This window comes from Arthrobacter sp. JUb115, from assembly GCF_004365035.1.
Lineage (GTDB): Bacteria > Actinomycetota > Actinomycetes > Actinomycetales > Micrococcaceae > Glutamicibacter.
In genome coordinates this window covers 57,672-114,563 of the sequence record NZ_SOBS01000009.1, presented here as the reverse complement: position 1 = coordinate 114,563, position 56,892 = coordinate 57,672, and the positions used below count along the sequence as shown (strand labels likewise).

Below are 56,892 nucleotides of genomic sequence, written 5' to 3'. Positions count from 1 at the left end.
GGCTTGCGACGAAGAGTGCAAAGGTGAGGATGCCTAGGACGTAGAAGCTGGACTGCCAGCCCCAGCGGTCTGCGATGAAATGCGATAGTGGCAGCCCTAGGACGGTGCCGACCATGATGCCGCCGAGCACGATTGAGATCGATTCTCCGATTTTCTGCGGGCTTGGGGCGAGGAGGGCGGCGTAGGTGACGGATAAGCCGAATGATGCGCCAGCTAGTGCTCCGGTGACGATGCGTACCATGGCGACCCACCAGTATTCATCGACTAGGGGAACGAGTACCTGCATGACTGCGTAAAGGGCCACGATGGTTAGTAGGGCGCCTTTGGGTGGGCTGTGTCGTAGGAAGTAGGCAAAGAGGGGTCCGCCGACGGCCATGCCTGCTGCGAACATGGAGACGAGCATGCCGATCTGGCCTGTTGATACTCCAAGGTCTTCGGACATGGCTGGCATCATGCCGGCGACTTGGAGTTCGCTCATGACGGTCACCATGATGGTGACCATGAGCAAGTAGAGGTGCTTTTTCATAGGAGTTTCTTCCTTGAGAGCTTGGATCTTGTTGGTTGTTCGAACAATTTTGGATTACATTATCCAGAAATTGGGTATGCGTAATCGTTGTTGTTCTGGATCAGGCGTTCGTTCCGCCGTCGACAGCAAGTGTCGCTCCAGTGATGTAGGAAGCTTCTTCGCTGGCGATGAATACTGCAGCACGTGCAACGTCGTCCGGAACACCATATTCTCCAAAGACCGTAGTGGAGCGTTGGTAGTCTGAGGCTGGTCCGTCTGCAGGGTTCATTTCTGTATCGATTGATCCGGGCGCAATTTCGTTGACGCGGATTCCGAGTTCTCCCAGGTCTCTTGCGAGTCCACGGGTGAATCCAGTGATGGCAGCTTTGCTGGTGGCATAAGAGGTGAGTCCTCTGCTGGGCACTCGATTTCCAAGGCAGCTGCCGATGTTTACGACTGATCCCTTGGGACTGATGTGTGGTGCAGCTGCTTGTGTAACCAGAAATGGTCCGATGACGTTGGTGGTGATCGTGCGTTTAAGCGTTTCGGGAGATATCGACAGGAAGGCTGGCGCGCTCATGTCGGCGTATCCTGCGTTGTTGACCAGGACGTCAATCTTTCCACCCAGGATGCCCACGGCCTGCTGGATTGCTGGGGCGATCGTTTGTTCTTGTTCGAGGTCTAAATGTATGGCGGAAGTTGGCAAGTTGGTTTCGGCGGTGATGCGTCGTGCCGTTTCTTGTGCGGCTTCTTGGTTGCTGCGGTATGTGAAGGCTACTTCGTATCCAGAGTTAGCGAATTGCTGGGCGATGGCTGCGCCGATCCCTCGGCTACCTCCAGTGATTAGGGCCGTCTTCCGTTTCGAAGTTTTAGTTGTCTGTTGTGCAGACTCGATGGTCAATGTACTTTTTCTCCGTTTGCACTTGGGTTTTCAATGGTCGATGCCGTGGTGTTCTTTACGTGTTGCACCACCATTGTGGTTAGGCGGGTTGCAATCCGTGGCGCAGTCCGACCTCAGCGGCTCGGAGGTTGTCTGCTTCGGTAGCGACTGGGATCGGTAGTGCAGGTTCAGCCTTGGTTCCGGCTTCTTTGAAGAACTGTTCGGTGCCTGATGGGGTGAAGAGAAACTGCAAGTGAGCTGGTGTCGCTGTGTGGTTGTAGAACCTGTGGACGGTTCCGGCGGGAATCACAGCAACATCGCCCGTGTGAACTTCTTGGCCTTCTTCGTAGAGGTAAAGAGTGACGGAACCGTCCAGGACTGTGATGATTTCCAAGGCATCAACATGGATGTGCGGTGGTGGGCCCCCACCAGGTGGTACCCACGCGTCTGTGAGGGAGATGGCTCCACCTGTCGCTTCACCGGGGACTGTCAGGGTGTAGACATCGCTGCTTAGCCAAACTTGTTCGGCTTCTGCGAATCTGAGAATTTGCGCTTTGGGCGTGTCGGGGTTGGTTTGTTTTCTCTGGTTCATTTTGGTCTTTCCTACAGGAATGGTCCTGCAGTTTTTCCGCCAAGAATGCGGTTCCCTGCAAGTTCTAGTAGTGATTGTTGGGCTACGGCATGCTGGCACATCACGTGCAGGTCACTTAAGCGAGCGCCGAGATCGCCGGCGGAGACGTAAACCGCCTGGGCGCCGAGCAAGTCACCTGCTTTCATGACCAGATCTCGTGATCCCTGGAATGCGCGCTGACGAATGGCTGCAGAGGCTACGAGGATCGAGTCTTGATCAGCTTGGGTGTGAGGGTTTTGCTGATACACGTCCCAGGCTGTTGCCAAGCTGCTGTAGACACTTGCTCGTAGTGACAGTAGGTCAGCGGTGAGATTTCCGATGGAATGTAGAACGCGATCGTTTGGTTTCTCGCCCTCTTTGAGGAGAGCTGCGACTTTCTTCTGGACACCGGCGACAACTGCGCTGAGTCCGCCCACAGCTACACCGAGAGGGATTCCTGCCATTTTGCGCAGAATGGCATCGTGGGGACGATGCATTGGGCCGTCGAGTTTCGGTTCGTGCAGGGAAAAGGTTCTCTCGGTAGGGATGATGAGACCCTCTGCGCTGTAATGCTGACTACCTGATCCTTGGAGCCCCCAAGTGTCCCAAGTCTGCTCAACCTTGACTGATTGTTTGTCGAGTACTGCAATGCGCCAGGTCCATTCGCTGGAGTCGTGGGCGAAGTATCGAACTCCCCCGAGCAACACGTCAGCATGGTCGATGCCTGAGCCGAATTGCCAGCGACCGTTTACTTGGCAAGTCCCGTTTCCGAGATCGACGGCCGTACCTTGAGGATGAATCCAGCCGGCACTAATCAGTCCGGATGTGGGGAACACTTCTTCGCTCACGGAGGATGGTAGGAAACCTCGGTAGATTCCTGAGTCCATGCCAATCATCACGCACCAGGCTAAACTGCCGTCGATCGTGCCTAGCTCTTCTAAGACTCGCGCTTGGGCTGCCGAGGTTAGTCCGCGGCCGCCTTGTTCCGTGCTGAGCGCGAGGTCGAAGAGTCCGCCGGTGCGCAGTAGTTCTACGCAGCTGTCAGGCAAGCGTCCGCCTTGTCGGGCTTTCACGCCGTGGTCTTGCAGTTCTAGACGGTGTTCCTGGACCCATTCCAGGACGTCCCATACGCGATCCTCTTCGGCAAAGAAGTAATCGTCTTGCTGTTGCAGCATTGTTTGCAACATCTGCTCTCCTGTCTTGTTGGCCCTACAGGGTGGACCTAGTACTTAGTGGTGTTGCAGGCACTTCTGTATGCCCCAGCTCAAAGGTTGGTGGCGGTTTGAGCCGGTTCGTTATTCTGCTCCGGCGGTAACGTAACGATTACTTGCAAAAACTCGGGTCGGGTCAATCACTCGACTAATCCTTTGTGCAAGGAGAGCGTCAATGCTCCGGCCTTGATCGGCATAGTCTTCTCTGGTGTGCCCTGTATCAACTCGGTAGGGTGCGTATCCTGAGTCGACGAGCTTGGAAACCATCCGGTCAAATACTTGGTGGGCGTCATTGGAACCGGTCTCGTCACGCTGGAATGAGAGCGCTACGACCAGGTCCACGGTGTCGTGGTCAAGTACGTTCACGGTAGTTCCGGCTCTTACGTTTGTTCCGACGATGCTTTGTCGGACAATTTCGATAGCTTTGACGACATCTCGACCATGCATGGGTAGGAAGGGCAAAGCGAAGATCCAGCCGGTCCCGTGTTTATCGGCGCCTTGTGTTGATGCGTTAAGTGCGTTGCGTACGATGGTTTCGCTATTGCTGGTGTCACCGTCGTACAAGCTGATGACAGCGGACATGAGCGGGTCATCATTGACTTTTGAGGCCGGCACTCGTTGTGGTTGGATGCTTCCGAGGCGCCGCCAAAGTTCTGAGATTTTGGCTTCTGCGATCTGCTCAGGACCATCAATGCACGCGTGAATGGCAATCCTTGCTTCACGGGCTCCGTAAAGTGAACTTGATTCTTCGTCGTAGATCTTTGTGACGCCGCTGAGAATTCCGTCTCCAACTAGGGTGCGTAGTTGGTCGACTACCGTTTCCATTGTTCCGGGGTCGACGGTGAAGGTCACGATCTCGCGGCGGGAAGGACGTGGTCGAAGGCTAATGGTCGCGGCGGTGACTACCGCAAAGTTTGATTGTGTAAATAGGTGAAGCGACGAAGGGCCCAGTCCCCAACGATTCGCCGCGAGCGATCCCACGTTAGGCCACCACCCAACTGTGCCAGCGGTGCCATCAGGTAGAACGACTTCAACTCCTAGTAGATCGTGCGTTCGTTGGCCGTGAAGGCCGACTCCGCGATCCATCATGTTTCCAACAATTGAAGTTTGGCCCGAGGAGGCAGTGCAGTTGAGAAAACGTGATGTTCCTTGAAGCTCAGCACTGAGCTGATCCTGTGTAACGCCAGCTTCTACAACGGCGAATCCTCGCTCAAGGTCAATGATCCTGATCTTGTTGAGTCGATGTAGATGTACAAGATCAGTATTTGGTGTGGGGCTCGATGCTGAACCGAGTCCCCAGTTATATCCGCTGGAGACGACGCGTAGCGGGAGGTTGATGCTCGCGTTGTGTGCTTTGAGCAGTTCTTGGACTGCGGCGACATTTTCTGGCTCGAAGACTGTGCCTGGTTGAACTGCAGGAAACTCGCTGACGTTCATTCCTTGGAGGCGGTTCATGCGGACTGCCCCCACTCACGGTTACGGTCTGATTTGATCGCGACATATGAGTGTTCATCGTCAAAGGTTGCATCCGGGGTGATCAAACGTGCCCGACGAACCGATTCCAAAGAGTAACCAGCTTTAATTGCAGTGCGTACAGAAGCGGAATTTGCTGGTTTGATTCCAAGCTCAATCCTTTGAATTCCTGCAGATTCAAAGGCCCAGTTGGTAAATACTTTGAGCGCACGCGCGGCATAGCCCTGCCCACGATGATTTGGCATCGTGGCATATCCGACGTCAAGAACTCCTGGTGGGACGAGTCGACGTATGGACAGCTTCGCGACGGGTGGACCGTCCATCTCAGTGCGAGCGATGAGGAGCGATGTATCCCCAAGTCTCCAGCCTAGGTAAGCTTCTGCAACAAGAGTTTGAATCGTCGCGTCTGATGCAGCGGGGAAGAGCGCGTGTTGGCGTGTTCCTTCGTCCATTTCATTCGCGCATAAGTCAATGCAATCAGTGACTCGTGGGTGCGTGAGCACAAGCCCCTGGCCGCGGATACAACCGTCTTTCAGGACCGGGAAAAACATCTTAGGTTGCTGGCTTATCTGCTGACCTTCTGATGGAGCTTCCCATCGCGAGTTGCCCAGATGTGTCCACCCTTCGCCAATCAGCCGTTCCACCTCCTGGCAGTCGCCCATTGTCACAATCCGAACATTGGGCTCGATGCGATACTCAAGGGCTCGGTGATCTAGAGCCATCTTGTTTCCTCCCTAGGTGAGTTTTCCTAATTTGCCCTGACAGCTTCGAAAGGTCGTTGTGGAGCTGTTGGTTTTGGACAGGGCAGTACTTTCATTCTGTATTTGAAAATACAGAATGAAAGTACAGTTTTGAAAAGGTGTGATGATCAGAAAATTAGTGAATTAGTACGGAATCCAGGCTGGCCTTGGCGACACGCTCAATTAGATCAGGCTCAGCTCCTGCTCCTGCCGTTACCCTCATTCCAGATATAGCGGTAATCACCAGCATTGCCACATCTTCTGGCGACATCCCCGGGGTAACACTGCCATCCGATTGGCCGATCGTTGCCGCATGGACCATGTGCTCTAGGCGCCGCTCAAGGTCGCGATCCAAGATATCTTGGATGCGCCCGTCCCGCGCGCGAAGAGTTGGGGACATGTAGGATTGCACGATCATGCAGCCTGCCGCGCGCCCCCCCGAAAACGCTGCACGCTCTTCATCCACAGCCATCTCCACGACCCGACGAAGCCGGGTCCCTCCATCGAGGTTAACGTCAGTCAGAACTGTCGCATGCGCTTCAGCCATAACCTCCGTGTAGCGTTCTAGTGCTTGAATGAAAAGCTCGTCTTTCGACACGAACGCGTTGTAAAGACTGCTGCGACGAACGCCTGCAGCTTCACACAATTGGTCGGTCGATGTTTCCTCAAAACCGTTGATACGAAACTCCTTGATAGCAGCATCAAGGGCGGCAGTGGTGTCAAAAGAGCGCGGTCTAGCCATGGGAGGAGCGTATCATGTTTTGGACTACAATATCCAATATAAGGTTCATCTCCAGGCGTCACACTCCTCAAGACCCCACCTATCGTTCACTTAGGACACATGTCATGCGTCCTGTCACCCGGAAGAGGTTTTACTTTGAAGGCACTTGTTCTCGCAGCCGATGGACTCGAGTTAGCTACCATCCCTGAACCCACACGCGAAACCCCAGATGCAGTACTCGTGGAAGTTACCCTTATATCCCTCAATCGAGGAGAGACTTCTCTACCTTGGCGCTCAGGTCAAGTTGCTGGCTGGGACGCATTCGGCACTGTTATTGAAACAAGCTCTGATGGACAGGGCCCTCCGGTCGGTTCCACCGTGACCACGTGGGGCTATTCAGGAGCCTGGGCACAACAACGGGTCGTCTCACGCCATGATCTGGCAGTCGTTGCCGGGAATATCGATCCTTATGCCGCGGCAGCACTTCCCGCAGCTGGAGTATCCGCCCTACATGCAGTAAAAACAGCCCAAATAGTCAAAGGCACACGGCTAGCCATAGTGGGCGGAACTGGCGGTGTCGGGCATCTGGCAACCCAACTAGCAGCAAGTCTCGGCGCCATCGTCACAGTCGTAACCAGAGACCCCATTTCCGCCTCAGCAGCACACACAAAATCAGCAAACTGGAACATCAATTTCACCTCTGTAGAAGACATCAATCCCTCCGCTGAGTTTGACGCCATCATTGACACTGTCGGAGGCACACCACTATCGCTTCTGACCGAACATCTGGCGCGAAGAGGCCGCGTCCTGCTCGTTGGTGCTGCAGGCGGTGAAAAGACAACCCTTGACACTTCTCAGCTCATCAAACGAAAAGCCAGCATGCACAGTCTCGACGTCCCCACACCTCTTGGAAATGACTTATCAGACTTACTCACACTCGTTTCAGAAGAGAAAATACGACTCACAGCTTCCGACGGCGGTAGCTGGGTCCGGTTAATTGACGAACCAGCTTCTCAACTCATGGGCATGGGAAAAAGCGTGTTCCACGTCAACTAATACTCAACGGAGCACGCCAGCATTCTCAAGCACACAAATCCCCGGCGAAGCGCTGATCTCCAATACTGCCCTGACCAAGCGGGGCATGCAGCATCCTGCAGGGACCGTGAGCATCATGAGCACTAAAATTCCTGTCGACTACACGGTCGTCGGTTCATACACACCGCTCGTTACTTGAGCTGCCGTGCACGGCAAACGACCGCCCACCGGCTCAACACACAACCCGGGGTCAAATACCCCGGAACGAACCTGCAAGTTGAAGAAACCAACAGAAGCAGCAGCCATGTCCGGCAAGGTCCGCTCAACCACCCCAACCCACCACAATCAGCAACCCCATGAATCCGAAACCGACTGAATAAGGGTGCGTTACCCGGACCATACGGCCTGACCCATCGCGCTGGCCAGCATTGCTAGCAGCCGGCACCCCAAAATGGGGACATACCGCCAGCCGGACCCAGGGACGCCGGGCCTCAGACCGGACCCCAAACAACCCCTTCCATCGTCACCGCAACTGGCGAGAAACTCAGCAACTGGCGAGCGGTTCAACAACCAAGAATGTGCGCCCGCCCAAACTAGACGCGCACAGCAGCTTCAACGCACCAGATTACTTAGCCCACAAGAACCCAAACAGCACGCAGCAGCAAGAAGGCCTTCAGGATGGCGCCAAGAGGCTACGCACGGTATGTCCCCACCAGACAGCAAAAACCAACCGAGTGCTTGTTCGATAACACCCCAATCTTCATGAAGATCTGCATCAGACGGGAGATTATTGAATGGCAGGTCCAATTTGCGTGAAGGAGTCATAAATGAGTGCAGCAGATGATGAGTTTCTTGGCGTCGGTCTATTTACTGAGATCAGGACTCTCCAACGGGGGACTGTCGCAGAGCCTCAACCAATAACGAAATTCGCTGCTAAGAATGTGGAAGATCATGCACGTTCTAACGACGGCACCACTCATGATGCTGTGGACCGTGATTATATGATCTTTTCGGATAGCTCAGGTTTCATGACTGCGCCGCATTCGCACGTTGAAGCTTATCGACGCTATTGGGCTATTCAATCTTTCGATGATGATGGACAAACTATCCGTTGGGTGGAGAGTCGGCAGAAAGATTTCATGACACCGCTTAACGTGTCTCGAAAGGAGCTCAATGCAATTTGTAGAGAGCGACCTGTGACGTTCAAGGGTTTACGTTGTCCAAGGTGTAATGAGCCGGTTCGGATTCATAGTCGCAGAGAAGCAGTAGACGCGATCTGTTCTCCGAGTGGTTATTGCGGAAGTTGTTGGCGTAGTTACTGGGATGAACTAGTGCAGAGAAACGACCGTGAACGCGATGAGAGGATGCTTGAATCGCAGAAACAGGAACGCAAGCTTCGCCGAGTTTTCGAAAGCATTTCTTGCGAAGATTCACACCTTTCGGAGTGCCTGAAGCTTTTAAGCACTTCTGCTCTAGAGCTCTATCTAGACCTGAAGCAAAAGTCTGATAATCCTGAACAAGGATTCTATCGAGAAGAGCTTCCAGGTCATTCTGTGTATCTGATTAATCCGTGGCTTGAAAGACCGCAGGACGCCACTTACCAAGATCGTGGCCCTGATCTGTTTTCGCTATCCAGACACAGGCTGATTGAGCCCGAACAACTGAATGGGTTCGTTACTTTGACTCAACATGGCCTGATAGATCCCACAGGGCTGCCCCACGTCGCTTGGGTTGTGCACAACGCGCCAGATGGCTTTCCAGTTGAAGAAGAAGTTCAGAGGCTCCTACGAGAAGTTCAGGGGAATTAGCTTGGACATTGCATTCGCTTTCCTGAAAACATCCCCTCGTTGATATGTAGCCGAGCTACGACTGGGGCAGCTCAGCTTCGCTTCTCTCGATGCAGAATTCGTTACCTTCTGGGTCTCGCAGAGTAACCCACCCTCGCCCGTCAGAAGAGCGGTGATCCGCATAGATCGTTGCACCCAATTGGATGGCTCTTTCTACTTCTGCATCTCGGTAACGTTCTGTGGGCTGCCAATCGATGTGCACTCGATTCTTGACTGTTTTGCCTTCCTGCACGCGGATAAACAGTAGCCCAGGCAGGGGATGAGGGGCCTCTACCAAAACTTCTGGATCTCCAGGCGCGTCAATGTCGGAGACGGGCCAGCCGGTCATACGACTCCAAAAGGTCGCAAGAAGATAGGGATCAGCGCAGTCAATGGTCAAATGGCGAAACCTCATGGTCGCTCTCTCCTCCTCCAAGCGGGCGGCTACAGCCCAGCTCTTCCGTTACCTTTCAAGAGCCTTTTACTCTGCCACGTCGAGAATAAGAAGCATAGGCCTTAGGTGACGAATCTAGGATCCGAAACGTTTCGGGTTCACTGCGAATAGTTGCGCCAGCTTACTCAGATATGAAACGGTAGAAGCTGTGAGTTGATTGCCGTAATTTTGGGTTTCATCTCATGATTTATGCGCATTCCCCCCAAGATAGTGCATGAATCAGTTGCTTGGCAGTCCCCCAAGATGCCAAGCAATAGTATCTGGATATTTACTACCTCAAGGTGTTCTGGATGCGACCAATGTAGGGATGCTTTGCACCAGCGACGCATCCCTACTTTTATGCGCATTATGCGAAATCCCTAGGACGTTAAATATGAAAGACGTAGCGTAGTTCCATGGTTGGGTGGGACGTTTCAAGGCATCCTGAATGGGACATGATGTACGCTGCAGGACTCACCGTGCGTGAGATCTCTACCTGGTGTCACCAGACCTACAGCACCGTACATCTACATTTGCAGGTCCGAGAGAAGTACTCCCCCGGGCTCCGTGCACGCCATGAAGCCGCACTCGCTGATCGCGGCCCAAGTATCCCAAGCACGAAATGGCGGAACCGGCTTGCGGCAGTTGTCGACTTCTACCAAGCGCACGATCGGATGCCTGCGGCGAATGATGAGCCCGTGGAGCAGTCTATGCACTTATGGCTTTGCTCGCAGAGACGCGCTTTTGAACGAGGAATCATGCCCCTTTCGAAAAAGGTACTGCTCGAAGCGTTGCCTGGTTGGGATCAGAACTCACATCAGCAGCAGCTGGACCAGCTATGGAATTCCCACCTGCAAGCTTTCCAAGACTTCGTTGATACTCGTGGGCAGATGCCCAGATACAGGAATTATTCTTCGGAATTTGAGCACCAGTTAGGTGTGTGGCTGCATAACCAGCACCAGCGTAGATCTCAGGGGAACCTGGTGACTTGGCGGCTTAAAGCTTTGAACGCCGCGGCGCCTGACTGGCAAAGCCGTGCGTAATCAGCTACTCGTATTGCCATACAGGAACTATTCAAAGGCTTTATACGCGGCCTCTTCGTGAACGACGTGCTGCTAAATCACTCGGAAGCCGCCAAAGATTGCTCAGCAAGCGGCAACGAGCTGTCGAATCGCCACAGTGGCAGCTTTGTTAATACTGCCGATCCACATGAGATTTTTGCCGGAGTGAGATTCGTTCTTTTGCATGGCGATAGCCGAGAGTGCTGCCACCACTCACATCTAAAGTTGTACCTGTTGTCCGAGATGACCGCTGAGATATTAAGAAAAGCACTGCTTCAGCAACAGTTTCAGGGCTCGAAACATCCCCGAGTACAGCATGAGATTCCATATGTTTTCTCACTACAGGATCTGAGAAAAGTTCGTGCCCGTTATCAGTGAATCCTGGGATCACTGCATTGACCCTGATCCCTTTCCGTGCCAAAGCTTCAGCGGCATGGAAGGTCATTGATTCAAGAGCGGCCTTGCTCATCGAGTACACGATGTCGCCTGGACTCGAGAAGTGTGCTCCTGCCGAAGAGAAATTGACAACAGAACTCCCAGGGGCCATTAACCGGGCGAGTTGTTGGGTTAAAAAGAATGGTGCTCTTACATTGACTGCTACATAATTATCGAAGGACTTTTCAGTAGCGGTTTCAAATGATGGGCCGAGCAGCAGCGCTGCGCAATTGACTAAACCCCTAAGTTGCACTTGTGGGTCTTCCAACAGGTACGAGACTCTTGTGACGATGTCACGCACAGACGACGACTGGATAAGGTCGCACTTGAATGTATCGCATCGTGCACCTAGAGAAAGAATTTCAGATCGCAGATTCCTGATTTGAGGTTCACGAGAATGAAAGGCGCAAAAAAGATCGTACCCTTCTGAGGCCAGTCGAAGGGCTACGGATCTCCCAATTCCTCCGCTCGCTCCTGTAAGCACCACTAAAGGCCTTGCTTCGTCGGTCATGCGTTCTTGCCGCCCTCGTGATATTCATTTTGATGTGATCGAACAGCAAGTGCCACTGTCATCTCAAGAAGTTCTGGTGCGTCTTCCCAGCGACCGGTGAACTCCAACAAATCTTTCGTCCCCAGGCCGGCTGCGGTAATTAGCCACGCAAGCTCATCGATATTGGAATCGTTTCGGATTTCACCTGAGCTTTGGGCATCTATTAATGCAGAACTGACAAATCCTTGCCAAGTGCGAAACGGGTTGATATTCCGTTCGGGAAAATATCTGTGGGATTCGGCTGCAATCCTGATTCCGGCGCGGACAATGACATCGTTGGCGAGGTTTTCTCCCACAAGCCTGAAGGCTAATTGCAACCGGTTCAACGGTGTCGAAGCTTGAAACAATGCTTGGCGTTGAGCGGTTCGCATACTGTTTCCCTCATAGGTCAGTATTGCCGTTCCTATGGAGTGCATCGATTCGAAGACTCTGGAGAGTTCGTCTCCTTGAAGCCCTGCTTGTTGAGTGAGCGTTGACAAAGAGACTGCTGAGTAGGGCTGAGTAGCCAGTACTCCAGCGCATGCTTTCAGAACGGAAGCTGGTACGTTCTCGTGCTTCATGCGCTCTCCTCGTAGGCTAGGTCTGCACGCAATAGAGCACCAGAGCTTGTGACTGCTTCTACAGCTATATCTCGAATTTTCCGCCCTGCCCTTTGGAAGTATTTATCACGAACTATGGTCATTGCACTTGTCATTGATTGGTCGAGTGGCTGAGGCCTGCTGCTCGTGCTCAACGAGACACTCCTCATCCATAGGGTTCCGGAACGTCCCGCCTGATATCTAAGCTCTAGTAGTGCTTGTGAAAGCTGTCCCATCAGCACCAAATAGTCGACCGCTGTAAGACTTGGCCAATATGCCGATTCGATCCCTTTAGGGAGAATCCGGTTGTAGTCAGGGCGCAATTGAAACTGATGTTCGGCCTGTAGTGTCGCTGCAGTTTCGTTATAACTAATCAGCTGCGTCTCTGGAAGCATCGCCCGGTAGCAATCATCATAAACGTTCAAATGCTTCTGCAGCTTTCCTGTAGACAATGCGGTGGCGGCACCTGATAGTTCGAACTTCCTCGAATATTTCCCACACGAAATTGAAAACCATTGGGCAACGCTGTTCCCAAGAGTCTAAGTGAAACGGGTACATGGTCTAAGTCGGTCCTAGCACCACTACTGGCTCGCAAGTTAAAACGAGTTACGAACAATTCAGGGTTTTGTTCTTGCATACCCAATAACTTCATTGGCAGCAGGAAGGCATCGATGGTGCTTAAATGAGGTTCGCGGCTTTTCCCTTGGGTATCTAATGACCACGTTGACGGGTAAATAATTCTAGCAACTGTCTCCGCGCCATGAGCTGTTAGGTTTATTTCGTTCAGAAACTCGTGCCTCACGTCACGATATCCGGAGCCAAAATACCGAGCGGATTTTGGCCCCAGTACAGTTTCTAGATTTCCTAAAGCAGTCACATCAATACACTCTAGTGCGTATGTATATTTTTCGTCCATGTAGTCACTAGTCAGGTTCTCAGTCTTCACAGAACTAGATTTGATAAAGTAGCCGAATGGCAACAAAGCACGAAGGTCGGCCACGGGACGCTTCGATTAGCCGAGCACTCGTGCAGGAGACCGAAAGAAGGATGGAAAAAGAAGGTTTCGACAAACTCACGGTTGATGGGATCGTCACCGAAGTCGGAACAACTCGTCAAGCCTTCTACCGGAGGTATAAAAGCATCTCGACTCTCGCACTAGAGATACTTCTTTCTCGGTTTGGTGGACAAGACGAGGTAAACACCGGCAGCCTCAAACTGGATCTCTTGGAACTTCAGCACAGTGATGCTGAAATGATGTCATCTCCGCTAATCCAAAAAAATTTGCCGGGCTTACTCGAAGACATCCGCACGGATGAGGCGGTACGCGACATCTACGTTGAGAAAATGATTCGTCCTCGCCGTGAAAATGTACGCAATGTTCTCGATCGAGCTCACAAACGCGGCGAAATCTTGCGAGCTGATTTCGATTCCGAGTTTATTTGCGACTTACTCTTTGGACCATTGCTGGCCCGGGTACTTCTGCCAACTGGCCAACCAATCGACAACAAACTGGCCCAGCAAACCGTTTCTTCTGCTCTTAATAATCTAGGAATCTACGAAAGCCAGGCTTAACACGTCATTGGGTAGCTTCTTCAGTGCGGGTTCATCAGGTATTTCATTTCTACTTCCACCGAATGTTTCACATAGCCAGCCGCTTTATTCATTGAAAGAACCGCCTGATTAGTGGTGCCATTTGTTGTTTCCACATACTCAACCAGTGGGAATCCCGTGCGCAATTCTTCATAGGCCATTGACTTGACAGCTACGCCTAGCCCCTTTCTACGTTCGCCCCTCTTCACATAGGTCACACCCTGAATGGCATTGTTTGGACAATTCGAGTCCACACTCATCCTCGTGTGCGCCACAGCTTGTCCAGTCTGATCAAAGATACAAGCGGCTATCATAATACGTCCCGCATTGGCGGCCGCAGTTTCAACTGCACAAAGAGTGGAGATAGATGCTTCAATCGAGCTCTCTGGGGGAAGCTTAGATTCCGGGTTGGAATCTTTCACAGATAATGAAACAAGAGGTGCATAAAGACGAATTAGTTCTTCTGGACAGTCCCCAACCCATGCTTGCCCTGAAAATGCGGTAGGCAATTTTCCAGTGAGGCTGTTCTGTTCGATCTTCAATCGCTGAACTAGAGATGAGCTTGTTTTCCGGAAATTTATCGCGTCAAGTGCTCGATAAACCTGGTTCGTGGATTCTTCCTCTTTGAGTCGGATTCTTGCAACCAATTCTCCATTTGAGCAGTTACTAAGCTTCAAGCAATAGTCAAATAGTCCTTGCAGTAAACCAGCAGATTCCTCCACATTGATCCCTGAACCTAGGTTCAGGGATAGAACCTGCGTGTCGACACTGAACGGTTGGGGGTAGATTGCCCCGTGCCCAACCGTTCTTCCGCTCTGTTCTATAAAAAAGGCAGCGTACCCGGGAGCTTTGAATATACTGGATTTCACCATATGGATCAGTGCTTCATCCATGTTGCCAGATTCTTCAGCAGTGAGTGATTCTTGAACCCACAGTTCAAGATTCTCAATAGTTACGGGCTTGATCATCATTGCTCCTTAACGAACATGCATCCCTGCTCATCAAGGCGGTTGAGCAACGGAAATAATCTACGTTCATTCAAGAATTCATGAAGTGCTTTTGTCGGGCCTGTGAACTTTGCATAATCGTCGAGAATGATCACACCTCCTGGAGCAACCAAATCGTAAAGTTCTTGGAGCTCGACTCTAGTCGAATCGTAAAGATCAGTATCTAGTCGAAGCAAGCTAATTTGCTGCGGCTTCTCCTGCGCTAGTGTTTCCTGCACCAATCCTTTAACAAGATGAATCTGAGGTTCTGGGAACCCTGTTGCAAGCAGAAGTCTTTTTACTGCTTCTTCGCTAACTAGAGGATCAGTTGATTCTGAAGCAAACTCGGTGAGCTGCGAAAGATCGACTTCAGGTGCAGAGGTAAGCGAATCGTTGACGCTAGGGGATTCCCATGTTTCGGAGAACGTGTCATATCCCCATATATGTCGTGAAGGATCAAGTTGCTGGGTCAGCAGTGCTGCTGCTTGAAGTGTTCCTCCGCGCCATACTCCGCATTCAACAATGTCACCAGGCACTTCGTTATCGACAATGTATCTAATCGCGGAATCCAAGGCCAACAACATAGCCGGCGTCGTAAACGTAAATCTTTGAATGGTCTCGAATAGATGCGCCACGTCAGGACGTGTGGTTAAGACATCGTGGTAAGGGCCCTGTATCGCTCGTGGGAGCCATGATGAGCCGCGCTGCTCTTCGGATACTTCCGAAGACTCTCCGCTGGCATCGCTTGATACCAAAATTCCCGCATCCGCGAGCCCGGACAATGCTTCTGACAGTTCTGCAGACACTTCATCTGCCAAGCCATGTTTAGCCGTAAGGTCAGAGGCCGAAATCGCTGGATCCTCGCTGATCAAAGTAGCGGCAAGATCATTGGACACTTCATACTGTTCAAATGCGGACGACGAAACTCCTACCAGTTTGGTTTCCTGGTCATTTCCGTTTTGCGCAAAGTACACATCTGGCGCTAATCGATAGTTCATTGCTAGGCTACGAGCTCCTTTGGAGTCCCCAAAAAGTCTTGGAGCGACTCATCCATGTCAGCCAATCGAATTAAGGCTTCATCGATATGATCCTGTGTGGTGCCTTCTCCAAACCGTTCAATGAAAATCTTTAAGGTCTGCTCACTGTTCGCTCCAGCCCAGAGCAAGGCTGCAAGGAGTTGAACCTGTTCGTCTTCACCGTTGTATACACCTGAGAAAAGTGCCCTGCGCTCATAAGTTTCTCGTCCAGCGCTAAGCTTCTTGAGCAGTTCTGATGAGTGAACATTCTCCATAACTGCCATCAGCACTTCTTCATTTTCCTCGGCGCCTTGAATATAGGACTGGACCTGCTGCTCTGGAGACCCGCTAGTAAAAACGTTGACCAACGCTTTCTCATAGGCAACAGGGTCAGCTAAGGAGAGAAGTTCCATTGCCTCGTTCCTGCGCTTGACAAGTGAATCCTTCAACCGCATTGGATCGACGATGCGAACTCCAGGAGCGTAGTAATCTGCGGGGCGACGCACGATTCCTGGATGTTCGTTGCAACGGACAACAATCGTAACGCTAGGAGTATCAATCCAATAGATATCGTGGATCAGTTCTGGGAGGATCGGTTCAGCTTCGCGTTCACGCATCAAGCGAAGATCAGTCGCATCCAAATTACCTAGGGTGATTGCTCCATCAATCTCTTCCCCAGGTGCCGCAGTGAACTCATAACGAGGGTGTAGGCGATCCCCAATTAGCGCACCGAATGATCCACAAGTTACATGATCGTGCACCGGTGCTGCCTTGTGCATCCAGTACAGTAGGTCAATTCTCAAATTCTCTGTTCGGGCTACGGTAATTGCAGGTTCACCGAAATCGAAGTCCCAGCCCTGGTAGGGAAGCGTTTCCGCTGACACCGACCAGGAAAGAAAGTCCTGTGCATCAAAGTCATTCTCTCGCATGAAATTGCTAAGTTCCTCGGTGGCAATTTTCGCTAATTGCTCATGAGAAGCGTGGGCCAAGCGTTCTTCAATAGTTCCTGATAGGGCTTCAAACTTTTTGATGTAGTCCACTGCGTTCTTCCTTGCTAAAAATATTGGTAGTGCAAACGTTGAAGCCCGCCACACTCTGTGACGGGCATCAACTGGATGTTGGTCCTTTAGAACAGAGTCGGCTGGCTCTTCTTGGTCACCTTGCTGACCTTCTTCATAGCGATGACCATCTTCTTGTTTCCGTTGTTCTTCTGCATTTTTTCCTTCCTTCCGGACGTATCTCGCCCGGAATTCACTGTTCCAATGAGGCCAGGGTGGCTTCACGGAAAGATTTAGTGGTGATTGCGATAATCGCAATCAGTATCAGCGCGAAAGACATGGTCCACAAAGCTGGGTATGGGTCACCGCCCTTACTGAGCATGCCCAGTAGCGGCAAGCAGAGCGTCATGAACAGTGATTGCACGAGCGCGAGAATAGCCTGCACTCTCCCCATCGAGTCCATAGGTACTCCAGCTCGGACTAAAGGAGCGCCATGCGAAATGTAGATTCCCTGACCCAGGCCAACAACGAAAGCCGCGCCAAAGGCCCAAACCCCGGTGGACAAGACAAATAAGATCATTCCAATAGCAGCGATAAAAATACCGATGCAAGCTGTCGCCCCTAGCCTGTTGAAAGTTCCACGGATACTTGCATAGGCAGTTACGAATAATGCTCCACCAGCGACAGCACCCATTGCCATACCAGCGGTCAAAGGCGATTCGCCGCTAGCACGTGCCCAGAGTGGGATTATCAAGACTGTAAAAGGAATGAGGAAACCAGCAACCACCCCAGTTGTCAGCACTGTGATTCTAAGTACTGGTTGCCTGCTTGCAAGCACCGCGCTCTCCCGCAGTGCGGTCATAAATGCGATCTTGGGTCGGTTTAGTCTCTCTGGATTCGAGGGAATCGCCAGCAGGCTCACGATAATCGCAACTACCGTAAGAATATTCACCCCAGAAGCTAGAGCAAATCCTCCAATTCCAACAAGCAGGCCACCAAACGGTCTGCCAACGACTTGAGTGAGTTGGTTCAGAGACTGCTCAATCGACAGCGCCCTCGGGAATGCTTGGATAGACGTAAGCTCTCTCGTTAAAGTCGCGGCTGCTGGTGCGCTAACTGCACCGTACAAACCAGTCGAAACAGTAAGAACCACTAATTGAATCTCATTGCCCCCGCTAGCAACTGACCAAATCATCCCCACAGCCAAGATGACCGACAAGAAGACTGAGGCCAACAACATCATCTTTCTTGGGCGGAGCGCATCTGACAAATGACCTCCGATAAGCAAGAAGGCCATCGTAACGAGGCTCGAAAGCATAGCAATGAAAGAAGCGAATTCCACTCCGTACTTTGTCGCTTCCCAAATAATCGCAGTTAAGAAGACAGCAGTTCCCAACGACTTAATGCCAAGACCACACAACCAGCCTATGACTGGTTTGCCCAGCGGCATTTTAGCCGCTGACAAGGTCGCTTGGGTCTCTGTGTTCTTCATAACAATACACAGCCTACTGTTTTGTATTGAAATGCTCAATAGATATTTCAAAAGATATTTCTTGTTGCAGTAGCCTCCACCAACCATAGGATCTAGACACGAAGCGGGTCTTCGTCCAGCGCCCAGAAATTCTCTAGAATCCCCGCTGGCTCCGTAACTAGCGTGTACCGCTATCGCGGTCTTGGCGCTCACATTTCATTCCCATGCGACTATCGAGGATGATTATCCGGTGGCCTCATTTAGCACTCGACAGAAAATCATCAATTGCCTGCATCTTTCTCGCATGCAGCCCTATCTCGATGCCGCTGACGGAAATCAAGATAAGGCTTTGAAGCTGTATCAATGGAATCTTGAGCTGACTGCGGCAACACAATCGATCCTTGGTATTACCGAAGTGGTTTTACGTAACGCCATGGATCGTGAGCTGCAAGCCTGGAATCAGGCGAATGGCGGCAGGGCAAGTTGGCTACTTGAAGAACCAGAAACTCCGTTGCGCGGGCTGATCTCTAGCAAGAGAAGCAGCGCTTTGAGCCGAGCAAACAAAGAATCAATTGCGCGCGCACCAGAGCATAGAAGATTCGGGGCCCAGGTCACGCATGACGATGTTCTAGCGCAAGTGATGTTCGGAATGTGGAAAGATCTCTTACCCAATCACGCGCCTGAGGCTGGAAATTCGCAAGAGAACATCAATCGCGAAATGATGTGGACTCACTGTCTCGTCCGTGCCTTCCCAAATATCCAGGACTCAGATGGGTCCAAGACTTATTGGCTAGTGAATCATGTCCACGGACTCAGGAACCGTGTATCCCACATGGAGCCGCTATTCCAGATTGATGTGATGGACGTGCTCAGAGATGCACTGCGGATAATTCGAAGTATTGACTCAGATGTGGCCAATTGGGTCTCTGGCGGGAACAAAGTTCCCGGAGTACTTAAGAACCGCCCAGTTTAAAATGGAAAAGCCTACAGACGCATACGTTCTGTAGACTTCCAAACTCATAATGAGGGACCTTGTCCTCACCTTCTGTAGTATCAACGATACTCTCTTCGGCCCAGGCTTCCAAGTTAAAAGCAGTCCACTCTTTCATGTCGGCAGATGAAAATCATGGAATCAGCAACACATCTCGCCGGTTTTCAGCACTGAACGCTGCAGCAGCGAATCAAATGAGCCTAACATTCGCTTCTTCGTCGAGCACATACTGCCGAACCACCCGGACCCGGTCTTCATACTGAAGCATGCGCACAAAGCAGACTACTGCCGGCACGATAAATACGAGACAGCCCCAAAAAAGAGGCATTGGCATTGAACCAGGATTCAATACCTGCATCAGAACTGCAGTAAGTGGGAAAATGCCAAGCAAAAACGTCCACAGCCGGCATCGTAGAAGTAATTTTTGCACCACTTGCAGCTGAATCCTTCGTCGTTCTAATCTGATAAGTTCGTCTGCCATCAGTCACTCCTCACTTCCTTAGATCAACTATCTCGAAGCTATGCCTTTGATCGCAACGTTATTAAGAAGCCCCGGCTCGCTCCCAAGATGCTTTAGCTGCGATCTGTGTTCGGTTCAGAATGCATGAGGTGATCGAACCGTCCGATGCATAACCTAGCCTTAGAGTTAGAATATATGTTCTAAGGAAAGTTGAGCAGTATGGGAATAGATCGAATACTTCAGTGTGCCCCAATCACTTCGGCTAAAGCTGTCGTGGCGGCAGCTCTCGGCAGAGTGAGCGCGGGATACCCGTCCCCAGCCCAGGATTACAGCGACTCCAAAATTGATCTTTCTGAGATGCTGATTAGGGACCAGGTATCGACCTTCATTGTTCGCGTATCGGGTGAGTCAATGCGAAATGCGGGTATCAGCGATGGAGACGAGCTTATTGTTGATCGATCAGTTGAACCGCATGATGGACACGTGGTTATTGCAGTGATCGACGGAGAGATGACCGTTAAACGGCTCTCCCTTGGACCTACCGGAGTAGTACTGAAAGCGGAGAACCCTGATTATCCCGACCTACATGTTGCTGAGCTATCGGATTTCAGGATTTGGGGAGTTGCCACCACATGTCTTCACCATCTCAATTAACTGATAATCCTCACCAGGAGTACATCGCACACGTAGACGTCAATAGCTTCTACGTGTCCTGCGAGCGGGTCTTCGATCCCAAACTAGAATCGCGGCCGGTGATCGTACTTAGCAATAATGACGGCTGTGCCGTCGCGCGCTCTTCCGAAGCTAAGGCTTTGGGCATTGAAATGGGCGCGCCGTGGTTCAAGCTCGCTGCAGATGCTGATCGTCTCGGGCTTGTTGCTAAGTCCTCTAATTACGAGCTCTACGGGGAAATGAGTTCGCGTGTTATGAAGCTGCTTTCTAGATTTTCTGCCTGGGTGGAGGTCTACTCCATTGATGAAGCTTTCCTGGGCGTCAAAGGCACTTTAGAGGAGCTGCAGGTACTTGGGGAGAAGATCAAATCAGAGGTTCTGAGGCTCACCGGCCTGCCAGTCTGCGTGGGAATCGCTCGGTCGAAGACGTTGGCGAAAATGGCCAACAAGACGGCAAAGCACGTTTCTGAGCTGCGTGGCGTGTGCGTATGGGATCGGGCGCCACGGGAAACAACTGAGACGCTGCTGAGCAGGCTGCCGGCAGTGGAAATCTGGGGTATCGGGCCACGGCTCACCAAACGACTGCGAGGGCTGGGGATTTGGACGGCTAAGGATCTGCGTGATGCTGATGCGGTGCGGATCCGGGATAAATTTTCTATCGTCCAGATGCGAACGGTGCTGGAGCTCCGCGGTATTCCGTGCATCCCAATGGAGGAGGAGCGCGCGATCAAGGATCAGCTGATATTTTCCAGGTCTTTTGCTGAGCCGATCACTGATCGTGTGGGCATGGAACAGGTTTTGGGGATCTATGCGCAGCAGGGCTCTGCCAGGCTCCACCGTCACAAGAAACACGCAGGGGTGCTGAGCGCCTGGGCAATGACGAGCTATTACAACCAGCAGCAGAATTACCAACCGGCGATTACCGTTAAGTTGCCTGGCCCTACGTCCGATCCCGTAGTCCTCACTAAGGCGGCTAAGGAACTGCTGCCACAAATTCTGGTGGGTGTGCGTTATGCCAGGGCTGGTGTGGTGCTCACGGATCTCAGGCCGGCGGCAATGCAGGAAACTTTCGAACCTTTCGTTTCAGCTCATGAACAGAAACAAATTGGCAGCCTTGTAGAGCAGATTCGACGAGAACACGGGGTGAAGTCCATTGGCCTGGGGCTAGCGGGTCTGCAACAGGGTCCGGCGTGGGAGATGAAAAGAGAAATGATGAGTCCCAGATACACCACCCATTGGTCAGAAGTTCTCACAGTAAAAGCTGCATAGTCAATAACGGAGCGCTAAGGCCCACTGGCGAATGTCTCCTCAACATTATTTCACAGTGGTGCAAGAAAAGTTCATCCTCGTATATTTGCATGCGGAAGTAATGCTTAAAGACCAAAATCTTGGCAAGGAGGCAGTCGGACAGCTTTGGAGACTCCAAAAAATCATGACATTAACCCACTTCAGACTTAATTTTCGTCCGACACACCCGCATCAACACTCACACGTTATAAAGATTCGGTTAGGTTTAAGGGCATGAGCACATCAACAACGACCCCTCGGATTGGGTACGGAATGCGAAAAGATGCAGTCACTGCAACTTATGCCATCTCGGCCGAAAGCCGAGCCAGGTTCAAAGAAATCGCTCATCGTTCTGGGATGAGCGCCGGCCACTTCCTCGAAGTCCTTGCCGATCAGTTACCCCTCGACGAAAACGGGATTCCCTTGTTCTTGTCTGAGCAAGCAGCCGAAAGGAATGAGGAGCCCAAACTCAAAGCTGGTTAAACAAAAGATGAGCGGATCAGCGCCAACCGATCCACTCATCTTAGAAGTCTGAAGCATCACTTAGCGCCAACTGAGTAATGCAGAGAAGGCTTCTAACCTTCACGATCTAAACGAAATTGCGAGTTTCGTTTGATCCATATAAATCCGATCCACCGCATAAAGAAGAAAGGACTGTTTAGTTAACAACCTTCCCCGAAGGGAAGGGGGACATTTGCATACCCACAGGAGGATTACTCTGTCTATGAACCAATATAGGGACTCCCATGCCCTCTTGTCCACAGGGACATACCATTTTGCGAGCGAATCCACAGACTCAGCAGATGCCCAATGGAACTTCTTCGCACCCAAAATCGCCGGCCGGAACACCTACCGCTGGATGAACGCCGAAGGCAAATACCTTCCTAGCAACGAACGTCCCATCAGCCAGGGGTCACCAGCACGTCCAGCTGCAGTCATGATCTATTCCCCTGAAGGCCAGGCGCAGACTATCTGCCTCGACTTCGATGCGAAGTTCCCCTCTCTTGATGCTGACCTCGAAGAGTGCCGGGCTTGGCTTGATTCATTCAACATTCTGTATGTAGTCGACCGCTCCATCTCGGGTGGCCACCACATCTATATTCCGCTCAACGAGACTCTAACCTGCCTCGATGCCAGGTTCTTCGTTGAACACCTCGCAACGCACTGGGCTTCTCTGGACGCTTCCCCGCATCGTGTGGCCAAGCATGGCTGTATCCGCGTTCCAGGTAGCAGGCACAAAAAGGGTGGTAGCCAAACCCTCATCACTGACTTCGACATGTCAGTGATGATCTTCACAGTGCGCAACACTGCTGAATCAATCAATCAGCTCCTCGACAGCGCTGTGCGCTGTTCTGTAAGCAAAGCTGCAGCACCGGAAACCGATACAACTTCTCCAACCCCAGCTCAACCCACCGCCCAAAGTGCTGCACGCATCAAACCGAAAACTTCACTGGCCCGCGCCATCGCAGAAGGAGCACCTTTCGAGGGATCTTATGCATCCCCTTCTGAAGCACGCATGGCCGTTATCTGCTCGCTTGTATCGTCCGGGTGGGACATTCACCAGATTGACAGCGAAATGACCTCTGGTCGACTTCCAGGGCTTGCCGCTTTGTACTCCAAGTACTCAACTGATGCTAAAAACACGCGACTTCAAGCCGAGATCTTGAAAGCTGAGTCTTTTGTAGAAAAACGTCATGTCAGCAAGGGTTTTATCCCTGTTCGTAAAAACAACATAAACGACACTTTTAACTCACAGCGGGGGGATATTCATAGGGAGATTCGGAAGATGAGGGCTCTGATTGATCTTTTTGATCAGAGGCTTTCTCGGATGCGATCGGGGATTTATCTTCGGGTACTCTTGCGGGCATTGTTCGAGTTTGCTCATAAGACAGGGCAGACTCGGTTTGCTGTTGGGTGTAGGGCACTAGCTATTGCGACGGGCATGCACTTCGCCACGATTTCCAAGCTCCTTAAGGAGCTTGTCCAGATTCCAGGAACTCCCGTTGTCAAGACGAAGAAGGGATATCTTGGCGAGGCAGATGAGTATGAGCTTCGTCTGGAATCTGCTGATCGGCTGGTTGCAAACGACGGACGGCTGGCTAAAGGGAAGATCTACTCAATTCGCCCTGTATTTCGCGCTCTAGGGCCTGTTGCAGCACTTGTGTATGAGTCGATTGAGGAAACCCCTTACCAGTCGAGAAAAGACATAGCTCGTTCTACGGGGCTCTCTGCGACAGCCGTGTACGAAGCATTGAAAGAAATGTCTTCGTTAGGCATGGTCTATCTCGATCACGGCGTATGGCGCATACGAATTTCAGCGAACCTTCGGCAACTCGCAAACATGCTTGGTGCGCTTGACGAAATGACTGAGCAAATCTCTCGATACCGTGCTGATCGTAAAGCCTGGCATGAGTACCTGGCTAGAGTACCTGGAAGTCGCTACTACTTGGCGCCGGTGAATGAGCGCGAAATCTTCGACCCGGTTACTGAGGAAGCCATAGTGGGGCCTCCTCCCCCGAGGTATCGCCCAGAAGAGGATTTCAGGCCTCTTGATGAGCATGAGCTCTATGATGCGGAGATGGACTACTTTTGGGTCCATCCAGGCGCGGATGGCGACGCTTCCCTTGTCGACATTTCGCTCCTTCGCCCTTACGAACGGATCGCGGCCTAGTCTTTTCAATCTAACTGATCATTCTCTTTGACACCCAATTATGCTAATCTTAATTAACATATAGGACGTTGGGAGATCTCCTCAGCTCGCAAATGAACTCTTCTTCACTACATGGGCGTCCAGGGACGGTGAGCAAAGTGTTGCAACGGGTGACATACACCTGCACAGTGGATCAGATCGTCGACCTCGACTTGAACGAGGTAGCCCATTGGGCTGCCACGAATTGCTTGATACGAGAACTTTCCGGAAATGAGCCCGCGCCGGTAATCGCAGAAGAAATGTACTGGATGCTTCTTAAAAATTCCGCACTTCGAACTGAAATCTGTAGCCGATACGCAAAGCACCACGCAGTTTCGGGAACATCGAATTTTTCTTGAGACAACTAAATGCAGGTGGGGCCAGAAACGTTCTGTTTCTGGCCCCACCTGCATATTTCTATTCAGTACGTCGCGTCGCGTTCAGGGGCTTGCCCGGGCCCTTATAGAGCTCACGTGCCTGAATGAACTCCTCTACCTCATGTTTCAGATGCAAAAGAGGCCGTTGCACGACCGGACTAGGGAACGAATCCTTCCACCTACTGCGCTGCACCCTAGCTACGGCCTCGGACACATTCAGGCGCTGCGCGAGCCATTGGGTATCGACTAGTTGCTCCCTGAGAGTGCGGGCTAACTCAGCCGAGTCAACGGAAACATCGGCCGGCAGCAGCCTGCCCAGGGCTCCACTCAAAAACTCTTCGATCCTGTCCTGGTCAGCCATGCTGGTATGTCCCTCCTCTGACTATCATTGATCACGATTTCTTCGTCGCCGACGTGACTTTCGTCCAGAAGGTGGTTGCGGATCAATCAGGCGATTGCCCTTCTTGTCGCGATTCCAACGTCGAGCATCCTGCTGATCCAGCGCCTTACGCTCTTCCTTGCCACGGGCAGCGTCGTAAATTGTGATGTCAGTCTGCACAATCGAATAGTCATCAGGATCAAAATCTTCTCCTTTGTACCGTTCCATGAGCTGATCTTTAATCCAGGCTTCTACATCTCCGTCCTTAAACGTTCGAATATCAGAGAGGACGTCTGAGAGATGATAACCGTCGTGGCTACCGATTTCGACGGTGCGAAAATCACCATTTCCCAGATCGAAGGTGACGCCGATTTTTCCACGTTTGTCTCTAGCTCGCTGACCCTTAGCCGCGCGGCGCATCGTGTCCAGAAAAGTAGCCATACCTTGTTGGTGGCCTTTTGATCGCTTTCCTTTAGGCATCGTGATGACATGTTTGCGTCCACCGTTGGGCATCACCGTAGTCTTCTTGAAAAACCTTCTCCGGCGCTTCTTAACTAAGTTTTTAGAACGATCTTCTGCGGCATCGAGCTCTTCTTGATTCTCGTCATCAATATCTTCATGATCTGGTTCATGCTCGACAGGAGTCACGACAGGCTCAGGAGCGTTCCGCTTAGCGCGGACCTTAACTAGCTGTCCTGCCTTGTTTCTCCTACGTGCAGGAACATGGATAGCTCGCCCATGCTGCAGAATCTCCAATAACGCTTCGCGATAGGATTCGCCGCTAGTCTCCCCCTTGGAGATCTTACGAACCATCTTTTCTGAGCGCTCGATCATATCGCCGATTTCTTTCCAAGTTGCGTCAAAGACTCGGCGGATCTCATCGACTAGCTCAGAAGGTGTGAAGTCCCCATATTGCTTGGACATCGTTATGCCTCTTCAGCTGGTTGGTAAATGGCATCGTCGTCAGCAATCTCGAATTCCGAATCGTTATACGAGCGCTCCCACAAAGCTCCTGCTTCAGACGATTGTTTGCGCAGCTTATTCCTGGCCTCACGAGTAGTCGGGACTTTATATGAACCTTGCAAGTAGCCTTGAAGACGCATCCTCCCTACACGGCCGTCATCGGACCCTCCATCAGCTGTTGGCAGCGACCAAATTGGAAGAGTCGTCGTGTAGATAGCATCGCCATTGATGCCCAGAAGGGTCGAAGGGTCGACGCTAAGGGCTCCGCCCATGACCTTGCGATCTGAAGTAGGGCAATGTAGCACTCGCGCACGGCCTCTGGCCCAAATTTGGGCTGCATACTCTGGGTGATAGAACTGGTAACTCCGCTCACTCATCTGTTGACGCTCTTTGTAGACCCAGAGCTTTCCTTGGGGCTTGGCTTCACCTTGAGCGTAGGACGGTAGGTCCTGCACACTGCCGGTGACAATCGACTTGGAGCGGCCACGAGACGCAAAGGCACCAATGGTCTGAATCAGAATGGCTCGGATTGCAGCTGCTACTGCAGCGCGTATTGTCGGATCCATCTCGTCATCATTTTGTACCCATTCGCGAGCACGGATAATTCGCTTGGCGAATGTATCGAGCGGTCGAGCGGTGGTTAGACCATGGCCAGCGTCTTTACGGCTCCGCTCTGCGTGTCCTTCAAATCGGATACCCTCGATAGGCTCGATGAGCCACCCGAATTTCCTGGCTACATGAATCTCAGAGGTATCAGCCCATGTGACTGCTGTGGCACCCGGACGATTTGGGTAGTACCAGCCGTCGTCAGCGTTTTGATGCTGCACGCCAAAGATCCCCACGTGATTCCATGTGTCGGGAACCGTGTACTTGATGAGAAGCCTTCCGCGTGCATAAGGTTCGTGCTCGAAGAGATCATTCGCAGCTGATCTATTGAGTCTGACTCCAGGGCCAGTCCCCAGCTCGCGGCATAGGGCCGCGTACATGAATCTGGCATCCACGTAGGCAAACTCATCGGCTTCTGGTGTCTTAGTAGGATCAACCAGGGGGATGCAGTCTTCATGTTTCGAAAATGAAGGCCCTGCAACAAGATGTTCCAAGTGATGCTGGCCTGAAGTGCGGTGGATTTCCTCAGCGATATCTTCAGTGAGGTGAATGGGATCTAGATTGCGTGGCAAAGAAAAGGCCCAAAGGTTGGTCCCTGTACCGGCTGGGCTCAGCGCAATTGGAGCACCTTCAAAGGCCTCGTCGATCATGACCTTTAGAGCTGTCCAGGCATCTTTGGCTTTATTCGGAGTAAGTGGAGTATTGCCGAACCATTCAGCAGCTGTACGAATTTCAACCCGTCGGCCGGTATTGATGTGTTCAAACCGTCCCGTGACAGGTTTTCCCATCCAGTGTCCGAGGCCATTCCAGCCAGGGGTTTGAACGAGGAGCCAGTGACGCTGTCCGCGGTCTGCTGCAGGGACGTTGCCTGTGAACATGACTCGTTGAGCGCCTTCGGCTAAAGCTGTATCCAGGATGTCCTGCAGATTGGGTGACTTGCGACGCGCGCCAACCTTGGCTATTACTGGTTTGCCGTTCTGCATGACGCCCCTCTGGCCTCGGAAATCAATCCAGAGGGTAGGGGGGTCCGCGAGGTTTCGCCAAGGTTGAGGGCGCATCGTCAGGGGTCCTTAAATCTAGAGCAGAAGGCTACTTCGCCTACTTTGTGGCTGCTTCCGGGAAGGTATCTTCTTCGAGCTTGGTGTAAAGATATGGGCCGCGGATTGTTGTCTGAATGGATCGAGCCCAGAGCACTGGGTTCTCTGAGAAAGAAACAAATCCTGAACCATCTGCAGCTACGGTGTTGAGGTCCAGCTCAATGACATCCGGCGCCTTCCCGGTAATCTCATGGGTAAGGTCGTCGTTGAGGGTGAGCGTGGCTAGGACCTCATCCTGGTCCCCATCGCGAAGACCGAAAAATCTGAGTGTAAGCATGTCCACTCCTTTCTATATGCTATTCTAGATTAGCATAAATTGTTTGCTGTTGATAGTGATAGCTACAGGATTTTTCCTGATTTCAACATCGCTTCCGCCCTACGTTTGAGCGAGTCTGCGCGCTTAGCACCGATGATTTTTTTCATACCCAGACAATCATCGGATTTGGTGATCTTAACAAGCAATTGGAACTCATTTTGCGTCAGTTCCGGCTCACGCTGCTTGCGATAGCGTTGGAATTTTGAAGCATTGACTCTGTCTCGATTACGGGCGAAAGTGAATCCGTGATCAATCCCCACAACTCCGCGGTTATCGACAATGAAGTTACCGCCATGCCTATCTTGCTGTCCGATAAGCGCGTCGTAGAAGGCCAGATTATTGACCTGGTCTTTGGGAAGATCGCTCAAGGGGATTCCTGTGTTATTTGAAACACGCCCAGATTGTCCATACGAGACCGAACCCAATTGGCCACCGACTTCTCGAATGATGCAAGGTGATACCAACTGTGCGTATTCAGGACCCATGGTTTTGGCGAATTGCCAAGCCGCCGCCTCGTGGATTGGCTGCAGAGCTTTATCTTGACCATAGAACGCGGCCGTCGAGTGGTCCAGGTCGGAGAATGGCTTGAAGTATCCATGTTCATCGTCTCGACCGATCTTGATTTTCTTGGTCGTATTAACTCCTTCGCCAATGATGCGTATTGTTTCGCCGCGCCTTAGTAGAGCCCCTTCTTGCCAAGTGCCCGACGAGGTTTGAACGTCAACCAAAGCCTGGATCTGGTCCTTGACCGGTTCAACATATTTACGATCACTGTCAGACACAGTGATGCCACACAGCGTAAGAGGTTCTTTATTCCCGCCCTGCACGGGATCACCGGCATCGCCACTATTGCCCCCGCGGCCGCCGCCCATACCCCCTCGGCCACCGCCTCCGAGCCCAGCCCCGCCACCGGCAAACCCACCGGCCATGCCGCCGTCTCTGAACGGCTCCGGGGCGGGGCGATGAAGATTATCGTTCTGAACATCGACTCCAGGTCTATATGTGCCTGCCAAGAGCACTTCCGCAGGGGCACCATGGTCCTTGGCCCAGATTTTCAGTTGGTCTGCAGGTTTTCCTTTGACGTCATTGAAGTCTAGGTTTTCTTCATTACCTGCCCACGCTTCAATGTTCATCTTGATTTTTCGATTATCTCGGCGCCGCCTGTTGTGTGCTTCGCGAGCTTTAGTGCAATTCTGCCCTGGGCAGCGGCGATCATCTCGACACATGATTCCATCCCCTCGTCGTGGTTTGCCATACGGGAAAGGGATAGCCTCAGCATCTGCTGAAATCGGTCACAAGAGCGCCTAAGAATTTTCTCGTCACCATAGAGGCCTCCTGCCATCCAGGTTATGGATGACAGGAGGCCTCTTGAATGAACCAGGGCTATTTTTCCCCTTTGCGACGACGAGCACCGGCAGAGATGAGAAGAGCGAGCGCACCTAGAAGCACGGCGCCAGTGAGCACTATTCGAGGAAGATCAAGACCAATCCCCCATTGGTCGATGGACACCAATGCTTCCTGAGTTGTCACTACAATCTTCTTCTCCAGCAACCAATCTCGTACTGGAGTGAAAACACCGGCCAACAGTGATCCGACTCCAATCATTCCCACAAGGCTGATTACCGCGATTATCGCGATTGGCGCATCCATTTCATTGTTGTTGTCCATGGCGAGCTGCTCCTAGTCTTCAACTACTGGGTCAACGGGTTTACGTGTCCGAACCTTGTCGCTTGGTTCTAGAGCAAGCATTTCCGGCTCGCCGGTGCTCATGGCGCGATAGTCGATTTGCGCTCCCACTTCATCAATGAGTACATCTTCGACAACGCCCCAAAGTTCTAGGTCTTCGTCAATTTCAACGAGGTCGCCGGGTTCGAGTTTCGCGGGTTCAACGGAGATTGTTTGATCGGAGAATCCTTCGAAGCTCGCATCGTCATCTTCACTATCAGAAGCGCTGTCATCGCCAGGTAGCCAGGATTCGAGGATCTCTGTTTCTTCGACTGTCTCAGGGGTTTCATCCGCGTTCTCAGCGGGACCTTCTCCTTCTTCATGCTTGACCCAGTTCGGATGCGGTCCATCGATGATCTTTGCGTCCAGATAATCGTCCAGCAATGAAGGCTGCTCTTTGCCGTCGATGTCGATCTGAATGTCCGGCACATCTTCGATGTGTTTGATACCCCACCGGGTTTGAGAAGGCCTCACGGCTGTAACGAATGCTGGGTCAAACCCTGGTGCGACAGGGTCTGGATTCGGTGCGTAGATGAACTGAGATTCAACCACATCGCCATCCAAAGTCGTGGCGAATCCTCGACCCTTCTTGCTGCGTGCCACAGTCGTTCCGACAGCGGCGTTTTCCCACATCATCATCGCGCCCTGGGGATCCAAACGGCCAACGGAGTATCGAGCACCGAAATTTGAGCGCATTTCGCCGTTAAGGAATTCGACGTCGGGACGCTGCAAGCCGAGTACCAGGTGAATTTTGGCTGTTCGTGCAAGACGTCCGAGATCTGAGAGCCATTCTTTGACAGGCGGTTTGCCCTTGTACCCTTGTTCAGCCCACCAGCTTTCAATGCGCTTCACCAGTGAAGCAACTTCATCGATGATAAGGATCAGCGGTTCGAAGTCATCCAACGAGGCCTTGCCGTCTTCGATCAGGTCATATCGCTCATCCATCAGCTTTTTGGCATCATGGATTAGCTTGATCTGATGCGGAACCTTGGCCGCGATGAACTCAACGTTGGGCCACCAGCGGAACCCAAGGAACTCAACGCGCTTTCCATCAACAACCCACACACGAAGCCCTGCATGCGAGCATGCGATAGCCATATTGTGCAGGATCACGGTTTTACCTGATCCTGTGGGGCCAACAATCAATGCGTGCGACTGCAAGTAGGGACGCCAAGTAACGACCAAGTTATTTTCAGCTGCAGCGATAGGCACTTCAAAAGCCGTGTACTGGGAATGCGTGAGGATCGGCTTGAATGAGCTAATATCGATTTTCACCATTGAAGGTAGCTCCTTGCGTTGTTTGAATACGACGACGTCTCCCACGGTGTCCCAATGAGCACGCCAATGCCCAGGGACACGGGTATTGAAAATTCTCTCGACCCTGTTGCGCCGTGCTGCCATGGCGAAATCAGTGCCCTGGTGATGCTTCACAGTCACTTCTTCAACTCCGTCAGGGTCCGCCGTTGTTTCGACTTCCATAGGATCCTTGAACAATTCGGAGGCAACGAGCTGTGCTCGGGTATCGGCTGATTCCTCGCTGGTACCTTCTTGCTCAGTCTCAACGTCTTGTAATGAAGCCACTAACGTGAAGGGCTGCGGCCCTGGCTCGATTTTGATGGCCATGGCTGGAAACAACTTTTGCAGTATTGGTTTAAGAGCAAGCCCGATCACCAGATTTGCTCTGGTCTGTCCTAAAGGTTTGCCGTCCCAGGTCACTGGATTGTGATGGAAAAGCAGCGCAGCTGGTTTGGGCAAAAGCGAGCGTGTCCATTTATCGCAGCGGATCAGTTTCCGGTCAATTCGTTTAGCACCGAGAGCGTCGTAAGTTCTCAGTACGAGCTCGTCCATGATGCGGTCTTTGCGGCGGCGCCTCCCATGAAGTACGGACGCGCCAACAACAACTATGCCCAAAAGGCTGAAGGCAAGAGTTGCGTTGATCGAGTATCCAAGGATCTCTGCGACGGCCCACCCCACTAGAGATGCGATGACAAGGGCGAGCATTCCCTGGGCGAATCGATATCGACGTGGAGGTAGGAGAGCGAACTCGTCTGGCGTCTCCAGCGCCATGGATGACATTTGATTTCTCATGCTCAGGGGATAGCCCTTGCACACTTCGAAATCGGTCATGTGAGAGACGAGGAAATCTGGAATTTCCAGCACTCCTACTTGACATGGTGTGATATCATCGAAACTAGGTTCTCGTAGAGGTTCTTTGATTCGATGAATCAGCACCAGCCAAGAGAGTTAGAGAAGAAAATCAAGGTATCCTGCCAGGTTTAAGGCATGGTTTTCCTCCCCAGCACGAGATGATCTGCCGGCTCGTTTCTTGCTGGCGAAACAGGTTACTTTTCTACTAAAGGCCGTTTGGTCAGAGTGTTCTCGTGGATGCCATTAGTTGCATCCATATCTACTTACCTAGTTGCTCCACTAAGGGGTTTACTGCGATCCCAACGGTGATTTTAGTTAGATCGGTGGGAGCCGAAACCAAGCTATGAACATCGTCATGTCTCTAGGACTTGACGTAGGTCGTACCTAATTCGTCATCTAGGTAGTTCACTATTTTCATCACTGTTATGCACCTAGTTGCTGGCTTATGAGTACTGCGAGTTTGTATAGATGCTTGCTCCTAGGCAGAACAACAAGTAAGGCGCCCTCTTCCAAGAGGGCGCCTCTGTTGCGTTTCGAAGCTATGCAGGAAAGTGGTTATCCAATGAAATATTGATCGTCAGGTGAATCTGTTGGAGCGACTTCGTCAACAAATTTTGGTCCGTCGGAGAAGTCAGCCCAACTATTGACTAGCCACCCTTCACGTGTGTTGACGAGTTCGATTACTTTGTTGGCAGCACGGTATCCGTCGCCTTCTGCTGATTGGGTGACATGATCGAAAGAGACCAAGAATTCTGCTTTGTCGTCGGTCAGACTCAACTGAGAGATTTCTAAATTTTGAGCAGAAGATACTTGCCGAGTCTCTTGGATTTCGGTCCAGGCGCTGCCGCCATCTCCTTGGCCGTAGGCCTTCAGGATTTTTTTGGCGTATTGACTGGAGCACCATTTAGCTGCGCGGTCGATCCAAGCATCCGCCGAGGAATCTTGGTAGGACCAGGAGTAGTATCCCTCGACAAAACCGTGAATCGTCATCGTGATTTGAGGAGTAATCGGATTGGTGGGATCTACTTGGGGAGCTGGTGATTCCACTTCCCAGGTCATAGAAGGTTCTGACTGCTGCGAGTGATCTTTAGGAGCTACTAGCCAGATAAGCAGGAGAGCTGCAACTGCGCTTAGGGCAATAATCCATCCTCGCTTATTCATGGCCTTCAACCTCCTCAACGATTGGGGTCGCCGACTCAGGTATTAGGCTATAGCCGACCGGATTCTTTGGCAGTGGCACCTCGATTGTTCCTTTGGTAGTTACGGTCACCATTGTTTGTTGATCGATCATGATTCCAACCTGGTCCCATTTCCCTTGCGCAACCTTGCCCATGACGATGAGATCTCCGGGGGCTAAATCATCTGTTTGGCGGCCGGCCGCCCACGGGTCGACATATGGAACCCCGCGGATCTCTGCTTTCTGAGTTGCCCAGTAGACAAAGCCATCGTCGTCCCATTTTTTGAATTCTCGTCCGCCTCGGACATGAGAGCCACCTAGGCCTTCTTTCGCGGCATCGACTAAAGCACTGCGTACTTCGGTGAGATCTGCTGTTGAATTCGCAGCGAGTGATGTTGTTGCACCCATCGCTGGGCACTCGGTGTTGATCGGGGCTTCTCCACCAGGTGCACCTTTGAGCATCTGTGTGGCTACGGGTTCCCAATTGTCATACAGATCCGGGAATTTGCTGACCTGAACTGCCTGGGCAGCTTCCCCAAGGCCAAACTGTTCCCAATTCTTTATTGCGAAGAGCCGCTTGATGAATTGTTCAGTGGAGTACTCCACCTGCATTAAGCTCTTCACCGGCCCCCATCCCTGTGATGGACGCTGCTGGAATAGCCCTACTGAATCATGATCATGGCCTGCCCCATCGTTTGGGTACCCTAACGATTCTGGAACTGTAGTATTCGCCAGAATTTTTCCCTTAGATTCCTGCAGTACGGTCATCAACGTGATCACCACAGCCCGGTCATTTCCTTTGAGCTTTCGAACGGCGCTGATCACTCCTGCAAGGTTTTTGGCTTGTTTCTCATCGGCCACATATTTTTGCCCATCAGCACGTCGGTATGTCCCTGCCAAACCTCCACCAGTCTCTGGAATTTCTTGCTTGGGTGAATCTGGATTTTCTTCTTGATTATTAACTGTCTGGACCTGTTGTGTCTCGTCAATCCCAAGATTCACTCCCTTCTTCTTCATCCATGGGATGGGAGGAGTCGGCTGCCCGTTAATACGAATCTCGAAATGTAGATGCGGGCCAGTGGCGTTGCCTGAAGCTCCCACATCAGAAATGTGCTGTCCCTTTTGGACCTTCTCGCCGACCTTGACATGAATACCCTTGGGCCACGAATGTACATATCGACTTTGGACCCCACCACCATGATCAATCGCGACCATATAGCCGGAATTTCCGCCAGTCGATTTGCCTGCAATTGAGACAACGCCGTCAGCCGCAGCCAAAATTGGGGTGCCATCTGGTGCAGAAATGTCCTGCCCAGAATGTACTTGAAATATGCCTAGAATCGGGTGTACTCGGCCACCATACGACGAGGTGAGTTTCCCTTTGAGCGGGTTGAGCCATTCGCCAGTGTAAGCCTGATCCGGGCTCACTACATTCGGCCCATCCCCAACCTGGCACTGGAGCCCATTGTCATTGTTCGTCCCCGACCCATTCTTGGCTGCTCCGCTGAAGCCGGCCACCATCACAACCGGGAGAATAAGTGCTGACCCTGCCAACAAGATGGCGATGAGGAGACACCCTATACCAAGACCAGCACCGGTCTTTTTGGCACTGTTATTGGTCATCTGCTGACTTTCACAGGCTCGGGAGTATGAGCAGCACGACGTTGCTCAGCTCGTTGTTTCAGAAGTTCTTCGTTGGCTTTATGCTTCGATACAACTTGTGCTGCAGTATCACGTGCCTTCTGAGCCGTTGCTAGCTTTGCCTGAACGCGCTCACGCCGTTTCGGCATATGCTTAGCAACTTGAGCTGATTTAGTTGTCTTTGCAGCCATCTTGTTGGTCAGCTTCTCCATCTTTTCTGGAGTTGATGGAGTGCCAGGACGTTGAGCATCCTTTCGCTGAGCATTGGTCAGTTTCCGGTCGACACGATCCATCGATCGCTGGACACGTTCTTGCTTACGGTTCTTGCTATTTTCAAAACGCTCCTCACGGCCTTGATAGCGGTCTACTTTTCGCTGCTTCAGGTCAGTCTTCAGCTGTCCTGAAGATACGTGCGTTTTAGCAGCGCTAACTGTTTTACCCACCTTGCTTGCAGCCTTTCCTGCCACAGTTGCTGCAGTGACTGCAGTGCCTACGCCAGGTACGCGTTTGGCAGCTAGCAATGCTGCCGCTTTTACCTTTCCCCGTGCGTTACTTTGAGATCGACGCTCGTTAGTTTGTCCTGTGCCCGCAGGAGCGTCTTGAGGCATTTTTGATGGGGCTTCTTTAGACGCCTGAGCATCAGAATTTTGGCCAGCTGATCGAGCGGTGCGGGACATAGTCCTCGCGGATGCGACATTTGAAACCGTGTGAGCGGCACTGCGCACTTTAGAGATAGCGCCGCCAACGTTTACTGGCTGGCTTTGGCCTCCACGGTCTCCGAGAGTGTTCTTCATCCGCTCAGCTAGCTTTTTAGCTCTTGTTACTAACCACGAACGGTATTTGAACAACAGAACAGCAGAAACAACGGTGAAGATCATCACGACCGTGAATTTGTTGCGTCCCAGAGGTGCCAGGAAATCTAGGAAGCCGACGATAGCTAGAAGGACAATGACAAAGAGCGCGAGGGCGAACCCAGTGAGGAACAGTCCGTAGAGGACCATGACCAGGCATTCCCAAAGGCCGCCTCGTTCGCCTCCAGGCAACAAACCGATGAGCAGCTGATACAGCAGAACACACGTGCGCCATGCAAGAAACAGGACCGCGCCGGCCAGAATGGCAAAGAAAACGATCACGAAAATTAGCATCCCCGAGAGCATCATGACTGATCCAGCCATCACGTCCAGAGTGCCGTTCGGAGTCTCTAAATAGGCTTTGGCCTGTGGGTCGCATTTAGAAATGGCATCACGAACGCGGGTGTCAGCACCGTCTCCAGTAGCTACTTCCTGGATCTTTTGTGTGAACGTTTCCGCGCATTTCCCATCGAGGGTTTTACCGAATGCTACATATTGCAGAGGTTCTCGGAGCATCACGTCAGTGAGTTTGCTACCTACTGAATCTGTGATGACTTGATTGGCCGTGAGATTATCAGAATTTTGCTCTCCGTTAGTAGCGATGGTGATGGCTACTTCGTTACCTGCGTTCCGGAACTTATCGAACGCTCCATCAGTACCGAATACTGAGTTCATCGGATTAGACAATGAGCCCATCAGAAGTACGAGTATTCCGATCGTTACGGCGATATTCATCAACGCGCTTCCGGCCTTACCACGCATCAGAGCAATACCGTAGACGGCGCCTGAAAGCGCCATTGCGAATCCGATGTAGCTGGATTTGATGGGAGACACGACTGCAGAGATGTTGTCGGAGATCCCCTTGACAGGGGAAATTAGCCAATCGACCCATGTGAACGAGAAGACAAAGTGGATCAACCACATCATCGTTTTAAAGGACCCCGTGTAGGGACCCCACAACAGATCAATAAACCAACCGTCGATGACATGGCGCGGGTGCCAAATATCTCCGCGGTCGACGGGAGTAGTGAGATACTTTTCTGCTGGTACGCCTTGTGAGTCTTTCAGCGAGCTCATAGGGTCGGCAGGGATCTCCCCCTCAGCTGGGGTACTGAGCGGAGAATCCTCACTTGTAGCTGCTGTCGAATATGAAGGAGCCGTCGCGGCCAAGGACGAAGGCGCGCCGATTGCTACGCTGCTGATGGCTAAAAGGAGCGCAAAACTGAAAAGCATGTAGAGGCGCTTCATTCTAACCTCCGATTCGTGCTGCTTGTGGGGTGGTGAGGATGGCTGCAGCGATCTCAGGATCTGCTGGCAGAGTGACCTTTATTTCCCCGTGGTTACCTGACTGGTCGATAATCATCGCTTCGCCTTCTCGCCCAGGAACGATTTTTCCGTCGGCTTGCTGGGGCGAGAATCCGCGCACTTTCTCCACTTTTTCCTCGTCGTCGGGATCAAGTCCAAGAAAAGCTAGGCCCTTCTTTGCTTCTTCTTCATCGGTGTGGCGCATCAAGATACGGAACGGGATGAGTCCGCGTTTGTCTCCGAACTCGACTGGATCGTGTGAATCCATCCCAAGAACAGCTTTGGCCTTTCGCCCCTCGCGGAGGAAGGAGTTAACGATTTCAAGTCCCTGAGGATTGCTGGTGAGGTGGTGGGCCTCTGAAGCCATGAAAAGAGCAAGATCCGAGTCGTCTTCAAAGCACACCTGGTGAGCGATCCTAGCGATGAGCGCATACAAAGCCCGACCGTAGATTTTCTCCAAGCTGAGCTGTTTGAAGAGGAAACCTTGGCTGAGCTCTTCAGGAGACGGAAGTTCCAGACCATAGGTACAAAACACGATTCCCCGCGCATCTTTGTTGAGCGGTGGCAATGTCTCGTCGAATAAGACCCGGCCCTGCTTCTTCTTCGAGAAGGCCTGCATGGTACGTCCCAATCTCCGCTGTTCAGGATCATCTGTTTCTCCCTGGAGGAATTCGACGAGCTTTCCTAATGAATCGATCCCGTGCTCTTCAAGATGAACCGGATTGAGCATTTCATTGAGGACGATCCCCATTTCGTCTGAGGGAGAGATGTTCATCAACATGGCAGCTAGGGACTCCACATGTGAGGCGCCTTCTTCAACACCGAAAACACGTAGAGGATCCAGAGAATACTCTGGTTCAACTAGGTTGATTGCGGTGCTTGGGATGCCCTTTTTATCTAATGCACCAGCCACGGAAAGCCACTCATGAGTCGCTGATTTATCGATCACCAGATAACGTCCACCACGTTCCGCAACGAATGCTGTGATCTTCTTGAGCGTCAAGGTTTTACCGGCACCGAGTTCTGCGACGACAGCGAAACAGCCAGACTTATTACCCATCACGGCGCTTTCGATATCGTGCAAAACGGGAGTACGCCGGCCGCCAGTGGTATTGATTCCCAGCATTGGTCCACGTTCAGCTCCCAATGAGTCAGAAGCGATAGGGATTGATGCTGACAGATCGTAACTGGTGGTGGGTGGCAACGCATATTCTTTGACAATTGGAGTCATCGGGGTGCCGATCATCATGGACTTCCACAGCTCTTCCATGAGCTTTGGCAAAGGGGCCTCGACGCCGACTTCCATCTGCTTGTAGAAGTCGATGATCTGCTTACCGTAGGACGTTACTTCCTCTGCCGAAGAACCACCGACGGCCAAAAGTACTGTCGGCGTTATGGAGACTTCTTTTTCATTGCGGCTCAGGGCTTGCTGGTACAACTGCAAATCACGCTGGTGGACATCGAGCTCAGCATTAGACCCCGTAACCGATTCGTCTGTTCTCTGATCACGCTGATCGTTCAGGCGTGATTCGTTAGTTGCATTCTGTTTCTTTGCTTCACGCGCATCGATCGTGGTGAATCGCCATACCCAATCCACTGGGAACGCGAGTTGGTCAATGGCGCTCATCCACTCGCCGCCAGGGAATTCGAATCCACCGAGCGGCATGGAGCGGATAGCCAGGACCTGTTGGTATGAAGGCTCGGTGCTGGCTGCCACTTTGATGTAACGACGACGGAAGATACGGTCTTTGTTCTCTTCACGCGGATCAGTTTGCGCTCCCTGATCCATCCAAGGTTCAGGAATGATCTGTGCCTGGCCCTCAACCAGGGATTTGTCATGACCGTGCAGGCCGATAGCTTCGTCTAAATACAGCCCTCTCTGCATATGGTGAAGCGCCAGCCAGACATGTTCCTCTGGGGTGGCCGGCCGAGCGCGGAACATCGTCGGGAGGTTTTTCAACGCTTGTGTACTCGACAAGCTGCTGGATTCTAAAAGTTTCAGGTCCGGGGACATACCAGGAAGGGCTAGGGCGTCGTGGAACTTCCGACGCAGGACAGTGCCGTGACGACGCAGTGTCTCTTTGAAGGAAGAAGACTTCAACGGAATGGACAGCCAGAAAGTACGAGTGCCGAACTCGATGTCATCCCATGATTCAAGGGTTTTAGCGACTTCATGGAACCAGTGCGGACACTGCTCTGGGTCGACGCCTTCGATCATTGCTTCGACCATTGCTGAAGGGTCAAGAGATGCCGTGATGCCCATGAGCATTGATTCGCCCCGGAGGCTCTGGAACAGGTCCTCATGAAGCTTTTTGATCATTGAGCGCTTTTTAAAGGGTGCGTATCCATATTTCTGCGGTTCTAACCGCCAAGTAGCCCAGACGGTACCAGTATCTGTGAATGCAAGATTCTCAGTGAGATCGGTATAGGAGAGGATACGCCTAGACATGATTGAGACTCCTTTTAGTGAGTGCCGGTTTGAGCAAGAAGATGCTTCAACGCGCTGGAAGCTTGTATAGGTGACTGCGAAGCTGACTGTTGAACTTCAGGCGGGGTAGGTTCCGGCAATGAGATTGGGGCCGGTTCGGGCACAAGCTCTTGATAGAGAGAAGTAGTGCTGCTGTTGATGAGCACGGTGCGTGCCCGTGCCCGAGCCGGCTTATCGAATTTCAATGGTTTCCCGCGGTATGTCCCCTGCCTGCTGAAGTACCGGGAGTTGATTGCGCCGGAGAACCCATCGAACTGTACGAAAGGGTTGCCATCGAGCTTTTCGAGCTTTCCTGCCAGAATTCCTGAGCCGAGGACTAGTCCAGCTGCGAGAAGCAGATTGATCCCGAGGGAGTCAGTCCGCCACAGCGCGTAGCTTTTGTAGAGCAACATGCTGACCGCAGCGACTGTCACGATCTGAGCTGCCGTATAGGGTCCGCCGATGATCTTTTCACCGCTGGGAAGACGCCCGATCATAATCGGGATACGGACAACCCGGTAAAAGCGTGTGACTATCCGATGAGATTCTTCTGACATGACGTGGCCTTAGCCCAAGGAACCTGAAGGGTCATCTGTTGCGTGGGTGATGGACACAGAATGCGCTGCAGAAGGCACGGTGCCCTCCACTTCTTCCTGAATGGTTGAGTACCCGCCAACGACATACCAGCCGATGACACCTCCCAAGACCATGGCGCTGAGCGTCTTGCCCCAAGACCCCTTGGACTGCCAGAACACGACGCCGCAGATGAGGATGATGATCACACCCACGCCGATGATGATTGTTCCTTTGCCCTGGTTGAACAGGGAGTTCACGGTTTCAAAAACGTTGCCGACGACAATGTTGGATGTCAGAGCACCGTTCAGTTCGTTGAGATTCATTGTTTTGGTTCCTTTCGTGGTGTCTGGGCCTTAGCGAAGGTTTCGTCAAGCCCAAGAGTGGAAACTTCCCATCGGCCGGCTCGTGCCGTGAGGGTCAGTTGGAAATCCCCGAGTGTCTCGGTGGTTTTGTTTGTCAGCAGCATGCGCGCGTTGACGTGTATTAGATCCCCATCAGTGGCCTTCTCTCCTGGTTCTTTGTCTCCGACCACATACTCGATGCGTGCGGAAGAGTAAGGGGCTGGAGAAATGGGAGCAATGGTTGTGCCTGGGGCAACGAAGCGCGTGAGGTCTCCGCTGCCGCTGAGATACGACTGCAGAAATCCTTCGACTGAGCTCGTGACGGCCTTATTAGCCGATAGGTCTTTTGAGTAGCCTTCGAATTTCTTGCTTTTGGCAGCGGGGTGCGCCCTTTCGCTAGGAAACCCGAGAATCGATAATTCTTGGTTCCCTGCGGTGATGAGCAGCACGTCAAATGCCCTTGGCTGCCATTGCCCTGACGGGTCTTTCACTTCAACCGAAACAGTGACTCGGAACGTCGATTCGTTAACGAGCCCAAGTTCTGACACACTAACTTCTCTGATCTCCGAGCCATTTTTGGGAAGTCGAAGACTGGTGGTCTGTGTATAGCGGGCTAGCCGTGAGGCATCATCCCGAGTCGCGGTCAACCAGGAAGAAACGAAACCTTGGGCTATCGACTGTGCTTGTTGAGCTAGGGCAGGTGGTACTCCTGGCTTTTGCTCAACTACCTGAGCTGCAGCCGGTGGGGACATACCTTCAGAGATTTGGTATGACACGAATGGGTAGGCCAATAGACCGACCACAATCAGACCTGACACCATCTTGTTTGAGATGCTGTGCCCCTGAGTCCAAGGTTCACCTTGGATAACTTCCGAAGCCTGCTGGTCCGCCACACCATCGGTTGAGTCCTTTTCGCGCTTGAACCGAGCGAAAATTCCAGCGTTTGGTTTCTTCGCTTTGCGTTGGGTTTTCATGGTCTTCCCTCCTCTCGGATGTATTCGGCTGCTTCTCGGCCGAGCTTCATTTCTTCTGACATCAGGAACCGTGCCAGTTCCTCTGCTGCCTCTGAACTGAATGGGCTTTCTAAGACATCGGCAACTCGTTTCTCTAAGCTCTCTTCGGCGTTGATGACCACTTCGCTGTGCTGAAAGAAGGAGTGGAGATTGTCCTCAAGAGAGGGCGAATTAGCATGCTCTGAGGCATCTCTAGCCTGATCTTTCATTGAGGTCCCCTGTCGAGATTTTCTAGTTCTGCCTATAGACAGCCCACTGAAATACCAAAAGCGGTCAAATGATTTTCAAAATTTTTTTCACTGCAAGAAGACCCAAGTCAGAAGCAGGAAATACAAGTCAGAAGAGTGCAGCTTGATGGCTGGGATCCAGAGTGATCCAGATTCGAATCTAGGGGCGCTGAGGAGCGTGGATCATGACGAAAGGACGTGATCCACATGGGTACTATCACCCGAATCAACACTCGCTTGAACTTGGAATGGGAAGCGCAGCACGCGCATGAAAATGCCGACCATGGCACCGCCGGGTTTATCACTGGAGACGAGTATTTGGCTTTTCTCTCTAATAGCGACCAAGCGACTTTGCATGACTGCCTCCAGGACGCTGTGAGTGGCAACAGCACAGTCGAAAGAGCATTGCTGCATTACTTCCAGGGCATGGCTGTCAACGCTGCACGCACCTGCAAAGGACTGCGGTACCTGAAGAGCATTGGGCAGCAAGACGAAGCGCTGACCATCGCAGTCCATGCTTTATGGGAAACCATCAAGACATACCCGCTCCAGAGGACCTCCTCCGTGACTGGAAATCTGCAAATGGAAATGCTGAAAAGAATCACCCGTTCAGTCAGCGCGAAGCTGCCGCAGATCATGGCAGAGCAAACTTACGGTGATTTCGAAATCGCAGAATCAATTCATTCTGAAAGCTGCACTAGTGCCCCAATGGAAGCTCATCCCATGGAGTGCCGTCCTCATGAAGAAAGCATTGGATCGCCATGGATTGAGGTCATGCGCGTACTTGAATGGTCAGTCAAGACTCATGCCTTAAGCGTCAGCGAAGCTAAGCTCCTCGGACAGTACACATCGGCTACTACGAAAGAACGCCACAAGCTTGCCGATGAGCTGGCAATGAGCAGCTCCGAACTCAGCGATAAGATCTCAGTCCTCAAACGACGGTTAGCACGTCGTCTAGCAAGTGCTGGTGTCGAGCGAGGATCACTGATGTGAACCGTTATCCACGAATCCACAGAACCGGGTGCCCCTACTTATGAGAATCCCCCATGTTAATTAACTTAAATGGGCCTCTCATTTTGACGGAACTGACTAGGCAAAACATAGATCAGGCGTCACCGATTGCACGTGGTTAAGCGTCACCGATTGCACGTGGAAAACTCTCCTCACTGAGATGAAGCGTCACCGATTGCACGTGCTGCATCCCTGGAATCACGCGGATTAACTCCCCCAAATAAATATCCACACCCACTGAAATACGGGCGTCACCGATTGCACGTGGATAACTTGCTCTATCCACAGAAAGTACTTCGCATCATGTCAACTGCAGCAGAGCTTATGACCAACCGCCAGCTTCGGCTAGTTGATTTGGCCTGTGACCTTGAGGGAGAACTTTTCTCAGGGCACTACGCTTCACGGATCATGGCGCAGCTCTCATTGCCCTATAAAGACCCCAAAGACGCCCCAGAATGGGTCCGGCGAAACAACGCCCTCACCCTTACTCTCACGCCGGGTCAGGTGACTGCTCAGGACGGGTCACGTCAACGCCTCTACCCATACGGAGTGATCCCCCGGTATTTGATGACCTGGATGACTACTGAGGCTTATCGCACGCGGTCGCGACAGCTCTATCTAGGCGACTCACTGACTCAATTCCTCGCCACTCTAGGAATGAATGGATCCGGTGCTTCAGGCCGACGAGTTCTAGATCAGCTGCACCGGCTAGCCGTCGCCAATATCAATATCGAAGATGTACGTGACCAGAAGTCCAGATGGAATATCACCGGAGAAAATTTCCACATTGCATCCCGTTATGACCTCTGGTTCTCGGCCAAGGACGTACCCAACCAGGAACAGCTTCTGGGGTCAACGATTACCCTGTCAGAGCAGTTCTATGAGGAAGCCATCAAATCCCCCGTCAAACTACACCCTCAGATATTGAGAGAGCTCGCGGGATCGGCAATGAGGCTGGATCTGTATGTATGGCTTTCCTACCGGTTGCGAAACCTGTCGAAGCCGACTACTGTCACTTGGTCTCAGCTAGAAGCCCAATTCGGCTCAGAGTACAAACATCAGCGCCAGTTCAAAGCAAAATTTCTCGCGCACTTACGAGAAGTGCAGATCTTCTTCCCCCACAACGCAGTAGCGGCCCAAGTCCAAGGCTTGCGCCTGAACCGGGCCGCTAAGGTACTTACCTATTAGAGCGATGCATTACGAATACTGTGGGACATCGACTTTCAAATCCAAAGCAAAGAGGGATGAAATAAGTGCACTGCGAGTTGGTGCGCCCACTTCCGCGCAGTAGACATCGTCGATCCATGCAACTTGGTCCGAAGTCAAGCGCAGCTGTATCTGCGTGCCTCCCTCTCCCCCGCCACGGCGCTTACGCAAAGGAGCGGCGCCAGGCATCCCCTCGGGCAGGCCAGAAGCTACTACTCCACCAAAGCAAGACGCCAAATTTTCTTTTGAGACTCGGCTAAGTGCACGGAAAAGTAGTTCTGTATAACTCTGCGACGCCGCAAGAGATTCTTTGCGCAGGGCCTTATATACATTGGCCGGCAAATAGACCGACGAGTGCGGCTGCTTCACATTGCGCTTCCGGGAAGACGGTGTATCCGCGGCAGCTTCCACCTCGACTTCCCTCGGAACCTCTTCCTGGACTGCGCGATCCGCTAGTGGTGGTGCCTTGCGTTTGGTTGGTTTTGGTGGCAGAAACCCTTTTAGTGAATCTGCAGGGTCCTCTGAAGCTCCTGGCTCAAACATGCTGCCCAAATTTTTCCTAGTCATTGCTAACCTCGGCTTCAATTTCCAACAGACGGGCAAAAATTTCACGTGTTAAGGCCGTGTATTCCTTTGCCAAGTTCCCAACATCTGTGGCTAGTAGCGCTTTATCCTCCTCGACCGCTTCACCGTTCTTGAAGGCAGTGAAGCGCTGTTTGACTGATTCCTCAACAGCGGGTGAAAGCTCATGGATGAGCATTCCCCGGCGACGTGAATCAACAGCTGCAGTTTCCATGTAGCGAATGCGGGTCTCGAAGACCGGTGCTGCCTCCCCCAATGATTCAGTGAGGCGTTCCCGTGTCTGACGTGCAATGCGGCGACTTGCCCCACCGATGCCGAACATTACGGCCCCTGCTAGTCGAAGGTCGGGGTTGAAATGACGGGCACGCATGAATTTCTTGGCGGTGTTTTCAACGGCGTCAAGTGTGCCATCATCTGGTCGAGCCGGGATCACTAATGCTGAAGCCACACAGAGGGCACCTTCGGTGATCCATGGATCACCAGGCGGGGTATCAATGATGATCAGGTCGTAAGGCTCGGCAATTGCACCCAAGCTAGCCGACAAAAGTGAAGCGAAGGCCTCCATTGGAGCCTGACCCCTGGAGAACAAGATTCCTTGTAGGTCTCGAAGTTCCGCTCCACCTGGAACTACATCCAGATTTGGGCGAACGTCCTTGATGACAGGCAAAGGGTGCCCCTTGCGAAGTGCATCAAACAGTCGCGCCCCATCCTCTTTGTCGTAACCAAGGTCGTTGTGCATGGCACCTACGGGATCAAGATCGATAATGAGCGTCTTGTATCCAGCGGCTGCAGCCTGACCAGCGACGTTGCATGAGCAAGAGGTTTTACCGACCCCACCCTTGTCAATACCGAAGACTACGGCGCGAGCGATCTGCGTGATTTGCGGGCTGGTTCCAGCGAGAGAAAAAGAGCTAGACATGCTTCCTCCAAGAGATGATCTGACTTGAAGATCATAACACTATTCATAGGTAATTCAACAGTGGGCTAACTAGTTCGGAAGTAATTTCATATCTATGTACATATCTATGTGCACAACTGTTCATGCATTAGGTAAGCAACTAGGTAACATGACAATGAAGATCATAGTTTCACAACTATGCAGTAAGTAACGTGTTATCTATGTGGTCTACTAGCTGCCCTGTGGTTGATGGTTGAAGCGAAGCCAGTGGGCACTGTTGACCTCAATCTACCGATCAGCATGCCTCCAACGGGGATTACTGTCCCTGCGCGCCAGGTCGCACTGAGGCAACTAGGTAGATGCTTACGAGCATCACGATGTGGATAACTAGGTAACAAAATGTTCAGTTACCTAGTTGCATCAATAGTTGCCTAACTAGTTACGTTCATATGTATATAAACTGCGGCCCGGGGATGCTTTTAGGGTTCCAGGGCGCTTTGGCTCAAGGCCGACATCAGTTATTCGAGTGGGTGCGGTTATATCTGCCGTTTTGTGATTCCAGGTCGCCAATCTTTGTCCATGTCGGGCGGGTGATCCTATGAGGGATGCAGGGTATGGCGTGGGTTCGCAGGAATTTCGCGCAGCAAACTGGGGGAGAATGAGGTAAAGGAAAATTCTATGGCAGGTTTTCTGTCAGCACTGGGCTACCTGTAAGTATCAGTCAGTCCGACGGGAGTAAGAGGATGTTTGTTCGAAGGATCATGAGTAACTCGGCGCATCGAGATCGTTGCGCTTGGTACGTTACTGCGGTGCTTCCTCGAAGCTCTGGTGGTATGTCCCCTTTGACGGCGCCTGCTGCTTCTAGCGCCCTTAGGTTGGCCCTTACGGTGTGTTCGTTTAGATCCAGGCGTCCAGCAAGCGTGGGAATGGAAGCAGGGCCTCGCCGCTGGAGGTCCCTGATCAGTTGCACTCGTGCCGCGGACCCAAATGCATCAATTGCGAATTGGAGATCTGCAGGGAGGCCTGTATCTATTTTGCGCGGCATGATCCCATCATGACTTTTCCTTGTGCTCATGACCAATAAGCCTAGATTTAAAATCTAGGCAGTGCTACCGTTTTCTTGTCAGATCATCCATAAAGAGGAGAATCCCAGTGACTACTGAAGTCACCAGCGAAGAGACCCAGAAGAAGCAGATGCCTGCGGGTCTTCCCCATCGCGGTAAGAACCCTAAGTTGCCGTCGCGCCGTAAAGGCTTTGTCGCCGCTGTATTGGCCATGGCTGTCCTCGGTGCATCTTTAGCCTGGGTGGGAACGAGGTCTACCGGAAGCCACCAGGTTCTGACGGTCAAGAATGACGTTTTTCGCGGACAAACTATCAAGCAGGAGGACCTCACTTCGCTGTCGGTGGAGGGGGAGCAGCCACAATACATCGATATCAATCGTCAAGGTGATGTCGTGGGTACTAAGGCTCAGACAAATCTGCTCGCCGGCACACCTGTTGTCGAGGGTTCGTTTGCATCTGCAATGCCGGTTCCTGAGGACATGAGCATCGTGGGATTAGGCCTGAAGCCTGCCAACATGCCAGGGCGCGAACTGGTGCCTGGTGACAAAGTTCGTGTAGTTCACACCCCATCAGGCGAACAGCTTACTGGCGATGAGACTCTCAAAACCGTTGCGGCTGTCATAGAGAGGTATCCGACTGCCAGCGAAGATGCAGAAGGTAACAGCAACTTCATCGTAGATATTCGAGTGAAGAAGGCTGATGCACCGCAGATCGTTACCTGGAGTTCATCTGGGCTGGTGGGCATCGTGTTGGACGGTGAAAAGTAAATGGCTATGGTCACGCTCACCAGCATCGGTACGTCCCCGGGAATAACGACAACAGCGGTGGCCCTAGCAGTTGAATGGCCAAAGCCAGTCATCTTGGTAGAAGCAGACATTTCTAAGCCATCATCTGTGATTGCTGGCTACATGCAATGTCAGATATCAGGTAAGCGGGGACTCAGCACGTTAGCGGAAATTTCTGCCATGAGCTCTGTTGACCGAGAATCCATCCTGGGATCATGCGTGCCACTAACCAGCACGGGAGAAGATGAGGGAACCGAGAATCTACTCCTACCTGCGATTTCAAACCCGGAAGCTGGCCACGGTATCACCACCATGTGGGGAGAGCTCGCGGAGGAACTGACAGCTTTTGAAGCCTCCGGCTACGACGTGATCGTTGATCTTGGGCGTTGGACGGGAAACAAAGACCGCCGCATTGCTTTGGCTGAACGTTCAGACGTTATGTTGTATGGTCTGCAACCTACATTCTCCGCACTTGCTGCTCTCGACTATGGGAAAAAGTCCATAGAACCTCTTCGCGATGCAGTAGGGAGGGGCGACTCTTCTTCTGCTGTTTTGTACCAGCCAGCTGTAGGCGGCTCTAGCACGCGGGAAGTCAAGAAGTTCCTCAATATGGGGATTTCTGGGGAAATTCCATTTGCACCCAAGCAAGCCGCAGTCTTTTCACAAGGCGAACCTAGCTCGAAACGAATGATGATGCGGGATAGCTACATGTCAGCTATCCGTGCACTGCGAGCCAAGATCTTCAAAGATCTTGATAAGACAAGAGAACTGATCCAGGAGGAAAGCGATGCCGGATAACATTACTAGCAACTCTGACCAGGATCTCCGCTCTCTGCCATTTTTCGCTTCTGAATTGACGGCGCAGCCATCACTCAAAGTGCCCACTTCAGTGAAAGAACATCTCAATGCAGGACAGAGTGGGCGCCGTGCGGCGAAAGTCCAAAGTGAAGCCCGGGTAGAAGGCTCCCAAGAGTTCTCGGAAGAGAACGAAGAATATTGGGAAACCATTCAGCACCTGCGCAGCCAAGCAGCAGAGCTTCAATCACAGAAGCTGATGGAGCGCCCGGACCTCGATAACGACGCACGCGAGCAAATGGGACGCCAGCATATTAAGCAGGTGGTACTTGATCACGTCAAGTTCCAGATCCGCACCCAAGGGCAAGAAGGCAGCTGGAGCGCGCGCACTCAAGAAGACGTTGAACGTACTCTGCGTGACTACATGTTCGGGTTGGGGCCATTCCAGAAATATGTCGATGATGAAACCGTAGAAAACATCACCGTGAATGGGTGCGACGAAGTATGGACAGAGCACGCCGGGGGCGAAATGCGCCGCCAACCGCCTATTGCGCCAAGCGATCGGGTGCTGGTTGACGATGTTCAATTTCTGCTCAACCGTAAAGAAGAAGAAGCGCGCCCCTTCGACCAGGCCCACCCAGACGTGGACGCCGATCTCATGGAAATGGTCCGCCTTGCGGCTGTCACAAAGCCTGTGACGACGCGGCCCGTAATCGTGCTGCGCGTCCACCGATTCCTCAACATCACTCTTGATGAAATGGTGCAAATGGGGAACCTTACTGAGTCCGCAGCACACTTCCTCCGGGCTGTGATCGCTGCCAAACGTTCGGTAGTTTTCAGCGGCTATGCGGGAGATGGAAAAACTACCATGTTGCGAGCAGTCGTCAATGAATTTGACCCCTACGAACCAGTGATCACCATGGAGATGGAACGAGAACTTCACCTCCATCACCTATCTAGCCGCGCTGTTTCCCCAATATCGCTTCAGTATCGTCCCGCAGGCGAGGCCGGGGGTGCCGGCGAATATTCCATGTGGGCCGCCAGCCGTAAAGCACTGCGTCTAAATGCTTTCCGTTTCATCGTGGGTGAAGTCCGCGGTGACGAAATTGGTCCCATGATTCGAGCCATGCAAACCGGCGCAGGAAGTCTTTCGACTGCACATGCTGAAGATCCTGAAGATTGTGTGGAAGCCCTCGTGGGCCTTGCTAGCCAGGAGTACTCCGAAGAATATGCCAAGCGCCAGATCGCCCGTCATATCGACTTCATCGTGCAGCTCAACCGTGTAGAGCAGGAAGATGGAAGCAAACTTCGGAAAGTAACCCATATTACTGAGGTACTGCCACACGAAACTCATGGAGTAACTACCTTAGACCTCTTTCACCTAGATGAAGAGGAAAACGACGAAGACGCGAAGTTTCTTCGCCTTCCAAGCGATTCACGTATGCGCCGCCGACTCGCGCGTCACGGTTTGAAAGAAGAAGTTTTGAGGAGGGGATTCTAATGCAACAAATGATGCTGCCTATTGGGGTTTTCCTCCTGATTACTAGCCTTGGCTTAGCGGTCGCGTATTTACTGCTTCAGCCTAAAAAGAAGCTCAGGACGGTAGCCGTTCCGGCACGGTTCCAGTGGGTGAACACGAAATTTTCGAAAGCTGAGAAAGTCCGTACCGCTGCTGCATTCGGTGCAGCGGTCATCCTTTGCATCTTTACGCGTTGGTTCCCTGCACTTATTCTCTTTCCGCTCGCTGTGCTTACAATCCCAGCGCTGTTTTCGAACCGAGCTGATCGGTTGGTGCTTGAGCGCTTGGAGGCCCTGGAATCCTGGACACGTTCCCTTTCGGGTCTCATCGGGGTTGGAACAGCGCTAGAAACCGCGTTGAAGGCTTCGCTTTCAAGCGCTGCAGATTCGATCCGACCGATGGTGAAACGCCTAATTGCTCGGCTTGAAGGCGGGTGGATGCTGAAAGACGCGCTCGAATCTTTTGCTGATGAAATCGACGACCCAACAGCTGACATCATCATCATGAATCTCATGCTTGCTGCTGAACAAAGGGGGGCTGGTCTAAGCACTGCCCTAGAGAACATCGCTGAAAGCGTGCATGACGAAATCAAAGCACGTCACCAAATCGATACAGATCGTTCCAAGACCCGTTCAGATATCCGGATCATCATCGTGGGCGTAGTAGTCATGCTGGCCATCATGCCCTTTATGCCAATGGTTTCAGAGCCATATAAGAGCGCAACTGGTCAGATCTTGTACTTGGTGTGGGTGGCGTTGCTTTGCTACATCGTGTATGGGATGTACCAGCTGGCTAAGCCATACCGTGCAGCTCGACTCTTAGGGAGGACAACCAAATGATTCTCATCATTCTCGGCGGTGCCCTCATTGGACTGGCAGTTGCTCTATTGGCTGCGCCCTTATTTACGGCGAAACCAAAACTGGCAGTAGCTATGGATAATTTCGGTTCCGAAGTCCTCATTGACAAAGAAACTAAATTCGCCCCAGTCGACTGGAAAAGCAAGATTGGGCTTTGGGGCATGAAACTTCCACCAGTTCCAATGACTCCAAAGGTCACTAAAGAAGACTTACAACTCATTGGACGCACCGAGCTGGACCATTCTTTCCAGAAAATGCTCTACGGTTTTGGGATTGCTGGACTTGCAAGTATTGGAGCCATTCTCCTATCTGTAGCTGGCATGGAAAATACCATGTTTCCTTTGCTTGTGGTCGTCGCTTTCATGCTGGGTCAAGCTGTGCCGGACCGTCGAGCCCGCACCATGGCGTACCACGCTCGTAAAGAGTTTGGTCGAGGCGTAGGAAGCTTCATCGAGCTCGTTGCTACAGAGGTACGACGGGGCGCCCACGTCACGGCAGCGGTCACTAGTGCTTCTACAATCAGTAATGATTCATGGGTCTTCGTTCGGATCAGGCAAGTACTCACCAGAGCTCAATACCAACAACAACAGGTATGGGATGCACTAGAAGAATTAGCTAACGAGATCCACGTTCCGGAACTTTCGGAAGCTTCGAGAATTGTACGACTAAGCGGAAAGGACGGAGCAAGAATATATGAGGCGCTACGTGCTTCAGGCAAGAATCTCCGAATGCGGGCCCTTGCGGAAGAACACGAACAGGCCAACCTGGTAAGCAACAAAATCTCAAGACGTGTGCAGGCAATCGTGATGGTCTTCCTAGGGATGATCCTCACCGCACTCTTTATCAATATTTCAAATTCCCCTTTCTGAAAGGAAAAACAATGCGTAAGGCAATCACCGACAAAGTAACCTTGGCAGCGCTGACAGCTGTGGCCTTGGTCTCGACGCAATTCAACTGCTTGACAGTCGACAATGAACGAGGCAGCAACGACACCTCGCAATTCGGGTGGATTTGGGTCGCCGTGGGAATTGTAGCCCTCGCCGTCGGCTTCTTCACCGGCAAGGTGCAGGAATGGATCAACCAGATCAACGGCGCGGGTTGGTGGTAAACCGCAATGATTAATGCATCCAGAAATCAGTGGCGTTGTGAGAAAGGGAGCTCCAACGTTGGAGGGTTCGCATTTCTCCCAATCCTCTTAGTGCTGATTTTTGGGGCCATCGAATTCGGATTAGTGGTCAACGCTGATCAAAAAGCTCATGCAGTCGCGGCGGCCGCCTATAACGTCGCCCGATATGAGGGTTCTACGGCCGCAGACGGCCGCCGCGCTGCCAATGAGCTACTAGCCAGATATCGGATGGATCTCCCGCCTGATGCAGTTACGGTGACTCGAAGTGCAACTGAAGTTCGAGTCAGCGTCCATGCTCGTTCTGACTCCATGATTCCGTTTCATGACGGATGGAAAATTGACCAGGAAGTGTCTGGCCCGACGGAAAGGATCATTGCCCGATGAAGGATCTTTTCAAGAACTCCGAACGAGGCAGCCAGTCAGTCAGCACATTCTTCGCAATACCGATTATTTTTCTATTTTTCATGCTCATTCTTTATGCAGGCGTTATGGGATCCGCGAAACATGCCGTGCAATCTGCAGCTAACGCAGCTGCTCGTGATGCTTCGCTTGCTCGAACCTCGAATTCTGGCAAAGCCGCGGGAATTCAAGCAGCCAAGCGTGTAATGACACAAGGTTCAGTCAATTGCGATTCGATTGATGTTGATGTGGACACCTCACGATTCCAGACATCTGGCACCAACTTCGGCAGAGTTGATGCAACTGTGACGTGTGACGTTGTCTTTTCTGGAATCAAGATTTCCGCTATTCCAGGCATTCAAAGCACTACAGCACACGGTACGTCCCCTGTCGATTCATTCCGAGAAAGGTAAGCGACTAACCATGAAAGCTAAATGGTGGCAGAGAGAACGGGGAGAAGCCCCAGTGATCCTCATCTTCGGCATGATTCCGGTGCTTCTTATCGTCATTGGCTTGTTCATGGAGAACGGGGCGCTTATCAACGCTCAAGAACGAGCAACCTTGATTGCGCAGTCAGCAGCACGTGCTGGGGTTAATGGTGGAATCACCGCTGATACGTCGATAAATTCCGAACTGGCTAGGCGAGCGGCGCAGAAATACCTAACTCAATCTGGGGCAGAAGGTAGCGTGGCTGTACAGGACGGGAAAGTAACAGTTCACGCTGTCATCCCCTACGAACCAAAATTCCTGCCTATCGGAAACAAAGAAGGCGTAGGAATCGGCGCAGCCAGAGTATTCAAGCCAGGACAGTAGAAAGCATGAAAACCATGAAGACCAAATACATGATTACCGCATCGACCGCTGCTTTGGCCCTACTCCTTGCCGGCTGCAGCCAGACTACTGAACCAGAGGGCGGTACGTCCCCAAGCACTAAACCTGCGGCGAGCGCTTCTGTTGATTCTTCGGCCAGTTCTTCGCCGGTGGCTTCAGGGAGTGTATCGGAGAGTGGTTCGGGGGAGTCGAATGGTTTTGAACCGGTGACTACGAAGCCTGGTCCGGATGTATCGGTGGATGCTGCCTTCGAGACCATGAAGCGTTTAGTCGCTGTCGGTAATAAACAGATGGAGGCAGGTGATACTTCTACCGAAGACTTGGCTAAATTCGCCGTTGGAGACAAATTCGCTTCCACAATGAAAACTCTGAATGGTCTCAAGAAAGAGAAAGCTACTGCTAAAGGTGGCGTAGAGGTGGAAGAGATATCTGGTTACTCCTCCTCTGTAATTGAAGGCAAGAAGGAACTTGAAGATCATGTCGTGTATTTGGAAGTCTGCAACGACACCAGCAACGTCGAGATAACGCTTGCTAACGGAAAACCAGGGGAGAAGCCAGAACTGCTTAGGGCAATTCTAGACGTCAGAGCACAGTATGACACTGAGCTGGGACGTTGGGTTATCGCTAAAACAGAGTTCAAGGATGGTGGCGTGCCATGTTAGTCAGACGCCTTGTCGCGGTTTTCACGCTATTAGCATTTGCGCTGGTGCCTTTTACGGCGAACGCCAGCATGCTTCCCACGATCAAACTACCTAAACAGCTTGTCTGCGACGACTGGGGTTCTTGTGTGAATAAGGAAACCCAGAATGGCAACAACGGTGAGGGGACGAAGACTCGTCCTATCGGTAATACGGAGAATCCTAAGGGGAAGAATAAGGGGCCGTCGAAGTGCGAGAACACCCATGGTACTGAGATTCCTTGCTCTGATAAGGAGCGGGGTGTGTGGAGCGCGGGGGATGAGTGCTACTGGCAGCTGAGGAATCCGCAGAAGGCGCCACCTCCAGGTAAGGACCCGTCGAAGGGTGCCTGGTATGTATGTTCGCCTGCTCCCAAGGATTGCTCGCACATTGATAAGGACGATTCCATTGCGTTGAACCTTTGTGAGCAGAGCCCGAGTATCTATGCTCCGCGACTGGAATGGCGTGATACCCCGCCCCCTGGCGTCGATCAGTTGACTCCTCCTCAGGCCGCGAAGCGGTTTATTGATACGTTCCAGCTGGAGGGCGTTGATTTCACTTCTACCATTGCTCAGAAGGATTCTGGTGCGGTGAATTTGCCGGTGTGGTTGTGGGTTCCTGCTGAGAATCAGAAGCCGTTGAATTGGGGTCCTTATAAGCGTTCGAAGACTCTTGGCGGAGTAGCGATTACTGCTGACGCCAAGGTGACCAATGTGAAGTACTCGATGGGAGACGGGGGATCGGTGTCGTGTAATGGTGCTGGGCAGCCATGGATCAAAGGTTCCGGGCGGACGGATTCTCCGAGCTGTGGCTACCGGTACTCGAAGATGAGTCCTGGCGATGGTTCACGGCCGTATGAGATTACTGCTCGTGCGACGTGGAAGGTGACGTGGACTGGTGGTGGTGAATCTGGCACTGTGACGACGTTTACTGAGTCCACGGGCAATGGTTATGTTGGTGAGCTGCACGTGCTCAACAGCCGGGATTAGTTTGTAGCGCCGGTAGGGTGTTGTTTGTGGGTCTGGTCTGGAATTGCTTGATGGGGGAGCAGTTCTAGACCAGACCTTTTGTGTTTCTATGTAGTTGGTGGCATTGAGTGGCGTGCCATGAGTTCGCCGGCATGGTTGTAGCAGGCGAGGCGGGCGTCTGTGCCGATGTCGCTGCCGCTGCGCTCCACGCGGGCTTTCGCTTCTTCCATGCAGTCTGGGGCTGTGCATGTGGCGTCTGATGGGCCGATGAACATGGCGTCGATTTTGAAGCCAGCGCTGATGCCGGCTGCCCTGAACTTATTGAGGGGTTCGGCCCAGGTTTTTGGCCAGTAGTCGTCGGTTGAAACTGCTGTGTTGGGGAAGAATCGATGGGCGGTGGCGATGGCTGTTGCGCGGGAGGTGTGCCAGGCATCATTGACCTTGTCTGGAGCTTTAAAGATGAGATTGGGAGTATATGGGTTCCATACTGGGTCATCTTCGGGGTCTAGGAGGTGAATTGCCCAGGTGTCTGGGCTCATCAGATGCACCAGGCCTATGAATTGTCCGTTGGGTGCCCAGATGATTTCGCGTTGGGTGTCGGGGAGGATGCTTGTAGTGCGGAGCATTGATGCTCTGTTGATTAGGAGCCATCCTTCAGGAATCCATTTATAGATTTCGGTGACTTCTTCTTCGTTGCATTCGTTGGCTCTTGTCTCGAAGAAGAGGTTGAGGGCGGCTGAGGTCTTACGGATGCCTTGAAAGTCGCGGGTTTCATTGGGGTTTGTGACGCTACGAATTCCGACAGCCCACCGGGAGAGGAAGCTGTCTTTGAAATGGTGCCAGGCCCCGTTGCCGTCCGCTGTCATCAGACCGATCTCGGGCAGCTTGGTCAAAGTTGGTTCGGGCATGATTGTCCTCTCGCTTTGGTTGCTTCATTTCAGCGTATCGATTGGCTCCTACTGTTAGGGATCTAATAATCACCAAACTTAACTAAAATTTTTTTTAGCCGATATTGATTAGCGGTGAATCTTTTAGATACTGTGGAGAGTGATACGGAAAACGCACCTGCCGGAAGGTAAAGCAATGGGCTTGTTCTCACGCAAGAAAATGGCCACCAAGCTGGAAGTCAGCATCGGACGTGTGTCCCAACTGGCATCGACAGGTGCACTCATTGAGCCGATGGAAGACGATGAGAGCGGACACAAGGGATGGCCAGCAACGTATGTCGAGGAAGTAGCCGGCCGAAAGAAAGGCCGCTCCACTTCACGCAGCATCTACAGCTTTGCCCCAGCAACATCACCCGCGATCCGAGAGACCGACGGCATCATTGAGAACCCTGAAACCCATGAACAGGCTTGGGTGCAATTCTTCAAAACCAATTCAGGACACATCGGGGTGATCACGCCACTTCAAAGGACCAAAGAAGTCGCCCCACCACCATATAAACCGGTTCTGCAACGCGTGCCCCTCTACTCCGAGCTTGGAAGTAGTGAACTGGCCCTGATGACCAACGCTGTTTCATTACTCAACGAGTTGACTATCTATGACGTTGCCTGGGTCTATGTACGACGCGATGACCTCTATGAAGTCGTGATCTCAGAGGCCCCAGCAATTCGGGAGAACAGCCCTCGCTCGTTATGGGAAGTTGACCGCGAGCTCAAAACCGAGAAGGTCTCTCACCAAACGCTGAGCACAAAAATGGGAAGAAAAATTCCCTTGATTGATCTTCCCACGGCCGCTGCAGTCGAAGATTGGAATCGAGCAGACAAAACGCCAATCACCAGAGACCTGGAATGGACACGAAACTTCAACCTGGCGCTCTCCGCTTCAATTCTTACCGGCCTTGAACAAGGCGAACAAACGAAAAGCGGGGCTACAGCAAGAGTAAGAGCTGAGGCGCTTAATCTTGCCGTAGCAAGGCTTGCAGCTGAGATCGAGTGGGGCAGTGCCGGAGCGTGGGCGATTCGCATTCCCAAGGAAAGTCAAGAGCACGTTGAATACATCGTCAAAACTGTGGAGCCTGACCTCAGCATCGAACAAGCAACAGTCAAGCAAAGCAAAGCCGCTGCTCTTACTGCTCCTGCGGCGAAGAGACAAGAATACGCGAACGAGCTCTATGATTTGATCTACTCAAAGTTCGGCAAGTATGGCGACTCTCCTGAAGAGGTCACAGCCTATGCCTTGGGCCTAGGCATCACAGCGCTCTGCGATCTCACGATCGATGAGATCAAAGAAGAAAACCCCGAAAGTCAGCCACGGTTCCCGGTGCGCAATGATCTTCGCAGCTTTGAGAAGCACCAACAACGAATCTTCGAGCGCTACTGTTCAGAACTCCTTGACTTGGACGAGGCGAATTCACCAGAAGCTCGGCAATTACTAGACGTGCTGACGGCAGAAGAACGCCGAATGCTCGTTCGAGGCCATGGGAACTACGAGTTGAAGAAGGACCGTGATGGCAATCCCGTGCTTCTTCAGGCCAAACAGAGGTATGACGATGATCCCTACACCAAAGTTTCGGTAGTTGTCCCAGTGACCATGCACCATCAAACTTCCCGATACGATCATCTCAAGAACTTCGATTACATCGTTATACCCCCGTATCTACAAGACGGGCCAATATTCATCGTTGTGGACGACGCATTGCATCTAATGCCATTCGCCGAAGGGAATCCAGGTGGATTCACCCATGGCTACCGTGGCATCGGCCCGCAGAAGCTGCAGAAGGCGCTCACCGGTTTCCTGCAGTGGT

General features: G+C 52.1%; 59 protein-coding genes (2 of these 59 running past the window's edge). 23 read left to right on the top strand and 36 right to left on the bottom strand.

Translation table 11 applies throughout. The features are described 5' to 3' along the window. From EDF61_RS14995 to EDF61_RS14965, 7 genes are all read right to left on the bottom strand, one after another. A protein-coding gene (locus tag EDF61_RS14995) for an MFS transporter (RefSeq protein WP_133834610.1) crosses the window boundary here: on the bottom strand, positions 1-526 show its beginning. 647 nt of this gene lie to the left of the window's left edge; the window shows 526 of its 1,173 coding nt (coding positions 1-526); it begins with the start codon at positions 524-526; its stop codon lies off the left edge, out of view. 100 nt (positions 527-626) lie between these two features. Further along, positions 627-1,406 carry an SDR family NAD(P)-dependent oxidoreductase gene (locus EDF61_RS14990; RefSeq protein ID WP_208294279.1) on the bottom strand — a complete coding sequence of 260 codons (780 nt, stop codon included), beginning with the start codon at positions 1,404-1,406 and terminating at the stop codon, positions 627-629. A 79-nt stretch (positions 1,407-1,485) separates the two neighbouring features. Beyond that, entirely contained in the window at positions 1,486-1,977 is a 492-nt protein-coding gene (locus EDF61_RS14985) for a cupin domain-containing protein (protein WP_133834609.1), read from the bottom strand. A gap of 11 nt (positions 1,978-1,988) precedes the next feature. After that, positions 1,989-3,182 carry an acyl-CoA dehydrogenase family protein gene (locus EDF61_RS14980; protein WP_133834608.1) on the bottom strand — a complete coding sequence of 398 codons (1,194 nt, stop codon included), beginning with the start codon at positions 3,180-3,182 and terminating at the stop codon, positions 1,989-1,991. Between the two features lie 108 nt (positions 3,183-3,290). Continuing rightward, the gene (locus EDF61_RS14975) at positions 3,291-4,661 is read right to left on the bottom strand and encodes an FAD-binding oxidoreductase (protein WP_133834607.1); all 1,371 of its coding nucleotides are present in this window, start codon (positions 4,659-4,661) and stop codon (positions 3,291-3,293) included. Continuing rightward, positions 4,658-5,401: a GNAT family N-acetyltransferase gene (locus EDF61_RS14970; RefSeq protein ID WP_133834606.1), complete on the bottom strand. Its 744-nt coding sequence runs from the start codon at positions 5,399-5,401 to the stop codon at positions 4,658-4,660. The genes EDF61_RS14975 and EDF61_RS14970 overlap by 4 nt, the downstream gene beginning before the upstream one ends. A gap of 154 nt (positions 5,402-5,555) precedes the next feature. Next, positions 5,556-6,161, bottom strand: coding sequence for a TetR/AcrR family transcriptional regulator (locus EDF61_RS14965; protein WP_133834605.1), 606 nt, complete (start codon positions 6,159-6,161; stop codon positions 5,556-5,558). Positions 6,162-6,296: 135 nt separating this feature from the next. Here EDF61_RS14965 and EDF61_RS14960 point away from each other — a divergent pair, with 135 nt between their 5' ends. Both EDF61_RS14960 and EDF61_RS14955 read left to right on the top strand, forming a co-directional pair. Next, the gene (locus EDF61_RS14960) at positions 6,297-7,196 is read left to right on the top strand and encodes a zinc-binding dehydrogenase (RefSeq protein WP_166650835.1); all 900 of its coding nucleotides are present in this window, start codon (positions 6,297-6,299) and stop codon (positions 7,194-7,196) included. Between the two features lie 806 nt (positions 7,197-8,002). Beyond that, positions 8,003-8,983 (top strand): hypothetical protein, encoded by a 981-nt coding sequence (locus EDF61_RS14955; protein WP_133834603.1) that lies wholly within the window; start codon positions 8,003-8,005, stop codon positions 8,981-8,983. A 55-nt stretch (positions 8,984-9,038) separates the two neighbouring features. On the opposite strand, the gene EDF61_RS14950 is transcribed toward EDF61_RS14955, so the two are convergent. After that, the gene (locus EDF61_RS14950) at positions 9,039-9,416 is read right to left on the bottom strand and encodes a VOC family protein (protein WP_133834602.1); all 378 of its coding nucleotides are present in this window, start codon (positions 9,414-9,416) and stop codon (positions 9,039-9,041) included. A 434-nt stretch (positions 9,417-9,850) separates the two neighbouring features. Between EDF61_RS14950 and EDF61_RS19215 the strand changes: the two genes are divergently transcribed. Next, the gene (locus tag EDF61_RS19215) at positions 9,851-10,477 is read left to right on the top strand and encodes a helicase associated domain-containing protein (RefSeq protein ID WP_353653991.1); all 627 of its coding nucleotides are present in this window, start codon (positions 9,851-9,853) and stop codon (positions 10,475-10,477) included. Between the two features lie 148 nt (positions 10,478-10,625). Here the strand turns inward: EDF61_RS19215 and EDF61_RS14945 are convergent, their stop codons facing one another. The 4 genes from EDF61_RS14945 to EDF61_RS14930 are packed head-to-tail and all read right to left on the bottom strand — an operon-like array spanning position 10,626 to position 13,004. Further along, positions 10,626-11,441 carry an SDR family NAD(P)-dependent oxidoreductase gene (locus tag EDF61_RS14945; protein WP_133834601.1) on the bottom strand — a complete coding sequence of 272 codons (816 nt, stop codon included), beginning with the start codon at positions 11,439-11,441 and terminating at the stop codon, positions 10,626-10,628. After that, complete coding sequence (locus tag EDF61_RS14940) at positions 11,438-12,040, bottom strand: TetR/AcrR family transcriptional regulator (protein WP_133834600.1); 603 nt, start codon at positions 12,038-12,040, stop codon at positions 11,438-11,440. Before EDF61_RS14940 ends, EDF61_RS14945 begins: the two co-directional genes overlap by 4 nt. Further along, positions 12,037-12,453: an AvrD family protein gene (locus tag EDF61_RS19210; RefSeq protein WP_353653992.1), complete on the bottom strand. Its 417-nt coding sequence runs from the start codon at positions 12,451-12,453 to the stop codon at positions 12,037-12,039. The genes EDF61_RS14940 and EDF61_RS19210 overlap by 4 nt, the downstream gene beginning before the upstream one ends. A 26-nt stretch (positions 12,454-12,479) precedes the next feature. Beyond that, positions 12,480-13,004: an AvrD family protein gene (locus EDF61_RS14930; protein WP_166650834.1), complete on the bottom strand. Its 525-nt coding sequence runs from the start codon at positions 13,002-13,004 to the stop codon at positions 12,480-12,482. A gap of 26 nt (positions 13,005-13,030) precedes the next feature. Between EDF61_RS14930 and EDF61_RS14925 the strand changes: the two genes are divergently transcribed. Then, positions 13,031-13,630: a TetR/AcrR family transcriptional regulator gene (locus tag EDF61_RS14925; RefSeq protein WP_133834597.1), complete on the top strand. Its 600-nt coding sequence runs from the start codon at positions 13,031-13,033 to the stop codon at positions 13,628-13,630. A 20-nt stretch (positions 13,631-13,650) separates the two neighbouring features. Here EDF61_RS14925 and EDF61_RS14920 read toward each other — a convergent pair whose 3' ends face one another. The 4 genes from EDF61_RS14920 to EDF61_RS14905 form a co-directional block, all read right to left on the bottom strand. Beyond that, positions 13,651-14,619 (bottom strand): hypothetical protein, encoded by a 969-nt coding sequence (locus EDF61_RS14920; protein ID WP_208294278.1) that lies wholly within the window; start codon positions 14,617-14,619, stop codon positions 13,651-13,653. After that, complete coding sequence (locus EDF61_RS14915; RefSeq protein ID WP_133834595.1) at positions 14,616-15,632, bottom strand: TylF/MycF/NovP-related O-methyltransferase; 1,017 nt, start codon at positions 15,630-15,632, stop codon at positions 14,616-14,618. Before EDF61_RS14915 ends, EDF61_RS14920 begins: the two co-directional genes overlap by 4 nt. A gap of 2 nt (positions 15,633-15,634) precedes the next feature. Beyond that, a complete protein-coding gene (locus EDF61_RS14910) occupies positions 15,635-16,690 on the bottom strand; it encodes a hypothetical protein (protein ID WP_133834594.1) in 1,056 nt (351 codons plus the stop codon). Between the two features lie 211 nt (positions 16,691-16,901). Beyond that, the gene (locus tag EDF61_RS14905; protein WP_166650833.1) at positions 16,902-18,140 is read right to left on the bottom strand and encodes an MFS transporter; all 1,239 of its coding nucleotides are present in this window, start codon (positions 18,138-18,140) and stop codon (positions 16,902-16,904) included. A gap of 229 nt (positions 18,141-18,369) precedes the next feature. Between EDF61_RS14905 and EDF61_RS14900 the strand changes: the two genes are divergently transcribed. Further along, a complete protein-coding gene (locus EDF61_RS14900; protein WP_286172278.1) occupies positions 18,370-19,092 on the top strand; it encodes a hypothetical protein in 723 nt (240 codons plus the stop codon). Between the two features lie 208 nt (positions 19,093-19,300). On the opposite strand, the gene EDF61_RS14895 is transcribed toward EDF61_RS14900, so the two are convergent. Then, positions 19,301-19,591 carry a hypothetical protein gene (locus EDF61_RS14895; protein WP_133834592.1) on the bottom strand — a complete coding sequence of 97 codons (291 nt, stop codon included), beginning with the start codon at positions 19,589-19,591 and terminating at the stop codon, positions 19,301-19,303. A gap of 198 nt (positions 19,592-19,789) precedes the next feature. Here EDF61_RS14895 and EDF61_RS14890 point away from each other — a divergent pair, with 198 nt between their 5' ends. The 4 genes from EDF61_RS14890 to EDF61_RS14875 all read left to right on the top strand — a co-directional run bounded on the left by EDF61_RS14890 (position 19,790) and on the right by EDF61_RS14875 (position 24,199). Then, positions 19,790-20,224, top strand: coding sequence for a LexA family protein (locus EDF61_RS14890; protein ID WP_133834591.1), 435 nt, complete (start codon positions 19,790-19,792; stop codon positions 20,222-20,224). Next, positions 20,203-21,510, top strand: coding sequence for a Y-family DNA polymerase (locus tag EDF61_RS14885; RefSeq protein WP_133834590.1), 1,308 nt, complete (start codon positions 20,203-20,205; stop codon positions 21,508-21,510). Before EDF61_RS14890 ends, EDF61_RS14885 begins: the two co-directional genes overlap by 22 nt. Positions 21,511-21,762: 252 nt before the next feature. Then, entirely contained in the window at positions 21,763-22,011 is a 249-nt protein-coding gene (locus EDF61_RS14880; RefSeq protein ID WP_133834589.1) for a hypothetical protein, read from the top strand. A gap of 454 nt (positions 22,012-22,465) precedes the next feature. Next, positions 22,466-24,199 carry a winged helix-turn-helix domain-containing protein gene (locus EDF61_RS14875; RefSeq protein WP_133834588.1) on the top strand — a complete coding sequence of 578 codons (1,734 nt, stop codon included), beginning with the start codon at positions 22,466-22,468 and terminating at the stop codon, positions 24,197-24,199. A 435-nt stretch (positions 24,200-24,634) separates the two neighbouring features. Here the strand turns inward: EDF61_RS14875 and EDF61_RS14870 are convergent, their stop codons facing one another. The 15 genes from EDF61_RS14870 to EDF61_RS14800 all read right to left on the bottom strand — a co-directional run bounded on the left by EDF61_RS14870 (position 24,635) and on the right by EDF61_RS14800 (position 41,408). Continuing rightward, complete coding sequence (locus EDF61_RS14870) at positions 24,635-24,955, bottom strand: hypothetical protein (protein WP_133834587.1); 321 nt, start codon at positions 24,953-24,955, stop codon at positions 24,635-24,637. Positions 24,956-24,979: 24 nt separating this feature from the next. Next, positions 24,980-25,897, bottom strand: a complete 918-nt coding sequence (locus tag EDF61_RS14865; protein WP_133834586.1) for a hypothetical protein — start codon at positions 25,895-25,897, stop codon at positions 24,980-24,982. 2 nt (positions 25,898-25,899) lie between these two features. Beyond that, positions 25,900-27,525, bottom strand: a complete 1,626-nt coding sequence (locus tag EDF61_RS14860; RefSeq protein WP_208294277.1) for a hypothetical protein — start codon at positions 27,523-27,525, stop codon at positions 25,900-25,902. A gap of 115 nt (positions 27,526-27,640) precedes the next feature. Continuing rightward, positions 27,641-27,916 carry a hypothetical protein gene (locus tag EDF61_RS14855; protein WP_133834585.1) on the bottom strand — a complete coding sequence of 92 codons (276 nt, stop codon included), beginning with the start codon at positions 27,914-27,916 and terminating at the stop codon, positions 27,641-27,643. A gap of 62 nt (positions 27,917-27,978) precedes the next feature. After that, positions 27,979-29,088 carry a hypothetical protein gene (locus EDF61_RS18835; RefSeq protein ID WP_166650820.1) on the bottom strand — a complete coding sequence of 370 codons (1,110 nt, stop codon included), beginning with the start codon at positions 29,086-29,088 and terminating at the stop codon, positions 27,979-27,981. Between the two features lie 250 nt (positions 29,089-29,338). Continuing rightward, positions 29,339-29,623, bottom strand: coding sequence for a hypothetical protein (locus EDF61_RS14845; protein ID WP_133834584.1), 285 nt, complete (start codon positions 29,621-29,623; stop codon positions 29,339-29,341). 12 nt (positions 29,624-29,635) lie between these two features. Next, entirely contained in the window at positions 29,636-31,807 is a 2,172-nt protein-coding gene (locus EDF61_RS14840; protein ID WP_133834583.1) for a type IV secretory system conjugative DNA transfer family protein, read from the bottom strand. A 576-nt stretch (positions 31,808-32,383) separates the two neighbouring features. After that, positions 32,384-32,989, bottom strand: coding sequence for a hypothetical protein (locus EDF61_RS14835; RefSeq protein ID WP_133834582.1), 606 nt, complete (start codon positions 32,987-32,989; stop codon positions 32,384-32,386). Continuing rightward, complete coding sequence (locus tag EDF61_RS14830) at positions 32,982-34,628, bottom strand: M23 family metallopeptidase (RefSeq protein WP_133834581.1); 1,647 nt, start codon at positions 34,626-34,628, stop codon at positions 32,982-32,984. Before EDF61_RS14830 ends, EDF61_RS14835 begins: the two co-directional genes overlap by 8 nt. Then, positions 34,625-36,745 (bottom strand): hypothetical protein, encoded by a 2,121-nt coding sequence (locus tag EDF61_RS14825; protein ID WP_133834580.1) that lies wholly within the window; start codon positions 36,743-36,745, stop codon positions 34,625-34,627. Before EDF61_RS14825 ends, EDF61_RS14830 begins: the two co-directional genes overlap by 4 nt. 1 nt (position 36,746) lies before the next feature. After that, positions 36,747-39,251 (bottom strand): ATP-binding protein, encoded by a 2,505-nt coding sequence (locus EDF61_RS14820; protein ID WP_133834579.1) that lies wholly within the window; start codon positions 39,249-39,251, stop codon positions 36,747-36,749. A gap of 14 nt (positions 39,252-39,265) precedes the next feature. Beyond that, on the bottom strand, positions 39,266-39,826 hold the full coding sequence (locus EDF61_RS14815; RefSeq protein WP_133834578.1) for a hypothetical protein: 561 nt from the start codon (positions 39,824-39,826) through the stop codon (positions 39,266-39,268). Positions 39,827-39,835: 9 nt separating this feature from the next. Beyond that, on the bottom strand, positions 39,836-40,168 hold the full coding sequence (locus EDF61_RS14810) for a hypothetical protein (RefSeq protein ID WP_133834577.1): 333 nt from the start codon (positions 40,166-40,168) through the stop codon (positions 39,836-39,838). Beyond that, positions 40,165-41,160, bottom strand: coding sequence for a conjugal transfer protein (locus tag EDF61_RS14805; protein WP_133834576.1), 996 nt, complete (start codon positions 41,158-41,160; stop codon positions 40,165-40,167). Before EDF61_RS14805 ends, EDF61_RS14810 begins: the two co-directional genes overlap by 4 nt. Beyond that, positions 41,157-41,408, bottom strand: coding sequence for a hypothetical protein (locus EDF61_RS14800; RefSeq protein ID WP_133834575.1), 252 nt, complete (start codon positions 41,406-41,408; stop codon positions 41,157-41,159). Before EDF61_RS14800 ends, EDF61_RS14805 begins: the two co-directional genes overlap by 4 nt. Before the next feature lie 225 nt (positions 41,409-41,633). Here EDF61_RS14800 and EDF61_RS14795 point away from each other — a divergent pair, with 225 nt between their 5' ends. Continuing rightward, the gene (locus tag EDF61_RS14795; protein ID WP_133834574.1) at positions 41,634-42,419 is read left to right on the top strand and encodes a hypothetical protein; all 786 of its coding nucleotides are present in this window, start codon (positions 41,634-41,636) and stop codon (positions 42,417-42,419) included. Positions 42,420-42,740: 321 nt separating this feature from the next. Then, on the top strand, positions 42,741-43,625 hold the full coding sequence (locus tag EDF61_RS14790; RefSeq protein ID WP_133834573.1) for a replication protein RepA: 885 nt from the start codon (positions 42,741-42,743) through the stop codon (positions 43,623-43,625). Positions 43,626-43,634: 9 nt separating this feature from the next. On the opposite strand, the gene EDF61_RS14785 is transcribed toward EDF61_RS14790, so the two are convergent. The 3 genes from EDF61_RS14785 to EDF61_RS19285 form a co-directional block, all read right to left on the bottom strand. After that, entirely contained in the window at positions 43,635-44,210 is a 576-nt protein-coding gene (locus EDF61_RS14785; protein WP_133834572.1) for a hypothetical protein, read from the bottom strand. Next, on the bottom strand, positions 44,203-45,144 hold the full coding sequence (locus EDF61_RS14780; protein ID WP_133834571.1) for a ParA family protein: 942 nt from the start codon (positions 45,142-45,144) through the stop codon (positions 44,203-44,205). Before EDF61_RS14780 ends, EDF61_RS14785 begins: the two co-directional genes overlap by 8 nt. Before the next feature lie 700 nt (positions 45,145-45,844). Next, positions 45,845-46,168 carry an HVO_A0114 family putative DNA-binding protein gene (locus EDF61_RS19285; RefSeq protein ID WP_498724759.1) on the bottom strand — a complete coding sequence of 108 codons (324 nt, stop codon included), beginning with the start codon at positions 46,166-46,168 and terminating at the stop codon, positions 45,845-45,847. Positions 46,169-46,275: 107 nt separating this feature from the next. Here EDF61_RS19285 and EDF61_RS14770 point away from each other — a divergent pair, with 107 nt between their 5' ends. The 11 genes from EDF61_RS14770 (at position 46,276) to EDF61_RS14720 (ending at position 54,164) form a co-directional block, all read left to right on the top strand. Continuing rightward, positions 46,276-46,953, top strand: a complete 678-nt coding sequence (locus EDF61_RS14770) for an SAF domain-containing protein (RefSeq protein WP_133834569.1) — start codon at positions 46,276-46,278, stop codon at positions 46,951-46,953. Between the two features lie 93 nt (positions 46,954-47,046). Further along, on the top strand, positions 47,047-47,769 hold the full coding sequence (locus EDF61_RS14765; protein ID WP_133834568.1) for a hypothetical protein: 723 nt from the start codon (positions 47,047-47,049) through the stop codon (positions 47,767-47,769). Continuing rightward, complete coding sequence (locus EDF61_RS14760; protein WP_133834567.1) at positions 47,759-49,267, top strand: TadA family conjugal transfer-associated ATPase; 1,509 nt, start codon at positions 47,759-47,761, stop codon at positions 49,265-49,267. The genes EDF61_RS14765 and EDF61_RS14760 overlap by 11 nt, the downstream gene beginning before the upstream one ends. Then, positions 49,267-50,124 (top strand): type II secretion system F family protein, encoded by an 858-nt coding sequence (locus tag EDF61_RS14755; protein ID WP_133834566.1) that lies wholly within the window; start codon positions 49,267-49,269, stop codon positions 50,122-50,124. The genes EDF61_RS14760 and EDF61_RS14755 overlap by 1 nt, the downstream gene beginning before the upstream one ends. Beyond that, positions 50,121-51,011 (top strand): type II secretion system F family protein, encoded by an 891-nt coding sequence (locus EDF61_RS14750; RefSeq protein ID WP_133834565.1) that lies wholly within the window; start codon positions 50,121-50,123, stop codon positions 51,009-51,011. The genes EDF61_RS14755 and EDF61_RS14750 overlap by 4 nt, the downstream gene beginning before the upstream one ends. Before the next feature lie 11 nt (positions 51,012-51,022). Then, a complete protein-coding gene (locus EDF61_RS14745; RefSeq protein WP_133834564.1) occupies positions 51,023-51,250 on the top strand; it encodes a hypothetical protein in 228 nt (75 codons plus the stop codon). A 6-nt stretch (positions 51,251-51,256) separates the two neighbouring features. Next, on the top strand, positions 51,257-51,652 hold the full coding sequence (locus EDF61_RS19205) for a TadE family protein (protein ID WP_133834563.1): 396 nt from the start codon (positions 51,257-51,259) through the stop codon (positions 51,650-51,652). Further along, entirely contained in the window at positions 51,649-52,080 is a 432-nt protein-coding gene (locus EDF61_RS14735) for a TadE/TadG family type IV pilus assembly protein (RefSeq protein ID WP_133834562.1), read from the top strand. Before EDF61_RS19205 ends, EDF61_RS14735 begins: the two co-directional genes overlap by 4 nt. A gap of 10 nt (positions 52,081-52,090) precedes the next feature. Further along, positions 52,091-52,480: a TadE/TadG family type IV pilus assembly protein gene (locus EDF61_RS14730; RefSeq protein ID WP_133834561.1), complete on the top strand. Its 390-nt coding sequence runs from the start codon at positions 52,091-52,093 to the stop codon at positions 52,478-52,480. A gap of 5 nt (positions 52,481-52,485) precedes the next feature. Then, positions 52,486-53,160: a hypothetical protein gene (locus tag EDF61_RS14725; RefSeq protein ID WP_133834560.1), complete on the top strand. Its 675-nt coding sequence runs from the start codon at positions 52,486-52,488 to the stop codon at positions 53,158-53,160. Further along, positions 53,154-54,164, top strand: a complete 1,011-nt coding sequence (locus EDF61_RS14720; RefSeq protein ID WP_133834559.1) for a hypothetical protein — start codon at positions 53,154-53,156, stop codon at positions 54,162-54,164. Before EDF61_RS14725 ends, EDF61_RS14720 begins: the two co-directional genes overlap by 7 nt. A gap of 86 nt (positions 54,165-54,250) precedes the next feature. On the opposite strand, the gene EDF61_RS14715 is transcribed toward EDF61_RS14720, so the two are convergent. Then, entirely contained in the window at positions 54,251-55,051 is an 801-nt protein-coding gene (locus EDF61_RS14715; RefSeq protein WP_133834558.1) for a hypothetical protein, read from the bottom strand. Between the two features lie 175 nt (positions 55,052-55,226). Here EDF61_RS14715 and EDF61_RS14710 point away from each other — a divergent pair, with 175 nt between their 5' ends. After that, positions 55,227-56,892, top strand: the 5' portion of a protein-coding gene (locus EDF61_RS14710; protein ID WP_133834557.1) for a hypothetical protein. It continues 146 nt past the right edge of the window; only the first 1,666 of its 1,812 coding nucleotides appear in the window; the start codon lies at positions 55,227-55,229; the stop codon falls past the right edge of the window.

Coding starts and splice junctions, on each gene's coding strand:
- EDF61_RS14720 (WP_133834559.1), top strand. CDS start 53,154: ATGTTAGTCAGACGCCTTGTCGCGGTTTTCACGCTATTAGCATTTGCG.
- EDF61_RS14745 (WP_133834564.1), top strand. CDS start 51,023: ATGCGTAAGGCAATCACCGACAAAGTAACCTTGGCAGCGCTGACAGCT.
- EDF61_RS19285 (WP_498724759.1), bottom strand. CDS start 46,168: ATGCCGCGCAAAATAGATACAGGCCTCCCTGCAGATCTCCAATTCGCA.
- EDF61_RS14980 (WP_133834608.1), bottom strand. CDS start 3,182: ATGTTGCAAACAATGCTGCAACAGCAAGACGATTACTTCTTTGCCGAA.
- EDF61_RS14925 (WP_133834597.1), top strand. CDS start 13,031: ATGGCAACAAAGCACGAAGGTCGGCCACGGGACGCTTCGATTAGCCGA.
- EDF61_RS14880 (WP_133834589.1), top strand. CDS start 21,763: ATGAGCACATCAACAACGACCCCTCGGATTGGGTACGGAATGCGAAAA.
- EDF61_RS14730 (WP_133834561.1), top strand. CDS start 52,091: ATGAAAGCTAAATGGTGGCAGAGAGAACGGGGAGAAGCCCCAGTGATC.
- EDF61_RS14845 (WP_133834584.1), bottom strand. CDS start 29,623: ATGGACAACAACAATGAAATGGATGCGCCAATCGCGATAATCGCGGTA.
- EDF61_RS14785 (WP_133834572.1), bottom strand. CDS start 44,210: ATGACTAGGAAAAATTTGGGCAGCATGTTTGAGCCAGGAGCTTCAGAG.
- EDF61_RS14790 (WP_133834573.1), top strand. CDS start 42,741: ATGTCAACTGCAGCAGAGCTTATGACCAACCGCCAGCTTCGGCTAGTT.
- EDF61_RS19210 (WP_353653992.1), bottom strand. CDS start 12,453: ATGCTTCCAGAGACGCAGCTGATTAGTTATAACGAAACTGCAGCGACA.
- EDF61_RS14955 (WP_133834603.1), top strand. CDS start 8,003: ATGAGTGCAGCAGATGATGAGTTTCTTGGCGTCGGTCTATTTACTGAG.
- EDF61_RS14780 (WP_133834571.1), bottom strand. CDS start 45,144: ATGTCTAGCTCTTTTTCTCTCGCTGGAACCAGCCCGCAAATCACGCAG.
- EDF61_RS14975 (WP_133834607.1), bottom strand. CDS start 4,661: ATGAACCGCCTCCAAGGAATGAACGTCAGCGAGTTTCCTGCAGTTCAA.
- EDF61_RS14805 (WP_133834576.1), bottom strand. CDS start 41,160: ATGAAAACCCAACGCAAAGCGAAGAAACCAAACGCTGGAATTTTCGCT.
- EDF61_RS18835 (WP_166650820.1), bottom strand. CDS start 29,088: ATGAACATTGAAGCGTGGGCAGGTAATGAAGAAAACCTAGACTTCAAT.
- EDF61_RS14865 (WP_133834586.1), bottom strand. CDS start 25,897: ATGTCCAAGCAATATGGGGACTTCACACCTTCTGAGCTAGTCGATGAG.
- EDF61_RS14830 (WP_133834581.1), bottom strand. CDS start 34,628: ATGACCAATAACAGTGCCAAAAAGACCGGTGCTGGTCTTGGTATAGGG.
- EDF61_RS14760 (WP_133834567.1), top strand. CDS start 47,759: ATGCCGGATAACATTACTAGCAACTCTGACCAGGATCTCCGCTCTCTG.
- EDF61_RS14735 (WP_133834562.1), top strand. CDS start 51,649: ATGAAGGATCTTTTCAAGAACTCCGAACGAGGCAGCCAGTCAGTCAGC.
- EDF61_RS14915 (WP_133834595.1), bottom strand. CDS start 15,632: ATGAACTATCGATTAGCGCCAGATGTGTACTTTGCGCAAAACGGAAAT.
- EDF61_RS14755 (WP_133834566.1), top strand. CDS start 49,267: ATGCAACAAATGATGCTGCCTATTGGGGTTTTCCTCCTGATTACTAGC.
- EDF61_RS14870 (WP_133834587.1), bottom strand. CDS start 24,955: ATGGCTGACCAGGACAGGATCGAAGAGTTTTTGAGTGGAGCCCTGGGC.
- EDF61_RS14795 (WP_133834574.1), top strand. CDS start 41,634: ATGGGTACTATCACCCGAATCAACACTCGCTTGAACTTGGAATGGGAA.
- EDF61_RS14965 (WP_133834605.1), bottom strand. CDS start 6,161: ATGGCTAGACCGCGCTCTTTTGACACCACTGCCGCCCTTGATGCTGCT.
- EDF61_RS19205 (WP_133834563.1), top strand. CDS start 51,257: ATGATTAATGCATCCAGAAATCAGTGGCGTTGTGAGAAAGGGAGCTCC.
- EDF61_RS14810 (WP_133834577.1), bottom strand. CDS start 40,168: ATGAATCTCAACGAACTGAACGGTGCTCTGACATCCAACATTGTCGTC.
- EDF61_RS14800 (WP_133834575.1), bottom strand. CDS start 41,408: ATGAAAGATCAGGCTAGAGATGCCTCAGAGCATGCTAATTCGCCCTCT.
- EDF61_RS14815 (WP_133834578.1), bottom strand. CDS start 39,826: ATGTCAGAAGAATCTCATCGGATAGTCACACGCTTTTACCGGGTTGTC.
- EDF61_RS14820 (WP_133834579.1), bottom strand. CDS start 39,251: ATGTCTAGGCGTATCCTCTCCTATACCGATCTCACTGAGAATCTTGCA.
- EDF61_RS14905 (WP_166650833.1), bottom strand. CDS start 18,140: ATGAAGAACACAGAGACCCAAGCGACCTTGTCAGCGGCTAAAATGCCG.
- EDF61_RS14945 (WP_133834601.1), bottom strand. CDS start 11,441: ATGACCGACGAAGCAAGGCCTTTAGTGGTGCTTACAGGAGCGAGCGGA.
- EDF61_RS14725 (WP_133834560.1), top strand. CDS start 52,486: ATGAAAACCATGAAGACCAAATACATGATTACCGCATCGACCGCTGCT.
- EDF61_RS14985 (WP_133834609.1), bottom strand. CDS start 1,977: ATGAACCAGAGAAAACAAACCAACCCCGACACGCCCAAAGCGCAAATT.
- EDF61_RS14860 (WP_208294277.1), bottom strand. CDS start 27,525: ATGCAGAACGGCAAACCAGTAATAGCCAAGGTTGGCGCGCGTCGCAAG.
- EDF61_RS14750 (WP_133834565.1), top strand. CDS start 50,121: ATGATTCTCATCATTCTCGGCGGTGCCCTCATTGGACTGGCAGTTGCT.
- EDF61_RS14835 (WP_133834582.1), bottom strand. CDS start 32,989: ATGAATAAGCGAGGATGGATTATTGCCCTAAGCGCAGTTGCAGCTCTC.
- EDF61_RS14855 (WP_133834585.1), bottom strand. CDS start 27,916: ATGCTTACACTCAGATTTTTCGGTCTTCGCGATGGGGACCAGGATGAG.
- EDF61_RS14950 (WP_133834602.1), bottom strand. CDS start 9,416: ATGAGGTTTCGCCATTTGACCATTGACTGCGCTGATCCCTATCTTCTT.
- EDF61_RS14970 (WP_133834606.1), bottom strand. CDS start 5,401: ATGGCTCTAGATCACCGAGCCCTTGAGTATCGCATCGAGCCCAATGTT.
- EDF61_RS14940 (WP_133834600.1), bottom strand. CDS start 12,040: ATGAAGCACGAGAACGTACCAGCTTCCGTTCTGAAAGCATGCGCTGGA.
- EDF61_RS14875 (WP_133834588.1), top strand. CDS start 22,466: ATGATCTATTCCCCTGAAGGCCAGGCGCAGACTATCTGCCTCGACTTC.
- EDF61_RS14920 (WP_208294278.1), bottom strand. CDS start 14,619: ATGATGATCAAGCCCGTAACTATTGAGAATCTTGAACTGTGGGTTCAA.
- EDF61_RS14885 (WP_133834590.1), top strand. CDS start 20,203: ATGTCTTCACCATCTCAATTAACTGATAATCCTCACCAGGAGTACATC.
- EDF61_RS14895 (WP_133834592.1), bottom strand. CDS start 19,591: ATGGCAGACGAACTTATCAGATTAGAACGACGAAGGATTCAGCTGCAA.
- EDF61_RS14715 (WP_133834558.1), bottom strand. CDS start 55,051: ATGCCCGAACCAACTTTGACCAAGCTGCCCGAGATCGGTCTGATGACA.
- EDF61_RS14825 (WP_133834580.1), bottom strand. CDS start 36,745: ATGAAGCGCCTCTACATGCTTTTCAGTTTTGCGCTCCTTTTAGCCATC.
- EDF61_RS14890 (WP_133834591.1), top strand. CDS start 19,790: ATGGGAATAGATCGAATACTTCAGTGTGCCCCAATCACTTCGGCTAAA.
- EDF61_RS19215 (WP_353653991.1), top strand. CDS start 9,851: ATGGTTGGGTGGGACGTTTCAAGGCATCCTGAATGGGACATGATGTAC.
- EDF61_RS14840 (WP_133834583.1), bottom strand. CDS start 31,807: ATGACCGATTTCGAAGTGTGCAAGGGCTATCCCCTGAGCATGAGAAAT.